This window comes from Lysobacter sp. yr284 (assembly GCF_900107375.1).
In the GTDB taxonomy this organism is placed as follows: Bacteria; Pseudomonadota; Gammaproteobacteria; order Xanthomonadales; family Xanthomonadaceae; genus Lysobacter.
In genome coordinates this window covers 56,987-112,136 of record NZ_FNPT01000015.1, presented here as the reverse complement: position 1 = coordinate 112,136, position 55,150 = coordinate 56,987, and the positions used below count along the sequence as shown (strand labels likewise).

Genomic DNA, 55,150 nt, shown 5'->3' with positions numbered 1-55,150 from the left:
GCCTGGTCGTTCCAGCGCGGCTCCTTGCCGCCCCAGACCGCCGGCTGCCAGTCGGCCGGGGTCGGTTGCCCGGGGCCGACCACCAGGGCCGAGAGGTAGCCGTCCAGCGCTTCGAGGTTGAAACCCTTGTACGGCACGGCGCGCTGGTCGAGCAGTTCGGCCAGGCGTTCGATCTGGTCGTCGTCGAGGTAGGCGGGGGCTTTCATGGGCGGCGCTCGTGGGGCATACGGGGCGTGCATGGTAGTCGCAAGCGCGTGGCCGCGGCGAAAATACCGGCATGACCGCCCGCCTCGCCCCGCCCGCCGCCTGTCCCTGCGACCCTTCGCGCCGCTATGCCGCCTGCTGCGGGCCGCTGCACGCCGGCCAGGCCGCGGCCACCGCCGCGGCGCTGATGCGCTCGCGCTACAGCGCCTATGTCCTGGGCGACCTGGAGTACCTGCGCGCGAGCTGGGCGACGCGGACCTGCCCGGACGCGCTCGAATTCGACCCGGCGGTGCGCTGGCTCGGGCTGGAGGTGAAGCGCCAGCGCGAGGACGGCGACGCGGCGGTGGTGGAGTTCGTGGCGCGCTACCGCGTCGGCGGCGGCAGCGCGGTGCGGCTGCACGAAGTGAGCCGGTTCGAACGGGCCGACGGTCGCTGGGTGTACGTGGACGGCGAATTCCCGCGCGGCTGAGGCGGCGAGTGCTGGCTGCAGGCGCGGCCCACGCCGCGGCATCGTTATTGCGGCGAACTTCCGATGCCTTCGTATCCGCATGTGCGCCTACGCGCGACGGTGGTTTGCGTCGTGGTTGCAGGGGCGCGGTCGCGGCTTGCGCCGCTCCTACAGGAAGCGGCCGCGGCATCGCCAGTGCAGCGAAACATGCGGATTCTTCGTATCCGCGCGTGTGCTTGCGCGCGATGGCCGCTTGCGTCGTGGTTGTGGAGGCGCGGTCGTGGCTTGCGCCGCTCCTACAGGAAGCGGCCGCGGCATCGTCAGTGCGGCGAAACATGCGGATTCTTCGTATCCGCGCGTTTGCTTGCGCGCGATGGCCGCTTGCGTCGCGGTTGTGGAGGCGCGGTCGCGGCTTGCGCCGCTCCTACAGGGACAGCGCCGGATCCGGGCGAAAAAAAGGGCGCGGCCATGCGGCCGCGCCCGGGCTTGCCCGCCCTTCAGGCGGAGAGGCTTACTTCTTGACCTCGAATTCCTTGCTCTGGACGACGTTGCCGTCCTGAGTGATCTCGACCTTGTACTTGCCTTCCGGGAAACCCTTCGGGCTGTTGATGCTGAACTCGGTCACGCCGCCGTTGGTGGCGTTGACGTCGACGGCCGGGTCTTCCTTGACGGTCTGGCCGTCCTGGAAGGTCCACTTGGCGCCGATCTTGGTCGCCACGGTGGCGGCCGGATCGGAGGTGTTGGTGGTGACCGAGGCGTGGACGGTGTCCTTCGGCTTGAACGTGGTCGCCGCGGCGGTGACCTTCTTGTCGGCGCCGACGGCGCTGCCCAGGTCGACGCTGGCGACGGTGGCGGTCGCGGCGACCGGCGCCGGGGCGGGTTCCGGAGCGGGCGCCGGAGCCGGGGTCTCGGCGGCCGGCGGCGGGGTCGGCGCCGGCTCTTCCTTCTTCTTGCAGCCCGCCAGCGCCAGCGAGGCGACCAGGGCGGCGGCGACGGCGTACGTGGTGCGATTGCGGATCAGCATGGTGGATCTCCTTGGAAAGACGTTGAAGTGGAAGGCGTTGCGGCGCGCATTCGCGCCTCGTCGCGGACGTTGTGCGTCAGTCGTTGACGGTCGGGATCTTCAGGACCTGGCCGGGCTGGATCTTGTCGGGATCGTCGAGCTGATCGCGATTGGCCTCGAAGATCGCGTTCCACTTGCTCGCCTTGCCGTAAACCTCTTTGGCGATGTGCGACAGCGTGTCGCCCTTCTGGACCGTGTAGGTCTGCTGGCCACCGCCGGTGATCTCGTCGGTCGAGCTCACGCCGCTCTGGACGTCGCTGAAATCGGCTTTCTCTTTGATTTCGTCGGTGCTCGACACACCGCTTTGCACATCGGAAAAATCGGCTTTCTTATCCGGGGTAGTCATGGGTAGAGGGCTCCTGCCGTGTTGGCGGGGGCACCATGACATGGGGCTTGTTAAAAAGACATAGCGCCCGCGTGAACTTTGATGATGAAACTGAATGGGGATATGACGGGCCGAAGCCCGTCGCGCGTGGCGTTGCGCGGCCGCATCGCTCGCGGGCACCGGCCGTGTGCCGGACCGAGGCGGCAGCGTGGTTACCGCCGCGCGGCCGCCGGCGCTGCCGGCGTGCCGATCACTGCCGCTCGTCGCGCCCCGCGGCCGGCGCCGCCAGGCCCGGGCTGCCGCGCCAGGGGTTGATGTCCAGGCCGCCGCGGCGGGTGTAGCGCGCCTCCACCGACAGCCACTGCGGGCGGGCGATGCGGGTCAGGTCGGCGTGGATGCGCTCGACGCATTGCTCGTGGAACTCGGCGTGGTCGCGGAACGAGACCAGGTAGCGCAGCAGGCCGGCGCGGTCCAGGCGCGGCCCGCGGTAGGCCACGACCACCCGCGCCCAGTCCGGCTGGCCGGTGACCGGGCAGTTGGACTTGAGCAGGGCCGAGCTCAGGGTTTCCTCGGCGATCTCGCCGGCGTCGGCGGACAGGTGTCCGGCGTTGGGCGGGCCGTAGTCGTCGATGGCCACGTCGAGACCGTCGATCGACTCAGCCGCGCCGTCGCCGTCGATGGGCGGCAGGCCGAAGACCACGGCGACCGGCGCGCCGGCGGCCGCGCCAAGGTCGCCGGCGAGGGTCTCGCGCACCGCCTGCGCGCTGTCGAAGCGGCTGGAATTGAAGGAGTTCAGGTACAGCTTGAGCGACTTGGACTCGATCAGGTGCGGCGAGGTCGCCGGCACCGACAGGGTCGCGGTGGCGACCTGCGGCTTGCCGCGCGGGTCCAGCCAGCTCAGTTCGTAGGCGTGCCAGCGGTCGTGGCCGACGAACGGCGGAGCGGCGTCGTCGACGCCGATGTGCTCGCGGCCGAGCGCGCGGGCGATGGGGAACAGCAGCGAGGCGTCGTACTCGCGCGGATAGTCGACGTGGCGGCCGAGGGGGAGTTCGTGGGCGGTCATGGCGGTATTTTAGCCGCTGGGGCGGGGTTCGCCCCGGGTTCGGGCTTGCGCCGGACGCCGATTGGCGCGGTCGCGGCTCGCGCCGCTCCTACAGGGAGCCCATGCAGGAGCGGCGCGAGCCGCGACCGCGACAACTCAACTACGCCGAAACTCCGGCCGTCCGCGCCCTCACCCCGCCTTCGGCGCGTTCAGATAATCCAGCGTCACCTGCAGCATCGCCCGCAGCCCCAGGTCCAGCGAGCTCTCGTCGAGCTTGAACTTCGGCGAGTGGTTGCTCGGCGCGGTCGCCGGGTCCACGCCCGGCTCGGTCGCGCCGACGAAGAAGAACATCGCCGGCACTTCCTTGGCGTAGTAGGAGAAATCCTCCGCGCCCATCACCAGCGGCATCTCGATCACGTTGGCCGCGCCGGCCGCCGCCTTCAGGCTCGGCAGCATGCGCGCGGTCAGCGCCGGGTCGTTGTAGGTGACCGGGTTGCCGTCCTGGTCGGGCACCTGCGCTTCGGCGCTGGCGCCGTGCGCGGCGCTGACGTGTTCGGCGACGTTCTTGAGGTCGGCGAAGATCGCCTGGCGCATGCCGTCGTCGAAGGTGCGGATGGTGCCGATCATCTCCACGTCGTCGGGAATGATGTTGTAGCGGATGCCGCCCTTGATCGCGCCGAAGGTCACCACCGCCGGCAGCTTGGCGATGTTGGTGCGGCGGCTGACGATGGTCTGGGCGCTGCCGATCACCTCGGCGGCGGCGACGATCGGGTCGACGCCCATCCACGGCGTCGAGCCGTGGCTCTGGCGGCCCTTGATCTTGATGGTGAAGCGGTCCGACGCCGCCATCAGCGGGCCGCCGCGCACGCCGAGCTGGCCGGCGTTCAAGGTCGAGAACACGTGCAGGCCGAACACGGCCTCGGGCTTGAAGTCCTTGAACAGGCCGTCCTTGAGCATCAGCGAGGCGCCGCCTTCCTCGTTCGCCGGCGCGCCCTCCTCGGCCGGCTGGAACACCAGCATCACCTGGCCGGGCAGGTCCTTCTTCATCGCCACCAGCGCATCGGCGATGCCGAGCAGGATGCCGGTGTGGGCGTCGTGGCCGCAGGCGTGCATGACCCCGACGGTCTCGCCGCGGAAGCTCGCGGTGGCCTTGGACGCGAACGGCAGGTCGACCTGTTCGGTCACCGGCAGCGCGTCCATGTCCGCGCGCAGCGCGATCTTCGGGCCGGGCTTGCCGCCTTCGACGATCGCCACCACGCCGTGCCGGGCGATGCCGGTGCGCGGCTTGAGCCCGAGCTTGCGCAGGTGCTCGGCGACCTTGGCCGCGGTGCGTTCCTCGCGGTTGGACAGCTCCGGGTTCTGGTGGAAGTCGCGGCGCCAGGCGATCACGTCGGCCTTGACCTTGGCCGCGGCGGCGGCGACCTCGGGGCGTTGCGCCGCTTGCGAGGAGGCCGATTGCGCCGAGGCGGCCAGCGGCAGCGCGGCCAGCGCGGAACAGGTCAGGGCGCAGCTCAGCGCGACGGACAGCGGACGCTTCATCGACGGACTCCGGCGGGAAAGTCCCGATGCTAGCCGATGCGGCGGGTCCGGGCTGCGCGACGTTGGTCGCGAGAACTTACAGCGCCGTCCTCACAATTCGATCAGGCCCGGCGCGGGATCCAGCGGCGAGCCGAATCCGAGCGCGACATACGCCTGTTCGGTGTAGCGCTGGCGCCGCGTCGGCCGGCCCAGGCGCCAGCGCAGCTGCAGCACCGCCACCGGCAGCCAGATCGCCGCGTCGATCAGCCCCACCAGCGCCGCGACGTCGGCGAGCGTGCGCTGCCACGGCGTCGAAGCGCCGATGGCGAAGCCGAAACCCGGTATCGCCGCGCACGCCAGCAACGACAGGGCCAGCGTCCACCACAGCGACGCGCGCAGCATGCGCGGGGTGTAGCCGACCGGGGCGATGTCCATCGCGAGCCAGCGGAACGCGCTGTGGCAGGCATACGCGGCGCCGTCCTCGAGGTTGCGCAGCGCCACCACCGCGCCGCCCTCGGCCCGCTGCGCGTCGCCGCGCGCGTTGTCGCGGTAGCGCTGGGCGAGCAGCTCGACCCGGTCGCCTTCGGCCAGCGGCGGCGTCGCCGGGCCGGCCGGCGCCAGCGGCACGTACAGCGCCAGGCGCCGGCGGTCGAGGTCGAAGCGATAGACCGCGAATTCGACCCGCCCGCCGTGGCGGCCGCCGGGATTGAGCAGTTCCACCGTGCGCTGCAACCGCTGCACCGTGCCGCTGAGGCGCAGCGGCGCGGCGGCGTCGCCGCGCGTGCCGATCGCGGGTTCGTCCACGCCTCAGGGTCCGTACAGGTAATCCAGCGCCACCTGCAGCATCGCCTGCGTGCCGACCTCCAGCGCGCCCTCGTCGAGCATGAAGTTCGGCGAGTGGTTGATCGGCGCCTTGGCCGCGTCGCTGCCCTTCGCGGTCGAGCCGACGAAGAAATAGAAGCCCGGCACGGTGTTGGCGAACTGGGAGAAATCCTCGGCCACGGTCACCAGCCCGGACTCGACCACGTTGGCCTCGCCGGCCGCGCGCCGCAGCGACGGCAGCGCGCGGCGGGTCAGCGCGGCGTCGTTGATCGTGGCCGGGGCGTTGTTGACCACCGCCAGTTCGGCGCTGGCGCCGGCGGCGTGCGCGTAATCGTCGGCGGTGCGGCGCAGGCGCGCGATCACGTCCTCGCGCACGGCCGGGTCGAAGGTGCGCAGGGTGCCGACCAGCCGGGCTTCGTCGGGAATGATGTTGAAGCGCACGCCGCTGTTGAACTGGCCGGCGGTCAGCACCACCGGGGTCGCGGCGATGTTGACCTGGCGCGCGATCATGCTCTGGCTGGCGAGCAGGATCTGCGCGCCGACGGTGATCGGGTCGACCCCGTCCCACGGCCGCGAGCCGTGGGTCTGCTTGCCGCGCACGGTCAGGCTCCATTCGTCGGCGCTGGCCAGCATCGGGCCGCTGCGGTAGCCGACCTGGCCGACGTTGAGCCCGGCCCACACGTGCAGGCCGAACACCGCATCGGGCTTGAAGTCCTTGAACACGCCTTCATCGAGCATGAGCCTGGCGCCGAACGGCTGGCCCGCGGTCGGCGGGCCTTCCTCGGCCGGCTGGAACACGAACATCACCTCGCCCGGCAGCCGTTGCTTCTGCGCCGCCAGCGCGGTGGCGACGCCGAGCAGGATCGCCACGTGCGCATCGTGGCCGCAGGCGTGCATGACCCCGACCGGCTGGCCGCGGTAATCGGCGGTGACTTTGGACGCGAACGGCAGGCCGGCCGGTTCGGTCACCGGCAGCGCGTCCATGTCGGCGCGGATGGCGATGCGCGGGCCCGGCTTGCCGCCCTTGAGCACCGCCGCCACGCCGGTGTGGGCGATGCCGGTGCGCGGCTGCAGGCCGAGCTTGCGCAACTGGTCGGCGACGAGCTTGGCGGTGCGCACTTCGTGCTGGCCCAGCTCGGGATGCTGGTGGATGTCGCGGCGCCAGGCCACGACCTGGGTCTGCACCGATTGCGCGGCCTGCGCGACCGCGGCGGGCGCGGCGTCCTGGGCGAAGGCGGGTGCGACGAAGGCGAGCGCCAGCGCGGCGAGCGCCGGGGTGGGGAAGGAACGGGACATCGCAGGACTCCGGCGCGAAGCGAAAGGGAAGGGTGGGATCGCTGTTGTGGGAGGGGCTTCAGGGCCGATGCTCTGGTGTCCGATCGCGGCGATCGGAGCGAAAAGCGTCGGGCCTGAAGGCCCTCCCACAAGAGCCATCTCCGCCGTCGCAGCGACCGATGCTAAGGCCGAAGCCGTGGCCGGCGATACCCGCGGCGGCGCGGCGCCGCGCCGCGGGAGGCCGGTCCGTGGCCCCGTGATCGCAGTCACGGGCGGCGGCGACCCCCGCGCGCATGCTGTCGCTGGCCGTTCCGGCCCGCCGACCAAGGAGCAGGTTCGCATGCCTTCGATCCGCCGCCCCACCCTGATCTTCGCCGCCGCGTTCGCGCTCGCCGCCGGTTTCGCCGGCAGCGCCACGGCCCAGCGCAATTGCAGCATCTGCACCGGCATCTACGACAACTGCATGGCCAAGCCCGACGCCAGCGAGTTCGAGTGCGTGCTCGAACACAACCGCTGCGCAAAGTCGCTGGGCTGTCCGTTCAAGCCGCAGACCTGAGCACCGCCGGCGCGCGCGCGTCCCGCTGCCGGCGCATCCGGCCGCGGGCGCATCCGCCGCCGGCGTCCACGCGGCCGCCGTCGCCACGGCGCGCGGCCGCCCCGACCAAGGAGAAGGTTCGTATGGGTTCCATTCGCCGCAAGACGTTGTTCCTCGCCTTGTCCGTATTCGCCGCCGGCTTCGCCGGCAGCGCGTTCGCGCAGCGCGATTGCAGCTGGTGCACCGCCATCTACGACAACTGCATGGTCCAGCCCGATGCCGACCAGGGCCTGTGCGCGCGCGAGCACAACCGCTGCGCCGAGCCGATGAACTGCCCGCTGATGCCGGAGTTCTGACGCGCGCCGCCGGCCGTTGGTTCCACGACCAAGGAGAAGGTCCCATGATTCCGACCCACCGCAATACCCTGCACGCCGCGTTCGTCGCGTTCGCGTTCGCCGCCGGTTTCGCCGGCAGCGTCGCGGCGGCCAAGCCCGATTGCAGCCCGTGCATCGCGATCTACGACAACTGCATGGCCCGGCCCGACGGCAACATGGAGATCTGCGCACGCGAGCACAACCTCTGCGCCGGGCCGCTCGGGTGTCGGTATCTGCCCGAGTAGCGCATCGCGCGCCGGCGCGCGCCGCCGACCGGCGGCCGCGCCTTGCACGCCTGCGTGTCCACGGCCGGGGAGACGGTCCGCACGCGTCGTATCCGCCACAGGACCCGGTTCCTCGCTGCGCTCGCGCTCGCCGCCGGTTTCGCCGGCAGCGCGCTCGCGCAGAAGACCTGCGCGATGTGCAGGGACAATTTCGACGATTGCCTCGCCGGCCGGGTCGTCGACCGCGGCGAGTGCGTCGGCCGCTACAACGCCTGCGCCGGTTCGATGGGCTGGCCGATGATGCCGGCCGAGTGATCCGCCCGCGCCGTCCGGCAGGCGGCCGCGGCCGCTGCGCCGGATGCGCGCGGGCGGCGCCGGCTCAGACGTCGTGCGCGTACGCGGGCAGCGGCGCCAGCGGCGAACCCAGGCCGAGCGCGGCGTAGACCCGTTCGGTCAGCCGCTCGCGCGCGTTGGCGCGGCCGCTGCGCCAGCGCCGGCGCGACCACGCGTACGGCAGCACGATCGCCGCGATCATGGCGAGGAACACGGCTGCGAAGAACCCGGCCCGTTCGAGCGAACGGCCGGCTTCGTCCGGGTCGAAGCCGAACACGAAGTAGCACAGCGTCGTTGCGACCAGCGCGACTGACGCGCCGCTGGCGCCGCGCAGGCGATAGCTGCGCGCGGTGAAGCCGGTCAGCGCGTGCTCGCCGGCGGGGTCGCCGCCGGCCTGCAGGCGGAACGCGCCGTGAGCGATGTAGACCCGCCCGTCTTCGAGATTGCGCAGCGCGTACACCGAGTCGGCCTCGGCCCGTTCCTGCGCCGGCACCAGCACTTCGACCCGGTCGCCCATCGCCAGGAACGGGGTCGGATAGCCGGGGCCGTGCAGCGCGCGCAGGCTGAGGTAACGCCCGCACAGCGCGAACCGGTAGTCGTCCATCAGCAGCATGCCGCTGCCCTCGCCGTGCAGGCCCTGGCTCGACCACGGCATCGGCAGGCGGCCGTGCAGGCGTTGCAGCGCGATGGTCCCGGCGGCGGCGTCGGCCAGCGTTTGGGCCCATTCGCGGTCTTGCAGCGCGCGCGCGGCGTCGCGTGCGCTTCGCCGCAGCGCCGCGCTGCGCAGCCGCCGCGACCACGCGCGGTGCTGCTTGCGCATCGCGGCGATGGCGTGGACCAGGTTCTGCTCGGAAGCCGCCCGCAGCGGCTGGCGCCTGCGATGGCGCAGCCAGGTCGCGGCCAGGGGCGCGAGCATCGCGACGATGCCGGCGGTACCGCCCAGCGCAATCAGCAGCAGCAACATCCAGCCCAGCCCCGCATGCGCCTGCGGCATCGCCACGGCGCTCCAGATCGACCACAGCGCCAGCACCGGCAGCCACGGCATCGCCTGGGCCCGCGCGAACCTGCGTTCAAGCGCGGCCGGCACCGGAACCAGGCCGGCGCTGCCGGCGGCCACCGCCCAATGCGCCTCGCGGCGGCCGTCGGCGTGCACCAGCACGCCCATGCGCACCGGCAGCGCGTTCAGCGCCATGCGCTGCAGCGCCTGCCAGGCGAAAGGCGCGTTGAAGGCGTCGCGGGTGCTGCCGTGCACTTGCCGGCCCGCGATCCAGGCGATGAAGCGGCCGTCGGCCGCGGCGGTCAGGCGCAGTCGTTCGATCGGTCCTTCGAACTGTTCGATCGACACCGGCAGAGGCTGGAACATGCGGGCGCTTCCTGCGCTGGCGGCCGGCGGCGCGGGCCGGCGGCGGTGGGGAGAGGCCGGGCGCATGCCGCGGCGGCGAACGCCGTCGGCCGCGGTCGTGGTTGCGGCGGCCGCGCCGTCCGGGCGCATCGTCATCAATGCCGGCGCGGGCGTCAATCGGGTCCGGTGCGGGCCGATTCGGTGCGCGGCTGTGGTGCGCGGCCGGCGCGGATTCGATGCAAGGTTCGCGGCGCGCGGGCGAGGACGCCTGGACCCAGACGGCGGCCCTAGGCGCAAGGCGGCGGGTAGGGTGGTGGGCGGAAGGGATCGCGCACGGCGGCCGGCGGAAGCGACCGAGGCAGGGGACTGGGAAGCGCCGGCGCCGGGCGCTGCCTGGGCCTGGCCCGTCTGACGGGGTCAGCCCCATCCGGCCCGCCATGCCGCACCGGCCACGGCGTTGCCGGCAGACCCGCGCGCGCCTACAATTGAGAATCATTATTGTTTAGGGCGGGCCCGCGCCGGCCCCGGCGCGTTGCCTCCGCTTGCGCTGTCGCGCCAAGGACGGTGAGCGCACTCCTTCCTTTCCCTGTCCTCAGGCCGCTATCGATGCCTTTCTCCCGTGCCGTCCCCACTTCCTGCCGCGCGCGCCTGCCGCGCGCGATCCGCGCGGCGCTGCCCGGCCTGCCGCTGGCCCTGGCCGCCTTCGCCGCGGCCGCGCAGCAGGCGCCCGCCGATCCCACCACCCTCGACAACGTCCAGGTCCAGGCGCCGATCGCCAAGCGCAGCCAGACCGTGACCAAGACCGACACCCCGCTGATCGAGGTGCCGCAGTCGGTGTCGGTGATCACCGCCCAGCAAATGCGCGAGCGCGGCATCCAGGGCATCGAAGAGGCGGTCTGGTACACCGCCGGCGCCCAGGGCGGCGGCTACGGCCAGGACACCCGCAGCGACTGGCTGCTGGTGCGCGGCTTCAGCCCGGCGCGCTACATGGACGGGCTGACCCTGACCGACGGCGTCTGGACCGGCGGCACCCGCATCGAACCCTACGGCCTGGAGCGGCTGGACGTGCTCAAGGGGCCGTCGTCGGTGGCCTACGGCGCGATGCCGCCGGGCGGCCTGGTCAACATGGTCAGCAAGCGGCCGACCGACGAGGTGTTGCGCGAAGTCGAAGTGACCCTCGGCAATTACGACCTGCGCCAGGCCGCGTTCGATTTCGGCGGCCCGCTCAGCGCCGACGGCGTGTGGTCGTACCGCCTCACCGGCCTGGCCCGCAACAGCGACAACATCGTCGATTACGTCAAGGACGACCGCTATTTCTTCGCCCCGGCGCTGAGCTGGAAGCCGAGCGAGGACACCGAACTGACCGTGCTCGCGCGCTGGCAGAAGGCCGACACCGCGCAGGGCGGCGGCTTCCTGCCCGCGGCCGGCACCGTGCTGCCGAACCCGCACGGCAAGATCCCGCGCGAGCGCTACACCGGCGAGCCGGGCTGGAACGACTACGTCAAGACCATGCGCTCGCTGGGCTACGAGTTCCGCCATCGCTTCAGCGACGCGGTGACGTTCCGGCAGAACCTGCGCTACGGCAAGGTCGATGTCGATCACGACGCCGGCGTCGGCGCGTTCGGCCTGCAGGACGACCTGCGCACGCTGACGCGCTACTACTTCCCGCTGGAGGAAGAGTCCAAGTCGTTCGCGGTCGACAACAACGTCGAATGGAAGTTCGGCACCGGCGCCTGGGACCACACCCTGCTCGCCGGCATCGACTACCGCCGGCTGGAAAGCGACTACCGCTCGGCGTTCGCGTTCGGCGCGCCGCCGCTGGACATCTTCAACCCGGTGTACGGCGCGCCGATCGTCAAGCCGGCCTACACCTCGCGCCAGGACAAGGTCCAGCAGCAGCTCGGCGTGTACGTGCAGGACCAGATCCGCATCGACCGCTGGGTGATCACCGCCGCCGGCCGCCAGGACCGCGTGCGCACCCGCACCGACCAGCTGCTGGCCACGCCGGCGACGCGCGAGCGCCAGAGCGACAGCAAGTTCTCCGGGCGGCTGGGCGTGAACTACCTGTTCGACTCGGGCTGGGCGCCGTACCTGGCGTGGTCGCAGTCGTTCGAGCCGACCGTGGGCGTGGACTTCTTCGGCCGTTCGTTCAGGCCGACCACCGGCGAGCAGATCGAAGCCGGGCTGAAGTTCCAGCCCGCCAGCGGCCGCGCGCTGCTGACCCTGGCCGCGTACGAGATCAAGCAGAAGAACACCCTCACCGTCGATCCCGCCCACACCTTGTTCTCGATCCAGCAGGGCGAGACCCGGGTGCGCGGCGCCGAGCTGGAAGGGCGCTGGAACTTCGCCAACGGCCTGAGCGTGTACGGCGCCTACACCTACACCGATTCGCAAGTCACCAAGACCAACGACGCCGGCGCGCTGGGCAAGCAGATCGCGCTGCAGCCGCGCAACGTCGCCTCGCTCGGCGCGGACTACAGCATCGGCTACGGCGCGCTGTCGGGCCTGGGCTTCGGCGCGGGCGTGCGCTACACCGGCGATCACTACGGCGACACCTACAACCAGTGGAAGACGCCGTCGTACACCCTGTTCGATGCGTCGGTGCGCTACGACCTGGACGCGTGGCGGTTCCAGCTCAACGCCAGCAACCTGAGCGACAAGGAATACGTCGCGGTGTGCAACAGCGCGACGTGGTGCTACTACGGCTATCCGCGCACGGTGACGGCGTCGGTGCGGTATCGCTGGTGAGGGTTGCGGACGCGGTCGCCCCGGAGGTTCGGGGCGGGCGGTTTCGTCGTAATTGAAGTGTCGCGGTCGCGACTCGCGTCGCTCCTACAGTCGCTGCGTTGCGGCATCGCGCCCTGTAGGAGCGACGCGAGTCGCGACCGCGCAGCGACCGGTCGCGCCGCAACCGCGACCCGCATAAAAAACGGGACGCGGCGTCGCCGCCGCGTCCCGCGCGCGCGGCTCAGCGACCGATCATCGCCATGCCCGCTTCGGTGTAGCGCTCGCCCGCCGCCGCGCCGGGCGCGAACACCGCGTCCAGGCGGGCCAGCTCGTCGGCCGAGAGCGTCACTTCGACCGCGCCGAGGTTGTCGTCGAGGTACTTGCGCCGCTTGGTGCCGGGGATCGGCACGATGTGCTCGCCCTGCGCCAGCACCCAGGCCAGCGCCAACTGCGCCGGCGTGCAGCCCTTGGCCGCGGCGAGGTCCCGGGCCTGCTGCGCCAGTTCGAGGTTGCGGGCGAAGTTGTCGCCCTGGAAGCGCGGCGTGCTGAGGCGGAAGTCGTCGCGGCTGAGGCTGCCGGTGTCGGTGATCGCGCCGGTCAGGAAGCCGCGGCCGAGCGGGCTGTAGGGCACGAAGCCCACGCCCAGGCGCGCGCAGGTCTCCAGCACGCCGTTGCGTTCCGGATCGCGCGTCCACAGCGAGTATTCGCTCTGCACCGCGGCGATCGGATGCACTGCCTGGGCGCGTTCGAGGGTCTGCGCGGACGGCTCGGACAGGCCGAGGTAACGCACCTTGCCCTGCGCCACCAGCTCGGCCATCGCGCCGACGGTGTCCTCGATCGGCACGTTCGGATCGACCCGGTGCTGGTAGTACAGGTCGATGCGGTCGGTGCGCAGGCGCTTGAGGCTGCCCTCGACCGCGCTGCGCACGTACTCGGGACGGCCGCTGACGGTGCGCGCGCCGGGGTTGGCCGGGTCGGTCACGAAGCCGAACTTGGTCGCCAGGAACACCTGCTCGCGACGGCCCTGCAGGAAGCCGCCGAGCAGTTCTTCGTTGGTGTGCGGGCCGTAGATGTCGGCGGTGTCGAGGAAGCTCATGCCGCGCTCCAGGGCGCGTTCCAGCGTGGCCAGCGATTCGCCCTGGTCGGCGGCGCCGTAGGCGAAGCTCATGCCCATGCAGCCCAGGCCGAGCGCGGAGACGGTGGGGCCGTTGCGGCCGAGGCGGCGGGTCGGAAGCGTAGTCATTGCGCGAGTTCTCCGTGATCGGGGGGGGAGAGGCGGGGCGCGGCGGGTGGGGGGCCGCCGCGGCGCCCGGGAGGGCGTGCAGGCACTGTAGGCCCGTGCCATTGCGCGAAAAACCGGCTTAGTCCTCATGCGTCATGAAGATATTCTTCATAATCGGTCGCAGGTCCCGCCGGAGCCGCCGCCATCGCCGCCCATCCCCTGCCCGCCGTGCTCGGCTTCGCCCGGGTCGCCCACTTCGGCAGCTTCACCCGCGCCGCCGCCGAGCTGGAGGTCTCGCCCTCGGCCCTGTCGCAGAGCGTGCGCGCCCTGGAAACCAAGCTCGGCGTGCGCCTGCTCAACCGCACCACCCGGCAGGTGGCGCTGACCGAGCACGGGGCGCGCTTCCTCGAACGCATCCAGCCCGGACTGGCGCAGATCCAGGCCGCGTTCGACGATCTCGACGAGGTCCGCCACCGCCCCACCGGCCGGCTGCGCATCAACGTCGGCCGCACCGCGCTGCGGATCATGATCGAGCCGAAGCTGCCGGCGTTCATGGCGCTGTACCCGGAGCTGGAGGTGGAACTGTTCGCCGACGACACCCTGGCCGACCTGGTCGGCGAAGGCTTCGACGCCGGCATCCGCCTCGGCGAGAGCCTGGCCCGCGACATGGTCGCGCTGCCGTTCGGCGGGCCGCAGCGGCAGGTGATCGTCGGCTCGCCGGCGTACTTCGAACGCTACCCGCGGCCGCACGCGCCACAGGACCTGGCCGGGCACGACTGCATCCGCCTGCGCCTGCCCGGCGCGCGGCGCCTGTACCCCTACGAGTTCAGCCGCGACGGCCGCGATTTCGACGTCGAAGTGCAGGGCCGGCTGATCCTCAACGAAGGCTCGCACATCCTGTCGGCGGCGCGCGCGGGGCTGGGCCTGGCGCAGGTGTTCGAACCGTCGGCGCGCGCCGACCTGCGCGCAGGCCGGCTGATCGAGGTGTTGTCGCAGTGGCTGCCGCCGTTTCCGGGATTCCACATCTACTACCCGGCGCGCAAGCAGCTGCCGATGAAGCTGCGGGTGTTCGTGGATTTTCTGCGCGCGCAGACGTGGGACTAGCGGTTGGCGCGAATCTTCGCCGACGCGAACGCTGCAACGCAGCGACCGCGGGGTAGCCGGTCGCGCCGCAAGCGCGGTGTCGCGGTTGCGGCTTGCGCCGCTCCTACAGGCAGATCGCGGGACTTTTCGTCGGCGGGGAAGTTGCAACGCAGCGACTGTGGGAGCTGCGCAAGCTGCGACCGCGGGGTAGCCGGTCGCGCCGCAAGCGCGGTGTCGCGGTCGCGGCTTGCGCCGCTCCTACAGGAGATCGCGGGACTTTTTCGTCGGCGGGGAAGTCGCAACGCAGCGACTGTAGGAGCTGCGCAAGCTGCGACTGCGGGGCGGCCGGTCGCGACGTAAGCGTGGTATCGCGGTCGCGGCTTGCGCCGCTCCTACAGGTAGATCGCGTGGCTTTTCGTTGGCGGGGAAGTCGCAACGCAGCGACTGTAGGCGCTGCGCAAGCTGCGACCGCGGGGTAGCCGATCGCGCCGCAAGCGCGGTGTCGCGGTCGCGGCTCGCGCCGCTCCTACAGGCAGGTCGCGCGGTTCCCGGTGATCGGGAACAAGGCTGCGACGCGGATCCCTCGCATTTCCCCGCGGCGCGTGCGAGGCTGCGGCGGATCGCTGGGGAGCCGTCATGAACGATGCCGTGTCCGCCGCCGCACGAACCGGGTCCGAACCGCTGCACGGCGACGCCGCGCTGGTGCGCGCGCTCGGGCCGTTCCAGCTCGGCGCGTCGATCGTCAACATCATCGTTGGCGCCGGCATCTTCATGCTGCCGGCGCTGTTGTACGGGCGCCTGGGCGCCGGCGCGCCGCTGGTGTTCGTGGCCGGGGCGCTGGCGATCGTGCCGATCGCGCTGTGCTTCGCCGCGGTCGGCAGCCGCGCCGCCGCCACCGGCGGGCCGTACACCTTCGTCGGCGCGGCGTTCGGGCCGTTCGCCGGGTTCCTCGCCGGCGCGCTGATGTGGGTGTGCAACACCGCCTCCAGCGCCGGCGTCGCCGCGGCCCTGGCCGAGCAGGCCGGCAACGCCTGGGCGGCGCTGCGCGAGCCGCTGCCGCGCGCGGCGTTCGTCGCCGCGGTGTATGCCGCGCTGTTCGCGCTCAACGCGTTCGGGGTCAGGTTGGGCGCGCGCGCGATCGTGCTGCTGGCCACGCTCAAGCTCGCGCCGCTGTTTCTGTTGGCCGGCGTCGGCCTGGCGTTCGTGGACTGGAACCAGGTCGGCTTCGGCGCGTGGCCGTCGTGGAGCGCGCTGGGTTCGTCGATGGTGCTGGTGGTGTTCGCCTACTCGGGCATGGAGACCGCGCTGGTGCCGACCGGCGAGGTGCGCGATCCCGCCCGCCACGTGCCGCGCGCGACCTTGTCGGCGATCGTGCTGGTGGTGCTGCTGTACATCGGCATCCAGGTCGCCTGCCAGGGCCTGCTCGGCGCGCGCCTGGCCGGCAGCGGTGCACCGGTGGCCGACGCCGCCGGCGCGTTGTGGGCGCCGGCGCACGGCGTGCTGCTGGCCACCGCCGCGGTGTCGATGGCCGGGTTCCTGATGGGCAACCTGTTCTCGTCGTCGCGGCTGTTGTTCGCGCTGGGCCGCGACGGCTACCTGCCGGCCGCGTTCGGCCGGGTCGATGCGCGCCACCACGTCCCGCGCACCGCGCTGCTGGCCCACGCCGGCATCGCCCTGGCGCTGGCGCTGATCGGCAACTTCGAGACCCTGGCGCTGATTTCCGGCGGCGCGATCTGCCTGTTGTTCGCCGCGGTCGCGGTCGCCGCCTGGCGCGCGCAGGCGCGCGACCTGCGCGGCCCCGGCGAGCCGTTCCGCCTGCCCGGCGGCGCCTGGCCGATGCCGTTGCTGGCGGTGGCGGTGATGGCGGCGATTCTGGCGACGATGAGCGCGGCGCAGTGGCTGGCGATCGCGGTGTCGCTGCTGGCCTTGGTGGCCGTGTACGCGGTGCTGGCGCTGCGCCGGCGCGGCGCGGCCGGGGGTTGAAGGAGCGGTGTGGGAGGGCCTTCAGGCCCGACGCTTTGCGCTCGGGTCGGCGCTATCTGGCACAAGAGCGTCGGGGCTGAAGCCCCTCCCACAACAACCGCGGCTGCGGTTTCCGGCGCGATGAGTCTTTGACCGCGAGCGTCAGCGGCGCTGGCAGCGCAGGTCGCGTACCCGGCCCACGTCCATCGACACGCCGTCGATGGCGCCGGCCGCATCGCGCTGGAAGCGAAAGCTCAGCGAACCCTGCAGGAAGCGGTCGCGTTCCAGCGGCTGCAGCCGCGCCGGTTCGGTCCGCGAGTCGTCCCGGTGCAGGGCGCCGTCGATCACGCTGAAGCGGTAATCGCGGCCCAGTTCGTCGCAGCGGTAATCGCCGGCGTAGCCGGCCAGGGCCGCGGCGTCGGGTTTGGCCACCTGCAGTTCGGGGAACTCGGTGCGCTTGCCGCCGGCGAGCTGCACCGCCACGCGCGGCCGGCCGCGGCCGGGATCGCGGAACGACAGCGCGGCCACCGGGCCGCCGTCGACCTCGAACTCGTCCTTGCCGACCGGCCGCATCGCATAGGTGTCGCCGAACGCGTGCAGCGACAGCGTGCCGTCGTCCCATTCGATCCGGCGCAGGCTGCCGGTGGCGGGATTGCGGTACACCCCGGCCCACCGCTGCATCGCCGCCGCCGGCGTGTCCACGCTCGGGCGTTGCGGGCGTTGCGGGCGCTGCGTGGCCGGTTCCGGCGGCAGGCCCAGCCACAGGTCGGCGACCTGCAAGGCGAGGTTGTCGGGGTCGGTCGAACCGAGATTGCACAGCGTCGCCACCGACAGGTGCCGCTCCGGGAAACGCAGCAGCTGGGCGCGATAACCGCCCCAGGCGCCGTCGTGGGAAACCGTCTTGAGCCCGCGGTGGGTATCCACGAACAGGCCCAGCGCGTAGTCCAGCGGCGTGCCGTCGGCGAGCCGCCCCGGCTGCTGCAGGCGGGCGAGGAATTCGGCGTCGCCGACGGTGGGGCGGTAGAAGTTCTCGTCCCAGCGCTGCAGGTCGGCCAGCGTGCTCAGCACCGCGCCGTCGCCGACCTGGTCCCAGTTGGGCATGTCGATGCGGAAACGGGCGATGCCGGCCGGCGCCTGGCCGGCGGCGCCCTCGGCGCGGGCGTAGGCGCTGGCGCGGCCGCGCACCGGCAGGGTGTGGTCGTCGCGGAACAGGGTGTCGCGCATGCCCAGCGGTTCGAAGATGCGTTCGCGCGCGAACTGCGCCAGCGGCTTGCCGGACACGCGCTTGACGATCTCGGCGGCGAGGAAATAGCCGGTGTTGCTGTAGACGAACTCGCTGCCCGGGGCGAAGTTCAGCGCCTTCTGCTTCGACAGCAGTTCCAGGGTCTGGCGGTCGCTGCTGTAGTCGTCGTAGGCGACGCCGGCCAGCAGCTGCACTTCCAGATAATCGCGCAGGCCGCTGGTGTGCTGCAGCAACTGACGCAGGCTGATGGCCTGGCCGTAGTCGGGCAGCTCGGGTACGTACGTGCGCACGTCGTCGTCGAGCGAGAGCTTGCCGTCGCGCTCCAGCAACAGCAGCGCGGCGGCGGTGAACTGCTTGGAGGTCGAGCCGATGTCGAACACGGTGTCCGCGCCGATCGGCACGCCCAGCTCCAGGTTGGCCTGGCCGTAGCCCTTCTGCAGCGCGATCGCGCCGTCGCGGAACACCGCTACGCCGCAGCCGGGGCTGTCGCTGCGGTTCCAGCGGGCGAAGATCGCGTCGGTGCCGGCTTCCAGCGTCGCCGGCGTTGCGGCCGGCGCCGCGACGACGAGCGGCGTAGCGGGCGCGGCGAGCGTCGCGAAGCTCGCCACGGTCAGCGCCAGCGTGACGGCGAGGGGGCGCAGAACGTGCATGGCGTGTCCTTGCGGATGCGGAGCGAGGGCCGTGCACTATAGGCAGCGCGCGCGTCCGGCCTGCGTGGCGGAAGTCACGCAGGCGCGCGGCGCTCGCGCGGCCGCGCTCAGGCGCGCCGGGCGGCGAAGGTGTTCCTCACCCGCTCGGACATGACGATGTAGGCCATCCACGGACCGTTCCAGAACAACACCCGGCCGATCAGCGCGACGGCGGCGACGCCGGCGAAGCCGCCGCCGCTGGCCTGCGACAGCAGGCCGGTCGCGATCGAGACCAGGACCAGGTCGGTACCGAGCCAGGCGAGATAGATGCGCGGGAACCACGCCGACTTGATCGCATACAGCGCCAGGGCGACGAGGTTGAACACGAACATCGCGCCGCTGACGGTTAGATAGAAGCGCAAGGCGCCGGCCTTGGCCCCGTCGGTCGCGGCGGCGACCTCGGGCGAGGCCAGCAGCGCGGCCATGCCGCCGGCGTTGGCCATGGCGAACAGCAGCGACCAGACCATCATCGCCGCCACCGCGATCAGCCAGCCGCCGCGGCCTACCGCGCCGCGGTTGCGCTCGCTGCGGTCGCTGCGGAACTGCAGCGGCGCATCGCCGAGCTGCAGCGGGCCGCGCGCGGCCGGCGCGGCCGGTTCGCGGCGGTACGGATCCTCGTCGTGCATGCTTGCTCCCCCGTGCGCGGCGGCGCCGGCCCCTGCTGGAACCCGGCGGCGGCCGCGCCGCCACGATAGCGCCATCGCCGGCCGCGGCGCATCCGCCCGCGGCGACGCTCAGCGGCGCGCGGCGAAGGTGTTGCGGACCCGGCGCGAGCGCAACGCGTAGACGATCCACGGGCCGTACCAGAACAGCGCCCACAGCAACGGCGTCGCCAGGGCCATGACCATGCTGAGCTCGCCGGTCATGGCCATCATCCACGGCCGCACCCCCTTGCCGAGCGCGGCCACCGCCGCCCAGGCGACGAACGCGCGCGGGAACCACGGCGACCTGCGCCAGAACAGCGCCAGCGCGGCGAGCGCGAGCGGCAGCAGCACCGCATCGACGGCGACGCGCGCTTGCACGTAGCCCAGGTATCGGGACGGCACGTCGCTGGAGAGGGCGCCGCCGAACACGGCAAGGCCGAGGCTGAGAATCGCGAACGCCGCCGACAGGCCCAGGATCGCGGCGACCGCGATCAGCCAGCCGCCCAGCCCCTCGGGGCCGCGTGCGTCGCGTTCGCCGTAAGGGTTCGGCGCCCGGTCCGCGGCGGGTGCGGGCGTGCGCCGATACGGATCGTCCTGGTCCATCGCGTTCTCGCTCCCCGTGCCGTGCCGCGTATGCCGCGGCGATATCCATCGCCGCGGCAGGATAGCCGTCCGCGCGGTTCGTCACATCCCCGCGACGCAGGAATCGCAACATACGCGGGCAGGGGAAAGCGACTCGAACGGACAGCCCAGCCGCCTCGCGCGCGCTTGATCGTTGACCGCCCGGCGTTGCCTACTAATCCATCGCAACGTCAACGCCAGCGGGAGCCGCGCGCCTGCACATGGCCAGCACCGCCGCCACCGCCTTGTCCGACCCTTCCGTTCCGGGCGCCGCCGCGCCGTCTTCGCCGAATGCCGCGTCCGCGCGAGCCGCGTCCGCGCCGCCCGCGCCCGTGTCCGGTTCCTCCGTGCCTGGATCGCCCGCGCCTGCAGCGGCGAGCGCGCCTGCGGGCAACCCGCCTGCAGCGAGCGCGCCACGTGCGCCCGCCGCCGCGCCGCCGCGCCCGCCCGGTTCGGATGCGGGCGCCGGCGCTCCGCCGCCGCCGGCCGGTCCGCCGGCCGCGCCGGCGCCGATGCCGCGCTGGCGCATGGCCGCGTTCGTGGCGATCTCGCTGCTGCTCGGGCTGACCCAGAGCCTGGGCATGAACCTGGTCGCCTCCAACCTGCCGCAGGTGCAGGGCGCGCTCGGCGCGACCACGGCCGAGGGCGCGTGGCTGCTGACCGCCTACTTCGCCACCAACATCCCGGCCAGCCTGCTGCTGACCAAGTTCCGCCTGCACTACGGCCTGCGCCTGTTCGCCGACCTCGCCATCGGCCTGTTCGTGGTCGCCGCGGTGGTGCACCTGGTCGCCAACGACCTCAGCTCGGCGATCGCCGCGCGCGCCGCGCTCGGCATCGCCGCCGCGCCGCTGAGCTCGCTGACCGTGCTGTACATGGCCGAGGTCTTCAGCGGCCCGAAGAAGGTGATCGGCCTGATGTTCGGCTTCGCCGCGCTGCAGACCGGCGCGCCGGTGTCGCGGATCATCGCCGAGGGCCTGTTCCTGCACGGCCAGTGGCACGGCGTGGTGATGTTCGAACTGGGCCTGGCGCTGGCCTGCTTCGCCGCGATCAACCTGCTGCGGGTCACCCCGGTGCCGCGCCAGCCGATGTTCGACGGCCTCGACATCGTCAGCTTCCCGCTCTACGCCAGCGCCATCGCCCTGGTCACCGTGGTCCTGACCCAGGGCCGGCTGCGCTGGTGGCTGGACACGCCGTGGCTGGGCCAGTGCCTGGTCGCCGCGGCGGTGTGCGCGGGCTTGTTCGTGATCGTCGAGATCAACCGCGCCAAGCCCATGGTCAACCTGCGCTGGCTGCTGCACGGCGGCTACATGGTGCGGCTGGGGCTGGCGATCACGCTCTCGCGCATGGTGCTGTCGGAGCAGTCGGTCGGCGCGGTCGGCCTGCTCAACGTGCTGGGCCTGCTCAACGAACAGATGCACACGCTGTTCTGGCTGGTGCTGCTGGGCACGGTGGCCGGCTTCGTGGTGACGCTGCTGTTCCTGCCGAAGCAGCGCTTCGACCTGCTCGGGCTGCTCGCGGTGGCCATCGTCGGGGTCTGCGCGTATGTCGATTCGCATGCCACCAACCTGACCCGGCCGGAGAACTTCTATCTCACCCAGACCCTGATCGCGATGGCGGCCTCGATGTTCCTGGCCTCCTCGATCCTGCTGGCGCTGGTGCGCGTGGTCGCCGACGGGCTGCGCAACCTGGTCACCTTCATCGTCTTGTTCAGCACTACCAACGCGCTCGGCGGCCTGCTCGGCTCGGCGGTGCTGGGCACCTACCTGGCCCAGCGCCAGACCGCGCACTACCAGCACCTGATGCAGCAGGCCACGCTCGCCGACCCGCAGGTGGCGCTGCGCACCCAGCAGCTCGGCGGCGCGGTCGCGCGGGTGCTCGGCGATACCGCGGCGCGCGGCAACCAGGGGCTGGTTTCGTTCAACCAGCAGGTCGTGCGCGAGTCGTGGGTGCTGGCCTACAACGACGTGTTCCTGGCGGTGGCCTGGCTGGCCGCGGCGGTGCTGCTGTGGGTGCTGCTGCTGAAGTGGCAGCTGTGGCGGCGCGGCCATACCGTGGTGAGCTTCGCCTCGCAGGTGCCCGGCCCGTTCGGCCCGCCCGCCGCCGCGCCGGCGCCGGCGCCCGGCCGCGACGCCGCGGCGACGCCGGCTGCGCTGCAATCGCCGCCGAGCCCCGCCGCTTCGGCCCCCGTTCCCGCTCGCTCCTGACCCGAAGGACGCCCCATGCCCCTGAAGACGCCCTTCAAATCCAAGGCCACCATCCCGGCGCTGCTGATCGCGCTGCTGGCGGTGCTGGTGATCCTCTACGCCTGGCGGCTGTGGCCGTTCTCCAGCGCGCGCCAGACCACCGAGAACGCCTACGTGCGCGGCAGCGTCACCGTGATCGCGCCGAAGGTCGACGGCTACGTCGCCCAGGTGCGGGTGCAGGACTACATGCAGGTCAAGGCCGGGCAGGTGCTGGTCGAACTGGACGCGCGCAACTACCGCCAGCGCCTCGACCAGGCCCGCGCCAACCTCGCCGCGCAGGACGCCAACCTGTCCAACTCGACCCAGGCCCAGCGCGTGCGCGAAGCCGCGGTGGCGAACGTGGAGGCGCAGCTCAACGCGGCCCAGGCCAACCTCGCCCGCGCCCAGGCCGACATGCGCCGCGCCGAGGCGCTGGTCGGCGACGGTTCCTTGTCCAAGCGCGAGCGCGACCAGACCCTCGCCGCCCTGCGCCAGGCCGAAGCGTCGATGGGCCAGGCCCGGGCCGCGCGCCGTTCGGCCGACGAGGACGTGCGCTCGGTGATCGTCAACCGCGACGCGCTGACCGCGGCGGTGGCCAATGCGCGCGCCGCGCTCAAGCTGGCCGAAATCGACCTGGCCAACACCCGCATCCTGGCGCCGCAGGACGGCCAGCTCGGCGAGATCGGCGTGCGCCTGGGCCAGTACGTCACTCCGGGCACCCAGCTGATGCAACTGGTGCCGCACCGGGTGTGGGTGGTGGCGAACTTCAAGGAATCGCAGACCGCCGGCATCCGTCCCGGGCAAGCGGCGTGGTTCCGGGTCGATGCGCTGGACGGCAAGACCCTGCGCGGCCGGGTCGAGCGGCTGTCGCCGGCCACCGGTTCGGAATTCAGCGTGATCAAGACCGACAACGCCACCGGCAACTTCACCAAGGTCGCGCAGCGCCTGCCGGTGCGCATCGCGCTCGAACCCGGTCGCGACGAGGCCGAGCGCGCGCTGGCCGCGCGCCTGCGCCCGGGCATGTCGGTGGAGGCCACGGTCGATACCGCGAGCGCTATCGACCAAGACGCGGTGCGCCGCGCCGAACAGGCCGCGGCCGCGGATGCGGCGCGCGATGCCTCGGTGCCGGCGCTGCAGGCCGACGACGGCGCGGCGGCGACGCCTGCGCCGGGCGCGGCGCCGAATCCGCCGATGCCCGACCGGCCTGCGAGCGGCACGCCCGCGGGCGGCCCGTCTTCGAGCGGCCTGCCTTCGAACGGCCCGCCTTCGAGCGATGGATCGTCGAACGACGGCGCTTCATCGCCGCGCGCGCCGGCGCCCGCCGCGGCGCCGAGCCGATGAGCCGGCTGCGCACGCTCGCCCGCACCGCCGCGCTCGCCGCGGCGACGGCGACGCTCGCCGCCTGCGTCAGCGTCGCCCCGGCGCCGACGCTGGACGCGCCGCCCGCGGCCTGGCGCGACGCGCCCGGCGCCGGCATCGCGGTGCAGCGCGACTGGTGGCGCGGCTACAACGATCCGGCGCTGTCGCAGTTGGTCGAGACCGCGCTGCAGCACAACACCGACCTGCGCCTGGCCGCCGCGCGCGTGGCCGAGGCGCGCGCGCTGCTCGACGCGCAGGGCGCCCAGCAATGGCCGACCCTGGACCTGGCCGGCAGCGCCGCCCGCGCGCGCAGCGTCGGTGCGGCGACCGGTCGGCCGAATCTCTCGACCGTGAGCCAGCCGCAGTTCCAGGCGGCGTACGAAGTCGATCTGTGGGGCCGCCTGGGTTCGCTGACCGATGCGGCGCGCGCCAACCTGCTCGCCAGCCAGACCGGCGCCGACAGCGTGCGCCTGAGCATCGCCGCGGCGGTGGCCTCCGGCTACCTGGGCCTGCGCGCCAGCGACGCGCGCCTGGACGTGGCCCGGCGCACCCTGGCCTCGCGCGAGAACGCGCTCAAGCTGGCCCAGCGCCGCTACGACACCGGCTACACCTCGCGCCTGGAACTGGCCCAGGCCCAGGCCGAGTACCGCGCCACCGCGCAGGTGGTGCCGCAGCTGGCGCTGGCGATCCGGCGCCAGGAAGACGCGCTGTCGGTGTTGCTCGGCCGCGCGCCGCAGCCGATCGAACGCGGCCGGCCGCTGGCGCAGATCGCCGCGCCCGCGCTGCCGGCGGCCGGCGTGCCCTCGCAACTGCTGCGGCGCCGTCCCGACATCGCCCAGGGCGAGGCGCAGATCGCCGCCAGCGACGCCAACCTCGCCGCCGCGCGCGCGCAGCTGCTGCCGTCGCTGCGCCTGACCGGTTCGATCGGCAGCCTGGAATCGAGCCTGCTGCACGGCGACCCGATCCGGGTCTGGAGCGTCGGCGGCAGCGTGCTGGCGCCGCTGTTCAACGCCGGCCGCCTGCGCGCCGGCGTGCGCGCCAGCGCCGCGCGCCGCGACCAGGCGGTGCTGGGCTACCAGAAGACCGTGCTGACCGCGTTCGCCGAAGTCGAGGATGCGATGGCGTCGATCGCGCACCTGCGCGAACAGCGCGAACAGGCCGTGCAACAGCAGCAGGCGCTGGCCGAGGCGTTGCGGATCGCCCACAACCGCTACAACGAGGGCTATGCCTCGTACCTGGAAGAACTCGATGCGCAGCGCAACCTGTTCAACGCGGAACTGACCGCGCTGCAGTTGCAGGGCGATGCGCTGACGGCGGAGGTGAACCTGTACAAGGCGCTCGGCGGCGGGTGGGAGGCGGCGCAGTGAATCTTCTGGCTATCTGAGCGAACGGCATCGGGCCTGAAGGCCCTCCCACAACAGCAGTCGGCTTCCCACCGTCGTGGCCCGAGCCTTTGCTGTTGTGGGAGGGCCTTCAGGCCCGATGCTCTGCGCTCAAATCGCCGAACCCCTCAAACCCGATCCAGCTCGTTCAAGGCCTTGCCGATGATCGCGAACTCCTTGTCCGGCTGCTCGGCATCGCTGAGGAACCACGCCGCCGACAGGCCCTGGAACGCGACGATCCACTGCAGCATCCGCCGCCGCTCGATCCGCGCCTGTTCGCACACCACCGCCAGCCGGCGCTCGAAATTGCCCGGCGCCAGCGCGGTCTCGCCGTCGGGATCGGTGAACAGGTTGGCGTAGTCGAACCCGCGTTCGCCCATCACCCGCTTGGGATCGATGGCGATCCAGCCGCGCTGCGGGCCGGCGTCGAGGACGTTCTGGTGGTGGATGTCGCCGTGCAGCGGCACCACCTCGCGCGGGTCGTCGAGCAGTTCCTGCGCGACTTCCCAGCAGCGCCGCAGCACGCCGCCGTGGCTGGCCGCGTACACCGGCAGGTCGGCGAACCATTCGCGCAAACCCGCCAACCCGTCCGGCGGCGGTTGCGGGCGCGGCGCGTGCAGCCGCGCGATCGCCTCGCACAGGATCCGCGTGGCGTCCTCGTCCTGGCCGTTGCGCGCCATCTGCACCAGCGAACGCGGCCCGCAGGCGCGTTCGAGCAGCAGCGCGCCGTCGCCGTCGTCGGCGTAGACGTGCGCGGCGCCGTCGCCGTCCCACCAATTCATCAACAGCCCGCCGCGCTTCTCCTCGGCCTCGCGCGCGATCTTGAGCATCGCCGGGCGATCGCGATGGCGCACCGGCAGCAAATCGCTGCTGTGGGTGTGGATGGGCGCTCCGTCGGCGCTGAGTTGCCACAGCGCGAGGTGTCGATCGTACGGCGTCGTCATGCGCGAACGGCGGTGGCGGCGGAACTTCGGATATCGGGACGAATCGGCCGTGGGCAAGAGCCGCGCGCGCGTCGAGATGTGTCTTTATGTGCCCGCACGCGACGATGTTGCGATTGCCCCTGCAGGAGCGGCGCAAGCCGCGACAACGCAACGACGCCGCAGCCGGCGTATCCGCGCGACGCTGCGACGGCGGCTGCCGCCGCGGCCGCTTGTCGTCGTGGTGGTTCGATCGCCGCGGTCGCGGCGCGCGCCGCTTCTACAGGCAGCGCGGTGCCGCCTGGGCGATGGACGAGCGAAAAAGCCGATGCCGCAAAGTCAGGGCGTTTCGGCTTCCTGCCCGGCTTCCTCGCGATCCTTGAGCACCTGCGCCGCTTCCGTATCCGCCGCGACCCGGTGGCGCAGCGACTTGCAACGCTCCACGCCGGCGTCGGTGAGCACCAGCGCGCCGTCCTCGCCGATTTCGGCCAGGGCCGCGTCGATCAGGCGTTCGTGCAGGGCGCGCGAATGAGCGCCCGGCGCATGGCCCTGGTCGATGCGTTGCAATACGTCCAGCAAAGCCAAGTCTTCCAGGCTGATCGGGTCCACGTCGGAGCTCCAAGGCGAATGCGCGCACTATGCCACGGCGTACGCGCCTGGAAAGCGCCATGGACGCGACTTCAGCGCATTCATTTTTCGCGCGGGCCGGAGCCTGGCCGCTGGGCGAAAAGCGTCGGGCCTGAAGGCCCTCCCGCAGCAGCCGATGCCGGCGCCGCGCTGGTGGCAGGGCCTTCAGGCGCGACGCTTTTCTATCCCTTCGCCACGTGCCGCGACCCCCGAAAACACGAACGCCGCCCGAAGGCGGCGTCCGGCGAAGCAGCCGATGCGGCGGGCCGAAGCGCGCCGCATCCGCAGGATCAGAGCGCGGCGTCCTTGAGCTTCTTGAGCGGGCGCACCTTCACCTTGACGGTGGCCGGCTTGGCGGCGAACCACTGCTCTTCCTTGGTGAACGGGTTGATGCCCTTGCGCTTGGGCTTGGCCGGGACGCTGACGGCGGTGATCTTCAGGATGCCCGGCAGGGTGAACGCGCCGGCGCCTTTCTTGTTGATCGACGCGTGCACGGCGCCTTCCAGCGCGCCGAGGATCGAGCGAACGTCCTTGGCGACGACGCCGGTGGTTTCGGCCAGGTGCGCGACCAGGCCCGACTTGCTCAGCACTTCCTTGATCGGCTTGGGAGCGGCGGTCTTGGCGGCGGCCTTCGGCGCGGCCTTCTTCTTTGCAGCGGTCTTTTTCGTAGCCATAGTGTTTTCCGGTAGTACGGCGTTGGATGGATGGGTTGCCTGGTTAACCCCTCGGCAAGGCGGAATGTAGGGCAAGCCCGCCGCGTCGCCAAGAGCTTTGGCGTAAAAAAATGCGGGTTTTTCAGCCGCGCGCGCCCTGTTGCGGCCGCGCGCACGGAAAAAACCCTGGCGCGTTCGGGGTTTGGCGTCGATCCGGGCGCGCGCGCGGGCCTTCGCGGTGCGCGCAAAACCCCTTGAAAACAGGGTTTTCGGCGGTTCGTGCGGCGGCGCAGCGAAACTTTGCGCGCGCCGCGCGCGTGGCCGGGCCGTTCGCGCCGCAGCCGCGCCCGCGGCGCGGCGGCATTCAGTCGCGGGCGGGCTCGTCCGTGCGCAGGGTGCCGCGGTTGCGCACGGTTGCGCGCCGATGCGCGAAATGCGCTGCAACTCGGCGCATTCGCGCGGCGAAGCGGCGCAGCCGTCGTGGGCGGATCGGCGCGGCGTGCGGCGGTGCGCGTGCACGCGGCCTTCACCGGCGCAGCGTGCGCGGGCGCGGCCGAATCGCCGGCGCGCGGCGGCGCCGGCGGCGGTCAGCCGCGGTGCTCGCGCGCCAGGTATTCGGCCGACTGCATCTCGATCAGGCGCGAGGCGGTGCGCTCGAACGCGCCGGTCAGGCGCTCGCCGCGGTACAGCCCGGTCGGCGCGTCGGCGGCGGTGCACACCAGGTTGACGTGGCGGTCGTAGAACTCGTCGATCAGGTTGACGAAGCGCCGCGCCGGGTCGTCGTTGCGGCCGTCGAACAGCGGGATGCCGCCGAGCAGCACGGTGTGGTACTCGGTGGCGATCTCGATGTAGTCGCTGGCCGCGCGCGGGCCTTCGCACAGCGCGGCGAAGTCGAACCAGGCGTGGCCGTCGGCGCGCGCGCGCACCGCGATGTCGCGGTCGTCGATGCGCAGCGGCCCGGTTTCCGGCGCGCAACCGGCCGACAGTTCCTTCCAGCGACCCGCCAGCCACTCCTCGGAACCGGTGTCCAGCGGCGCGCGGTACACCGGCGAGCGGGTCAGCGCGCGCAGCCGGTAGTCCTGCTGGCTGTCGAGCAGCAGCACCTGGCAATGGGCCTGGATCTGTTCGATCGCCGGCTTGAAGCGGTCGCGCTGCAGGCCGTCGGCGTAGAGGTTGGGCGGGTCGATGTTGGAGGTGGTGACCAGGGTCACGCCCTCGGCGAACAGGCGCTCGAGCAGGCGCCCGAGCAGCATCGCGTCGCCGATGTCGATCACGAAGAACTCGTCCAGCACCAGCACCCGCAGGCTGTCGCGCCATTCGCGCGCGATCCGCGCCAGCGGGTCGCTCTGGCCGGCGTGCGCGCGCAACTGGGCGTGGACCTCGCGCATGAAGCGGTGGAAGTGGGTGCGGCGTTTCTGCGCGATCGGCAGCTGCTCGTAGAACAGGTCGATCAGGAAGGTCTTGCCGCGGCCGACGCCGCCCCACAGGTACAGCCCGCGCACGCCTTCGCGCGGCTTGCCGCGCAGGCGGTCGAACAGGCCCGGTTCGGGCGCGTCGACGAGCTGGCGCTGGATCCGGTCGAGTTCGCGCAGCGCCGGATGCTGGGCCGGATCGTCGCCCCATTCGCCGCGGGCGACGCCGGCGGCGTAGGCCTGCGACGGCGTGCGCGCCGCCGCGCCGTCCTGGGGATGGGCGCTCATGGCTGCGCCAGCACGCGGCCGCCGGCCGACATCGCCCGCACCGGCACCTGTTCCTGGTAGCCGTCGGCCCATGCGTCCACCGCCGCCGGCAGCTTGCCGGTCCAGGCCGGATCGGAGCTGTAGTAGCGCAGTTCGGCGTGGCCGCGCTTGTCTTCGCCGCGCACGGCGACCCACTGGCGGCCGTCGTCGGCCTGGATCAGCAGCGCGCGCATGTACACCGCCACCCCGCGCACGTAGCCGCTGGTGGCCTGGGCCTTGAGCTCGGCGTCGTTGCGGGTGTCGGTGACGTCCATGCGCTCGACCAGCGCGTCGTAGTCGTCGCCGAGCAGGCTGCGCAGGCGCGCGTCGTCCTCGGGCTTGAGCACCACGCCCAGGTCGAGCAGGGTCCAGTGGGTGGTCGCCACCGCCGCCGGCAGGCCGGGCAGGTAGCGGCCGCTGAAGAACACGCCCATGCCGGCGCCGCAGTCGCTGCCGGTGTGCTGCTGCTCGATCTGGAGCTGGCGGTGGAAGCGGTGGAAGGTCAGTTCGCAGCGGGCGTTGTCGCCCTGGCCCTTGAAGCTCATCTCGCCGTCGCCGGCCTTGCGCGCGCGCCCGGACAGCAGGCCGGTGTTGGCGCCGGAGCTGGCCTGCAGTTCCAGTTCGTAATGGTCCGGATCGGCCGGCTTGAGCGACAGCGTGGCGGTGCCGTCGCTGCGGGTCCACTCGCCGGCCCAGTCGAACTTGCCCGACACCGCGGCCGGCTTGAGTTCGGTCAGGCGGCCGACATAGGCCATGCGCAGGCAGCGCACCTGGCCGTCGCAACGGTCGCGCTCGCGCAGCCAGGCCTGCTGGTCCTTCTTGAGTTCGCCGCGGTAGTCGCTGGCCTTGCGCGCGGCGGCGTAGGCGGCGTCGAGTTCGCCGTCGCGCTGGCGCAGCAGCGGGTCGGCGCAGATCGCCTGTTCGTTGCGGTTGGCGGCCTTGGCGCAGTCGATGCCGGCGGCGGCGGCCGGCAACGCGGCGGCGGCGAGCGCGGCGGCCAGCGGCAGCGCCAGGCGGGGGGAAAGGCGCATGGGGGAAGCGTCCTGGGTCAGGCGGGCGGCGCGGCGCCGCCGGTTTCCGGCGGCAGGTGCGGGCGCACCGAGTTCTTGATCGCGCCGCGCAGGTCGATCAGGCGGCGATGGAAGAAGTGCGAGGTGTCGGGCATGCGCACCAGTTCCGGCGCCTGGCGCAGGTCGGCGATCCAGGCGTAGACCGCTTCGGGATCGACGATCTCGTCGGCTTCGCCCTGGATCACGATCCACGGATAGCCCGACGGCGGCGCGATCCGGTCGAAGTCCCAGCGCCCGGCCGGCGGCGCGATCGAGATCAGCAGCTTGGGCTGCAGTTCGTCGGCCATGCGCAGCGAGACGTAGGCGCCGAAGCTGAAACCGGCCAGCCACAGTTGCGCGTCGGGGCGTTGCGCGCGGACCCAGGCAGCGACCGCGCGCAGGTCGTCGCATTCGCCCTCGCCCTGGTCGAACTCGCCTTCGGAGTGGCCGACGCCGCGGAAGTTGAAGCGCACCGTGGCCGCGCCGCATTCGCGCAGCGAGCGCGCGGCCATGGTCACGACCTTGTTGTGCATGGTCCCGCCCTCGGTCGGCAGCGGGTGGCAGACGATGGCGACGATCGGGCGCGGCGGCGCCTCGGGCGCTTCCACGATGGCCTCGATCGCCCCGGCCGGGCCGGCCAGGGTCAGCGTGGCGCTCGCATCGCTGGGAAAGGCGGGGATGCTCATGCCGCGCATGATACGGGGCGAGGCGGAGCGGGTGTTACGGCGGCGTGTGCGCGGCGATGGCGGCCAAGGCAGGCACATCGCGGCGACGGTATACGCATCGCTGGAACCGGCCGCGTTGTCGCATCGGCGCGAAAGGCGTCGGGCCTGAAGGCCCTGCCACAGAGCGACGCGGTCGCGAAGACTCCGGGTATCGGCCGAAGCCGGCGCTCTTGTGGCAGGGCCTTCAGGCCCGACGCGTTCGGCGCCGATCGCCGCGCCTTTTACCGCGGCAGCAGGTCGAAGCCGAGCAGCACCGGGTCGTGGTCGGAGCTGCGCCACGGCCCGGTGCCGCCGTTGCGGTAGCCGGCGCTGTCGGGTTCGTCGGCGTTGACGTGCCACTCGGCCGCGCCGCGCAGCGTCGCGGCCAGCGCCGGCGACAGCAGGGCGTGGTCGAGGCGGCCGAGTTCGCCGTCGTAGACATAGCTGTAGGGCGAGGCGACCTTGGCCGCGGCGAACGCGTCCTGCCAGCCGGCGGCGTACAGCTCGCGCAGCGGTTGCTCCTGGGCGTAGGCGTTGAGGTCGCCGACGATCATCGTCAGCGCGCCGCCGCTGCGGGTCGGGTCGGTCTTCAGCCACGCGTCCAGGCGCCGCGCCGAATCGCTGCGCAGCGCGTTCCAGCAGGCCGCGCCGTCGCCCTGGTCGCGGTCGGCGCCTTCGGCGTCGCGGCAGCCCTTGGACTTGAAGTGGTTGGCCGCGACCACGAACGCCGGGCCGCGCCGGCCGCCGGCGGCGAGCGCCTGGAACGCCTGCGCCAGCGGCACCCGCGAGTGCGGGCCGAACGGACCCTGCTCCAGGGTCGCGGCGAGGCCGCGCGCGGCCACGCGCTGGCCGCGGTAGATCAGGCCGACCCGGATCGCGTTGTCGCCGGGGCCGCGCACCTCGAGCGCGCAGGGTTGCTTGCACGGCGCGGCGTAGCGCCAGTCCTGGGCGCCGCCGGCGGCGGCGTCGGCGCGGTCGAGCGCGGCGACCAGCTGCGCCAGGGTGGAGTCGGGGCCGTAGCCGTCGTTCTCCAGTTCCATCAGCGCGGCCACGTCGGGGTTCATGGCGTGGATGGTCTCGACCAGCTTGGCCAGTTGGGCGTGGAATTCGGCTTCGGTGCGCGCGCCGCGCGGGGTCGGGAAACCGCCGCCGCGGCCGTCGCCGTTGAACAGGTTCTCCAGGTTGAACGCGGCGATGCGCACCGCGCCGTCGACCCGCGGCGGCTGTTGCGGGCGCGGCGCCGGCTGCAGCACCGGCGCGCGCTCCAGGCGCAGGCCGGGGCCGTCGCCGCGCGGCAGGGCGATGCCGTCCACCGCGCTGACCGCGCTGCCGCTGCGGGCGCGATAGGCGTCCTCGCCGAGCGCCTCGCCGCTGAGCGCCAGGCGCCGGCGCTGGTTGTCGGCGGCGACCGCGCGCGCGGCCTCGCTGCCCGGCGCGGCGCGTTCGCCCGGCTGCCACAGCGGGCCGCCGAAGGCGACCTCGACGATGCCGCGCTCGCGGTCGCGGTCGGCCAGGACCAGCGGCGCGTCGATGCGCACGCGCATGCCGGCCAGCGCGTTCCAGTCCGGCGCGGCGGTCACCGCGACCGGCGCGACCGGGCGCAGGCGCGCCCGCGCGCGCAGCGGTTCGACCCGTTCGGCGTCGATCGCCAGCAGGCTGGCGGCGCGGCCGCCCTTGCCGGCGGCCGGCAGCGCGGCGCGATGGACCCGGCCGGTCACCTGCACGTTTTGGCCCGGCGCCAGCCCCGCCGCGGCCGGGCCGAGCACCCAGATCGCGTCGGAGGTGGTGGCGTCGCCGTCGCCGGCGTCCTGCAGCAGCCAGCCCGGCTGGCCGTCGGCGCCGGCCAGGGCGGCGGTGACGGTGCCGGCCACGCGCGCCTGGGCGGCTTCGCCGCGGGCCTGCAGCGAGCCGATCGGCACCGGCGCCTGCGCCGCGGCGCGGTCGGCGCGCGGCGCGCTGGCGCAGGCGGCCAGCAGCAGGCAGGGCGCGAAGGCGAGGGCGGGGCGGATGCGCGTCATGGCGGGCTCGGCGGGGCGGAGGGAGCGGCCATTATCCGCAGCCCGGTTGCGGTCCGTCGTGTGCCGTGTGGCGGCAACGCAGGTGCCGGCCGGGCCGGTCGCGCGCGCGGAGCGCCGCGCGCGACCCTCGCCGCGGCCTGCCGGCGCCGGGCCGGAAACGAAAACGCCGCCTGCAGGCGGCGTTTTCGCGGCGGCGCGAGCGCGGCGGCTCGCGGCGTCGGCTTACTTGATGTTGCCGAGCATCCAGTCGACCGTGGCGCTGACCTGTTCGTTGGTCAGGGCCGGGTTGCCGCCCTTGGCCGGCATGATCCCGGTCGAGCCGGTGAAGCCTTCGATGGCGTGCTTGTGCAGGGTGTCCTTGCCCTTGGGCAGGCGCGCCGCCCAGTGCGAGGCGTCCAGGGTCGGGGCGCCGCCGGCGCCGGACTTGTGGCAGCCCGCGCACAGGCTGTCGAAGATCACCTTGCCGTCGAGGGTGCCGCCGTAGGCCACCTGCGAGGCCGCCTTGGCCGCCGCCGCGGCGACCGCCGCCTGCTGCGCCGCCGCGCCGGTGGCGCCGGCGTAGACCGCGCCGGTCGGGGCGATGCGGTTCTCGGTGCGCTGCGCCGCGCGCGGATCGACTTCCTGCGGCAGCTGCTTGTGGACGAAGTAGGCCGCGATCATCAGGCCGAGGGTCACCAGCATCAGGAAGCCGATCACCATCGAGAATTTCTTCAGGAATTCCAGGTCGTAATTGCGCACGGTCCACCTATTGCGTGCGCCCCGCCCGGGGGCGCATCGAGCCATCGACGTGGCCGCCACCGGGGTTCGGCGCGACCGCTGCACGGACCCGCCCCACGACGGACCCGCCGTCCGCCGCCTGGGCGGGACCGCGGGCCGGGAATGCCGGTCGGGTAGTTCCGCCGGACAGTTTAGCCCAAAGCTCGCTCTGCGCGGATCGGTCGCTTGCGGCCCGGCCCGGGGCGCGCAAACCCTCGCCGCTGCGGGCTTTGCGCCGGCCGCGGGCGACTTGTGCGCCTTGCGCCGGCCCGCGCCCGCCCCTATAACCTTTCCGATCCATGAGCACGGTCACGGACGATGATCGCGGCGGCGCCCCCGGCGCCGTCCCGCGCAGCGCCCCGCGATCCGGGCGCTACGCGCCGCGCTGCCCTGGTTCCTCATTTCAAGGATTCCCCCTCAAGGACCGCCCTATGTCGCGCTGGACCACGCAAGAACTGATCACCCGCCTGCAAGCCACCTTCGGCGCCGAGAACGTCGAGGAAGTGCCCACCGCCGACGCCGCGATCCAGGTGACCCTGCCCGACAGCGGCGACCTGGGCATCACCATCGCCTTGACCGACCGCGAGATCTTCGTTTCCACCCCGCTGGTCGAATCCGGCCAGGTGCGCGACGCGCACGGCTTCAACGAGGCCTGCCTGCGCCTGAACCCGATCAACCCGCTGTCCAACCTGGGCCTGACCACGATCAACGACCGCGATGTCTACATCGTGTTCGGCGAGATGGCGCCCGACTCCAGCGCCGAGCAGATCGAGCTGGAAATCCGCACCCTGGCCGACAACGCGATCGACGCGGTGGAAGCCCTCAAGTCCTACCTGGTGAGCGCATGAGCATCCTGCAGAAAATCCTGACCCTGTTCCGCGGCACCGCGCACGAGGCCGGCCAGGCCGTGGTCGACGCCAACGCGCTGAAGATCCTCGACCAGGAGATCCGCGACGCCGGCACCGAGCTGGCGCGGTCCAAGGAAGAGCTGACCAAGGTCATGGCCCAGCGCCAGCTGCAGGCCAACCGCAGCAAGGACCGTTTCGCCAAGAAGGCCGAGTACGAGGCCTACATCGGCGGCGCCCTGCGCCAGGGCAACGAGCAGCTCGCGCGCGAAGTGGCCGAGCGCCTGGCCACGGTCGAGACCGACCTGAAGAACGACGAGCAGGCCATCGCCAGCTTTGATGCCAGCATCACCCAGCTCAAGACCGCGATCACCGCCACCGAGCGCAAGCTGGCGCGGGTCAAGCAGCAGGTCGACACGGTCAAGGCCACCGAAGCGGTGCAGCGCGCGCAGACCGCGGTGGCCTCTCGCCACTCCGGCGCCAACGGCAAGGTCACCACCGCGCTGGATTCGCTCGAGCGCATCCAGCAGCGCCAGGCCGAACGCGGCGCGCGCCTGGAAGCGGCGGCGCAGCTGGAGTCCGAGACCGGCGACGGCGACCTGAACAAGCGCCTGGAAGCGGCCGGCCTGCTGCCGGAATCCACCAGCGTCGACAACATCCTGGAGCGCTTCCGCGAGAAGCCGGTGCAGCAGCTCAGCCACGAGCCGCTGTCGCTGCCGGCGGCGGAAGTGCGCGAGACCGACAAGGTCGAGCGCAAGGACTGAGGCGTTTGCGGCGCGGGACCGCTCGCGCCGCCGCATGATTTTCGCGGTCGCCTCCCGCGCAGTTCCTACCGGTAGCCCATGTAGGCGCTGCGCGGGAGGCGACCGCGACAAATCCGTTGCGGCGAAGCCCGCCCTCGGGCGCAGGCCCGCCGCCCGCGCCACGCTCGAAGCGACACACCGGCGCACGAAGCGCCGCCGCCAGGAAAAAAGGATGCCGAATCCGCGCATGCGACGCCGCAGGCCCGCGCCATGATCGTCCTGGACAGGCTCTACCGCAGTCTGCGCGGGCATTTGCGCCGGATCAGCTGGGGCGTGGTCGCCACCGCGCTGACGGTGCACATGAGCGCCACCTGGCTGCTGCTGGCCGCGGCCGGCGAAGCCAAGCTGCTGGGCTGGGATTCCTTCGTCTACTACTACGTCACCACGGCCAGCACCATCGGCTACGGCGATCTGTCGCCGGGCAGCGCGGCCGGGCGCTGGGTCGCCGCGTTGTTCGTGATGCCCGGCGCGATCGCCCTGTTCGCCTCGATCCTGGCCAAGACCAGCGCCGGCCTGCTCAATTTCTGGAGGCGCCATCAGATGGGCAAGATGAGCTACGAAGACATGCGCGGCCACACCGTGCTGATCGGCTGGCACGGCCGCGAATCGCAGCGGCTGGTGCAGTTGCTGCTGGCCGACACCCATACCGACGACGAAGGCATCGTGCTGGTCGCCGAAGGCCTGGCCGAGAATCCGCTGCCGGACCAGATCCGCTTCGTCGCGGTCGATTCCTACGCCGATTGCGGCGAATACGAGCGCGCCGCGCTGGCCGGCGCGGCGCGGGTGATCGTGCACGCGGCCGACGACGACCGCTCGCTGGCGGCGGTGTTCGCGGTGATGGCGCAAAAGCCGTCGGCGCACATCGTCGCCCACTTCGGCTCCGAGGCGGTGGCGCAGCTGGTGCGCAGCCACTACCCGCACGTGGAGTGCACCCGGCCGCTGCACGTGGACGTGATCGCGCGCGCGGCCCAGGACGCCGGCAGCTCGCTGGTGGCCGGCGAATGGCTCGGCGCGGGCGGCCCGACCCAATTCAGCTTGCAGGTGCCGGCCGCCGCCGCGCCGGTGCGCGCGGGCCGGCTGGCCGCGGCGTTCCGCCACGAGGCGGCGCTGTGGATCGGCTACCGCGACGGCCGCACCTGCGCGCCGGTGCTGAATCCGCCCGATCATGCCCAGATCGCGCCGGGCACCTTGTTGTATTACCTTGCCGACGCGCGCATCGACGGCGCGCGCCTGCCGTGGGCCTCGCTCGCGGCGGATTGAACACACCGAAGACGAGGTCACCGCGATGGGTTGGTTGGATGGATTGTTCGGCGGCAAGAAGCGCGAAGAGGGCAAGCCCGCGCTGCCGTTCGCGCACGAACTGCCGCTGGGGCTGCGCATCAACGGCCGGGTCGCGTTCGACACGCTGACCTTCCGCGCCAACCCGCAGGCCTGGACCCTGCGTCTGCCCGAAGGGCACCAGGGCATTCCCTGCTACGGCTACATCGACCTGCGCGGCGGCCACGCCCTGCACCGTTTCTATCTCGACGAAGACGCCTACCTGCAGGTCAGCACCGCCAACGGCCAGGTCGAGGGCATCAAGGCCTTCGTCTTCCACGACACCGTGAACCCGGCCAACCAGACCGCGTTCAAGCGCTTCATCCAGGACAGCCCGCACCTGGGCGCGGCGTCGATCGACTACGCCGGCCGCACCTGGTTCCGCGAGTTCGGCGACGACGTCGCCGAGAAAGTCCCGCCGGTGGTCTACGACGAGGTGCTCTACCGCCACGACCCGCCGCGCCGCGACGACGACCTGACCCACTACGCGATGCTCTATCGGCGCGAGGTTCCGGAGCTGGATCGCGACGAATTCCTGCTGGTCACCGCCGAGGACTACGGCCCCAGCGAATTCGTGGTCACCTACGCGCTCGGCATCGACCTCAACACCGCCGACCTCGACATCACCTGACGCCGCCCAGCGCGCCGTCGCGCGCATTCATCGCAAGGACCCACCATGGACGCACCGATCAACGCCCACAGCTTCCTCAACTTCCTCGCCTACGCCGGCACCGGCATCGGCGTGCTGATCCTGGCCGCGCTGGCGGTGTCGCTGATCACCCCGCACCGCGAGCTGAGCCTGATCCGCGCCGGCAACGCCGCCGCCGCGACCGGCTTCGCCGGCACTCTGGTCGGCCTGGCGCTGCCGCTGCACTCGGCGATCTCCAACTCGGTCAGCCTGATCGACGCGGCGATCTGGGGCGCGGCCGCGGTGGTGGTGCAGGTGTTCGCCTACCTGATCGCGCGCCTGGTCGCGCCGAAGCTGTCGCAGCAGATCACCGACGGCCAGGTCGGCGCGGGCGTGTTCTACGCCGGCGTGTCGGTCAGCGTCGGCCTGATCAACGCCGCCGCGATGACGCCGTGAGCGATGCCATGACCACCAACGCCCACGATTCCGCGCGGCGCGGCAAGCGCTCGCGCAACCTCAAGCTGGTGCTGATGGCGGTGGCCGCGCCGGCGGTGCTGGCCGGCTGCGACGACGATCCCAGCGGCAAGATCCTGACCTCGCGCGAAGAGTGCACGGTGCAGACCGAGATCTCGCGCGAGGAGTGCGAGAAGGCCTACGGCCAGGCCGTGGTCGAGCACGAGAAGGTCGCCCCGCGCTTCGAGAGCGAGCAGGAGTGCAACCAGCAGTTCGGCGCCTGCACGCCGCTGCAGGGGCAGCAGGCGAACGCCAGCCAGCCCTATTACATCCCGCCGATGACCGGCTTCCTGCTCGGCTACGCGGCCTCGCAGCTGATGAGCGGCGGCAACCGCTACTACCACGTCGGCGGCGTCTCGCCGCTGTACCGCGACTACCGCAACGGCGGCTACCTCAAGCCCGACGGCAAGCAGATCGGCACCTCCAGCGGCACCGTCTACGGCAAGAAGGCCGGCGACACCGCGCTGCCGGCGCGCGCGGTCACCGTCTCGCGCGCGGGCTTCGGCTCCAGCGCCGCGGCGCGCGGCGGCTTTGGCCGCAGCAGCAGCAGTTCCAGCAGCAGCCGCAGCTTCGGCCGCGGCGGCTGATCCGCAGACAATCGAGCGCGCATGAAACGCATCGTCGTACCCGAACGCCCGGACTGGCGCGAACAGGCCGAATCGCTCGGCTTCCGCTTCCACACCATCGACGGCGCGCCGTACTGGGACGAGCGCGCGTACTACGCGTTCGGCCTGCGCCAGATCGAGGACGAGATCGAGCAGCCGACCCAAGAGCTTCACGACATGGCGATGGCCCTGGTCGACGAGGTCGTCGGTTCGGAGCGGTTGCTGGAACGGCTGGCGATCCCGCGCGAGTACTGGGACTGGATCGCCGACTCCTGGCGCCGCGGCGAGCCGCACCTGTACGGACGCATGGACCTGGCCTACGACGGCCGCGGCCCGGCCAAGCTCTACGAGCTCAACTACGACACGCCGACCTCGCTGTATGAAGCGGCGTACTTCCAGTGGCTGTGGCTGGAGCAGAGCATCGCCCGCGGCGCGCTCGGCGAGGGCAGCGACCAGTACAACCGCATCCAGGAACTGCTGATCGAGACCTTCGGCGCGCTCGCCCGCGACAAGCGCATCGCCACGCCGGTGCACTTCGCCGCGGTCGAGGATTCGCCCGAGGACCAAGGCACGGTGCGGTACCTGCGCGACTGCGCCGAACAGGCCGGCGTGGACACGCTGGAGCTGAGCATCGAAGGCATCGGCCTGAGCCGCGAGGGCTATTTCACCGACGGCGAGGACCGGGTCATCCGCACCTTGTTCAAGCTGTATCCGCTGGAGTGGATGTTCGTCGAGGAGTACGGCCCCAAGCTGGCCGGCTCGCGCGTGCAGCTGATCGAGCCGGCGTGGAAGGCGATCCTCAGCAACAAGGGCGTGCTGCCGCTGCTGTGGGAGCGCCACCCCGGCCACCCCAACCTGCTGGAAGCGCACTTCGAAGACGCCGACGCCGGCGAACTGGCGCCGGGCTGGGTGCGCAAGCCGCTGTTCTCGCGCGAAGGCGCCAACATCGAACTGGTCGGCCTGGACGGCGAGCGCCTGCGCAGCGACGGCCCCTACGAAGACGGCCCGACCATCCGCCAAGCCTTGCACCCGTTGCCGCGCTTCGACGGCGCCGACGGCGAGGCGAACTACCCCTTGATCGGCAGCTGGGTCGTCGCCGACCAGGCCGCCGGCATGGGCATCCGCGAGGACGAAGGCCCGATCACCCAGGACACCTCGCGCTTCTTGCCGCACGCGATCGTCGAGGACTGAAGCGCGCGGGGGCTTCGGTCCGATGACTGTGTTCCGGATCGTCGCGCCGCGCCGGGTCGAAAAGCATCGGGGCTGAAGCCCCCACAACAGCTGCAGGCGGGTCGCCGCGGCTTCTGTGGGAGGGCCTTCAGGCCCGACGCTCTGGTTTCAGGTCGCCGCGCCAGCCCCTGCCACGACCCTCACTCCAACGCCTGGTACACCAGGGTCGGGAACACCGATTGGATATCGGTGCGGTTGGGCAGTTGCTGGATCATCAGCACCATCACCAGCCGCGCTTGCGGGTCCACGCGGTACAGCGTGCCGTACGCGCCGGCCCAGCCGTATGCGCCCTCGCCGTCGAGCCCGTTCGCGCCGTAGCGTTCGGTGACTTCGAACCCGTAGCCGAAACCCTTGCCTTCGTCGGGATACAGCGCGCCGGACTGGTCGCTGCGCATCAGCCGCACGCTGCGCGGCGAGAGGATGCGCACGCCGTCGAGTTCGCCGCCGCGGCGGATCGCTTCCAGGAAACGCGCGTAGTCGCGCGCGGTCGACAGCAGCCCGGCGCCGCCGGCGAAGTTGCGGCGCGGGCCGTCGATGTAATGGCCCTGGCCGCGGGCGCCGTCGGGCGCGCGCGCGGCGCGGCCGTCGTCGCCGCTGGCGTACACCGCGGCGAGCCGTTCGCGCTGTGCCGGCGGCAGGAAGAACTGGGTATCGCGCAGGCCCAGCGGTGCGGCGATGCGGGTGCGGATGAATTCGTCCAGCGCCACGCCCGAGGCGCGCTCGACCACGCAGCCGAGGATGTCGGTGTTGTAGCCGTAGACCCAGCGCTCGCCGGGCTGGGCCACGAACGGCAGCGTCGCCAGCCGCTCCATCGTCGCGCAGGTGGCTTCGTCCTTGTCGGCGGTGTACCAGCCGTAGCCGGCGGCCGGGCCCAGGCCCTGGGCGCGGTAGGCGTCGCGGACCGCCGCGTCGGTGCCGTAGGAAATGCCGGCGGTGTGGGTCAGCAGGTCGCGCACGGTGATGCGGCGGCCGGCCGCGACCGGTTCGCTGCCGGCGACGGCGACGGTGGTCTTGGCGAAGGCGGGAATGGTGCGCGCGACCGGTTCGTCCAGGCTCAGCCGTCCTTCCTCGGCCAGCATCAGGATCGCGGCGCTGGTCAGCGCCTTGGTCTGCGAAGCGATGCGGAAGACGGTGTCCTCGCGCATGCGCCGGCCGGCCTCCTTGTCGCTCCAGCCGAACGCGCGCTGGTACACCGGCCGTCCGTCCTGCAGCACCAGCGCGACCGCGCCGGCGATGCGGCCGTCGTCGACGTAGCGCTGCAGCGCGGCGTCGATGCGCGCCAGCCGTTGCGCGGCGATGCGGGTGCCGGTGGGCGTCGCGGCGTCGCGCGCATCGGCCGCGGGCGCCAGCAACGCGGCCAGCAGCAGGAGCGATTTCAGAGCGGGCAGGCGCATGTGCGGACTTAGTTGGGAAAGCCGCGACCATACACCACGGCGCGTCAGCGAACGCCAGGCATGCGCAGCATCGCGAAGCGCACCATCGCATTGCACCGGCTTTGTGCCCATTGAATGCATCGCCGCCACACGACGCGACGGCGAAGCGAATTGGTTACCCGAGAAACCGCACGGTGCCTGCGTCGCAGTTTTCCGATGCAGGCGAACGATGAACGATTTAGCGTCATATGACGAATGCGAAAACTGCGAAGCGCTTCCGCAATTCGGGCTGCGATCGGGGTTGCGGCATCGCAGCCGGCGCGTTCGCGCCGACCCAAGATGATCGCGACGGCCGCCCACGCCGTCGCGGTTCGCCGGCCGTACCGGCGCTTGCATCACTTGATGAGGGGAAACACGGATGACATCGAATTTCAACGTACCCAAGCGCATCGCCCTGGTCCTGGCCATCGCCGCCGCCGTGCCGGCCGCGCACGCCGCGCCGCCGGCCGCGCGCGCGCTGGCGGTGCAGCAGGCGCAAGGCTTGCTCTCGGCCAACCGCAGCGCGCTGAAGGCCGACAGCGAAGACGTGTTCGAGGCGCGCGATGCGGTGGTCGACCGCGACGGCGTCGAACACGTCCGTTTCGACCGCCACTGGCGCGGCATGCCGGTGATCGGCGGCGACGTCGTTGCGACCAGCGCGCGCGGCCGCTTCGCCGCCGCGTCGCTGACCCTGCGCAGCGCGCTGCGTCCGACCGGCAAGGCGCGCCTGAGCAAGGACGACGCCGCGGTCGAAGCCGGCTCGCGCTTCCACGGCCGCGTTGACAAGGTCTATTCCAACCAGGCGGTGGTGTACGCGCGCGGCGCGGCGCCGGTGCTGGCGTACGAGGTGATCCTGTCCGGCGCCCAGACCGACGCCCACTCGGGCCTGGTCAAGTACTACGTCGACGCCGCCAGCGGCAAGGTGCTCGACGTGCAGGACCTGGTCCAGACCGCGGCCGCCGTCGGCACCGGCAAGTCGCTGTACTACGGCGACCTGAGCATCGCCACCGACCAGAAGAGCGCGAGCAAGTTCGACCTGATCGACACCACCCGCGGCAACGGCGCGGTCCACGACGCGCAGGGCAAGACGGTGTCCGACTTGTTCAGCATCCTGTTCCTCAACGGCCCGGTGCTGACCGACACCGACAACGTCTGGGGCAACAACAGCACCAGCGACCGCAACAGCGTCGGCGTCGACATCCACTACGGCGTCGGCGTGACCTGGGACTACTACAAGAACGTGCACAGCCGCACCGGCCTGTCCGGCGACGGCAAGGGCATCAAGAGCTACGCCCACACCACCTTCAAGACCTCCACCGGCGCGATCACCGGCGCCAACGCGGCCTATGTCGCGCTGACCAACACCATGTTCTACGGCGACGGCGACGCCGCCCGCGGCTTCAAGCCGGTGGTGGGCATCGACGTGGCCGGCCACGAGATGACCCACGGCGTGACCGCCAAGACCGCCGCCCTGGCGTACTCGGGCGACGCCGGCGGGCTCAACGAATCGGCCTCGGACATCTTCGGCACCCTGGTCGAGTTCTATGCCAACAACGCCAACGATCCGGGCGACTACCGCATCGGCGAGATGGTGCGCACCGAGGCGGGCAAGGCCTTGCGCGACATGTACAACCAGGCCGCCGACGGCAAGTCGTTCAACTGCTACCCGGCCGGCGGCTTCGATCCGAACCTGGCGGCCGGCGGCATCCACGATCCGCACTACACCTCCGGCGTCGGCAACCGCTTCTTCTACCTGCTGGCCGAAGGCGCCGTGGTCCCGGCCGGTTCCGGGCTGACCTCGGCGCAGCTGGTGTGCAACGGCGACACCGCGATCGCCGGCATCGGCCGCGACAAGGCGGGCAAGATCTTCTACCGCGCGCTGACCACCAAGTTCACCAGCAACACCACCTACCCGCAGGCGCGCACCCTGACCCTGCAGGCGGCGGCGGAGCTGTACGGCGCGGGCTCGCCCGAGCACGCGGCGGTGGCGCGGGCGTGGAGCGGCGCCAACGTCAACTGATCGACCCACCCTGCGATGCAGCGAACGGCCCGCCGCGTGCGGGCCGTTCGTTTTCGGGCGCGGCGCGGGGCTTGCGCAGGTTGGTCGCGCGCTGGAACGAAGGCGTCGGGGCTGAAGCCCCTCCCACAGAAGGCCCTGGCACGTAGCGGCTTTTGTGGGAGGGGCTTCAGCCCCGACGCCTTGCGATCCGACGCGGCATAACGAACCGCACCAAACGCATCGCAACCCAAGCCCCGCGCGAACGGCTTGTGCGATCCTGACCGCCCGTTCCCGCTCCTCGCGCCCATGACCGCCGACGCGCCGGCCGCCGCCGATTCCGCATCGCCCCATCCCGGGCAGGCCTTCCTGCGCGAAGCCGGCGACATCGAGATCGAGGCCTTCGGCCGCCGCTTCGCCGGCCACGCCTGCCGTTTCGACCTGGGCGCCTACCGCGACGGCCTGTTCGCGCGCTACGGCGTCGAACTGCCGCCGCAACTCGACCGCGCCGTGCCCAAGCGCCGCAGCGAGTTCCTGGCCGGGCGCGTGTGCGCGCGCCGCGCGCTGGACCGGCTCGGCGCGGCGCCGGCGACGGTCGCTATCGGCCGCGACCGCGAGCCGCTGTGGCCGCCCGGCGTGGCCGCCTCGATCACCCACGCCGGCGACCGCGCGCTGTGCCTGGCCGCGAGCGACGCCGACACCCTCGGCCTGGGCGTGGACATCGAGCGCCCGCTCGATGCGGTGCGCGCGGCGGAGATCCGCGGCCTGGTCGTCGACGCCGACGAGCAGGCGCGGATCGCGGACGGCTTCGCCGATCCGGCCGCCGGCCTGGCGGCGACGTTCTCGGCCAAGGAAAGCCTGTACAAGGCGCTGTTCCCGCAGGTGCGGCGCTTGTTCGGGTTCGAGGCGATGCGGCTGGTTCGGGTCGGGCCGCAGCGGCTGGACTTCGCCTGCGCCGAGGACCTCGCCCCCGGCGTGTGCCGCGGCCAGAGCTTCGCCGCGCACTACCGCTTCGACGCCGACGGCGGCGTGCTGAGCCTGGTCTGGCTGCCGCGCGAACGCTGATCGGCGGCGCGGGCGCGGTGCCCGCAGCACCGCTTCGAACGAACGTATCGACGCCCGCCCGGCGGTTCCGCGTGCGCCGCCGCCGGCGCGGCCGCGCCCGCCCGCTCGCGCCGCAGCGTCGCGTCCGCGCGGCTTTGTACGACAATAGGCCGATCATGCGTTGCCTGTTGATCGACAACTACGACTCCTTCACCTGGAACCTCGCCGACCTGATCGGCCGCGCGTTCGGCCAGGCGCCGACCGTGCTGCGCAACGATGCGGCGCAGTGGGACGCACTGCGCGCCGATGCGCGCTACGACTGCATCGTGGTTTCGCCCGGTCCCGGCAGCGCCGCCCACGCCGCCGACCTGGGCCTGTCGCGCCCGGCGATCGAACGCTCGGCGCTGCCGTTGCTCGGGGTGTGCCTGGGATTCCAGGCCATCGCCCACGCCCACGGCGGCCGCATCGCGCATGCGCCCGAGCCGGTGCACGGTCGGCCCGCGCGCCTGCGCCACGACGGCCGCGACCTGTTCGCCGGCCTGCCGCAGGACCTGGTCGCGATTCGCTATCACTCGCTGATCGCCGCCGCGCCGCTGCCGCCCGAACTGGAGGCCAGCGCGCACAGCTACGACGGCGTGATCATGGCGCTGCGCCATCGCCGGCGGCCGCAGTGGGGCGTGCAGTTCCATCCCGAATCGGTGCTGACCGAGCACGGCCTGGCGATGATCGGCAACTTCCGCGACCTCGCGCACCGGCATCGCGGCGGCGTCGCGCTGGGCTGGCGCGAACGCGCCGCGGCAAGCGCGCCGGCGGAGCCGGTAGCCGCGGCCGCAACGGTCGAGCGGATCGAACCCGTCGCTTCCGACGTTCCCGTCGCTCACATCGCACCGGCGACGCCGGCCGCGCTGCGCGCCTGGGCGCGCGCGCTGGAACCCGCGCCCGACGCCGAGAGCGTGTTCGCGCAGTGCTATGCGCAGTCGCCGCACGCGTTCTGGCTCGACAGCCAGGTCGGCGGGGACGCGGCGTGCTCGTTCATGGGCGACGCCGATCCGGCGCAGGTGCTCGCTTACCGCCTCGGCGACGACGATGCCGCGTTGTCGGCCGGGCAGGCTTTGCTGGCGAGGCTGCGCGCGGAACTGGCGCAGGCGGTCGCCGGCCCCGCCGAACCGCTGCCGTTCGAGTTCCGCGGCGGCTACGTCGGCTACTTCGGCTACGAAGCCAAGGCCCTGTTCGACGGCGAACGCGGCCACTGCGCCGAAGCGCCCGACGCGGTGTGGATGCAGGCGCGGCGCTTCCTCGCCTTCGACCACGCCAGCGGCCGCGCCTGGGCGGTGGCGGTCGCCGACGAACACGGCGCCGCCGACGCGCAGCGCTGGCTGGAACGAACCGCCGCGCGCCTGCGCTCGCTGCCGCCCGCGCCGCCGCCGTGCGCGCCGCCGGCGTTGCCCAAGCTGGACGTGGCGATGGACCTCGGCCACGACGACTACCTCGCCGCGATCGGCGAATGCCGGCGCGCGATCTTCGAAGGCGAGTCCTACCAGGTCTGCCTGACCAACCGCTTCCGCCTGCGCGCGCCGCTGGATCCGCTGGCGCTGTACCGGCATCTGCGCCGCGGCAACGCCGCGCCGTTCGGCGCGTTCCTGCGCAGCGGCGCGCACTGCGTGCTGAGCACCTCGCCCGAGCGCTTCCTGCGCGTGGACGGCGCCGGCCGCATCCAGGCCAAGCCGATCAAGGGCACCATCCGCCGCTCGCACGACCCGGCGCTGGACGCGCAGTACGCGCAACGCCTGGCCGGCTCGGACAAGGACCGCGCCGAGAACCTGATGATCGTCGACCTGATGCGCAACGACCTCAACCGCGTCGCCGAACGCGGCTCGGTCGGCGTGCCGGCGCTGGCGGCGATCGAGAGCTACCGCACCGTGCACCAACTGGTCAGCACGGTCGAAGCGCAACTGCGCCCGCACTGCGACCTGATCGACCTGCTGCATGCGAGCTTCCCCGGCGGCTCGATCAGCGGCGCGCCCAAGCGCCGCACGTTGGCGATCATCGACCGGCTCGAACGCGGCGCGCGCGGGGTGTACTGCGGTTCGATCGGCTACCTCGGCTACGGCCGCGTGGCCGACCTCAACATCGGCATCCGCACCCTGGCCTTCGACGGCAGCGAGCTGTCGTTCGGCGCCGGCGGCGCGATCACCTGGCTGTCGGACGCGGAGTCGGAGTTCCAGGAGATGCTGCTGAAGGCCGAGGCGGTGCTGCGGCCGTTGTGGGATTACCTGAGCGGCGGCGCGCGGTTCGAGGCGGATGTGAGGGGCGATCGCTGGAGGGTGCGCGGCGGCTGAGCCGAGCGCCGTCCGGCCCGACGCTCTGTGGAAGGGCGTGCAAGGACCGAGGCCCCTGTGGGAGGGCTTTCAGGCCCGACGCTCTTGGTACAGACGCGATGCGCCCGCCCACCGCCACGCCCCAAACCCCAGCACCGGCAGCGCCGCCAACAGCCCCGCATCGAACCACAGCGGAAACTCCCCGCCCAGGTTCGCCACCGCCCACACCGCCATCGTCGCGAGCGCCAGCCACGCCAGAGCCGCCTGCGCCCGCGCCGCCACCGGCGCCCAGCGCGCGACGATCCACAACGCCAGCGCTGCGGCAGCGACAGTCCACGCCAAGTCCCAACCCAGGCGCGCGATGCCGCCCGGCGGCAGGCCCAGCGCGGCGGCCAGTTCGCCGCCGGTCCAGTTGGTTGCGACGAACGCGGCCGCGGCGACCGCCAGCAACAGCAACGAGCCCAGGCCGAGCCGCAGCGCACGTGCCGCGGTCATGCGGACAGACCGCCGCTCACGTCCGCGACTCCGCCGCGATCCCCGCATTGACCGCATCGTCCACGCTCCAGTAATCCAGCGCCGACGCCGTCTGCCCCGGCAACTGCACGCGTTCGAGCAGCGCGCGCACGCCGTCCTTGAGCCGGGCCAGCGCCAGCGCCACGCCGCGCGCGCGCAGCCACGCGTCGAAGTCGCTCAGCGCTTCCAGCGCGGTGCTGTCCAAGTCCGGCGAGATCTCCAGGCTCAGCACCAGCCGGCGCGCGTCGGGGTGGGTTTGCACTTGCTGCCGCGCCAGCGCCAGGATCGGTTCGGCGTTGGCGAAGAACAGCGGTTGCTCGGGCCGCAGCACCAGCACGCCGGGCACCGGCGCGGCTTGCGGGTGCAGGGCGGTGTCGACGAAGTCGTGGCTGCCGGGCAGCCGTCCGAGCACGCTCAGGCGCGGGCGCGAGAGCCGGCGCAGCAGCATCAGCAGGCTGAAGGCGATGGCCGCGAGCAGGCCGTCGAGGATGCCCAGCGTCAGCACCGTGGCGACCGCGGCGAAGGCGACCAGGCGGTCGCGGTGCCAGCGCAGGTACGGCGCGAACGTCGCCGGCCGCAGCGACTTGCTCACCGCGTGGATCACGATCGCCGCCAGCACCGGCTGCGGGATGCGCTCGATCCAGGCCAGGGCGAAGCCGACCAGCGCCAACACCGTCAGCGCCGCGACCAGCCCGGCCAGGCGCGAGCGCGCGCCGGCGGCTTCGTTGGCCGAGGTCGCCGAGTAACCGGCGCCGACCGGCAGGCCGTGCAGCAGGCCGGACACGACATTGGCCACGCCGAGCGCGAACAGGTCGCGATTGGCCTCGACCGGATCGCCGTGCTTGAGCGCGTAGGCGCGGATCGCGGTGTAGGACTCGGCGTACAGCACCAAAGTCAGCGCCAGCGCCAGTTCCAGGCAGGTCAGCCATTGCCCGTTGTCGGGCCAGCCCGGCGCGGCGAGCTGCGGGCTCAGCGCGATGGCGCCGATCAGGGCGACGCCGTGCGCAGCCAGCCATGGCGCGGCGGCCACGCCCAGCGCGATCGCGATCAGGCTCGCCGGGATCCGCGGAAAGCGTTCGCCGAACTTCAACGCCAGCAGCGCCAGCGCGCCGGCGGCGAAGCTGGCCGGCTGCCATTCGCGCCAGCGCTGCGGCAGTTCCAGCAGCAGCGGCAGGAATTCGGAGGCGCGCGCGTGCACGCCCAGCAGCGCCGGCAACTGCTTGAGCACGATCACCCAGGCCAGGCCGAAGGTGAAGCCGCGCAGCACCGGCCGCGCGATCATCTGCGACAGCCCGCCCAGGCGCGCGGCCGCGGCGGCGAGGAAGCAGGCGCCGGTGGCCAGGGTCAGGAAACCGGCGAGGGCCGCGCGCGCCAGCGGGTCGGGACCGGCCGCGGCCAGGGTCGCCGCGGCCAGCACCGCCGCCGAGGACGAGGTCGCCGAGACGATGGCGTAGCGGCTGCGCCCGATCAGCCCGTAGCACAGCAGGCCGGCGAACAGGGCGAACACGCCGGTCTGCGCCGGCAGCCCGGCGAGGCTGGAATAGGCCACCGCCTCGGGCAGCAGCAGGCCGGCGATGGCCAGCCCGGCGACGATGTCGGCGCGGCGGCCGCCCGCCGCGGCGGCGGAGGCGGGCGCGCTCATCCGATCGGGCCGCTCCAGCCCGGCAGGTAGCCGGCCTCGCGGCTGTGCGCCAGCGCCAGCGCGCGTTCGAGCGTGCGCGCGCCGGCCTTGGCCGCGGCCTTGGGCGCGATCCGCGCGCGCAGGAAGTCGGCCCACAGGAACTCGGCGTACGGGGTGGCGTCCTTGGCGCAGCCGCCGGCCTCGCGCACGCGCGCGGCCAGGCTGCGGTAGGGATCGTCGCGCAGCTGCGCCAGCCCGGCGGGAATCGCCGCGTACGCCGTGCGCGCGCCGCGTTCGTCGTAGGGGTGGGCCCAGCGGTTGAACTCCATGGTCCGCCAGAACGTGTCCGCATCGAGCCAGGAGAAATCGCGCTGCACGATCACCGGCACCTGCTCGACCGCTTCTTCGAGCATGGCCAGGCCGAAGTGGTGGTGATCGACGATGTAGACCTCGCCCGCCGGCCCGAGCACGCCGGGGAACCAGTGCGAGGCGATCAGCGCCGCGCGCTTCTTGCGCCCCAGCGCATGCCACTGCGCGCGCTTGTCGGCGACCTCGCGGCGGCCGACGGTGACCTGGGTGGGACGCAGCCGCTGCGGGGCCACGGCGAGGATCGGATGACGCAGGCCGTGCGGGGGCATGGGCGGGTTCCGCGGTCGCGCCGGCGCGGGCCGGCCTCGGCGTCTACGTTACCGGCAAGCCCGCGGTTGGGTAAGCGCGGCGGCGGGCCCGGCCGCGCCCGGACCCAGGTGCGCCGGCGCCCGGCCGGCGCGCCGGGTCCGGCATCTGCGCCTGCCCGGTTCGTACCCGGTTCGCGCCCGATCGATGCGCGGCCGCGTCGGCGCAGCGCGCGCGCAACCGGCGTGCCGCGCGCGTGGCTCGCCGCAACGGCGAGGCGCTATGCTCACTCCACCCCTCCGGGCGTCGCCCCCGCCATGACCGCCGCCGATCCGCCGTCCGACCTCGGCCCGCCCGACATCACGCACCTGTTGCAGGATTGGCGCGACGGCGACCGGCAGGCCGAAGCGCAGTTGCTGGAGCGCATCTACCCGGTGCTGCGGCGGCTGGCGCGGCAGCGGCTGGCGCGCAGCGGCCAGGTGACCCTGCGCGCGACCGAGCTGGCCAACGACGCCTATTTCGAATTGGCCCAGCAGCGCGAGGTGCCGTTCCAGAACCGCGCCCATTTCTACGCCATCGCCGCGCACGCGATCCGGCGCCTGCTGGTCGACCACCTGCGCGAGCGTTCCGCGCTCAAGCGCGGCGGCGACCTGATCCGGGTGACCCTGCAGGCCGGCGAGGAACTGGTCGCGCCGGCCGCCGACCTGGTCGACGCGCTCGACCTGGACCGCCTGCTGGAGCGGCTGCAGCGCATCAACGCCCGCGCCGCGCGCGGGGTAGAGCTGCGCTACTTCGGCGGGCTCACCATCGAGGAAACCGCGCAGACCATTGGCGTATCGCTGCCGACCGCCAAGCGCGACTGGCAGTTCGCCCGCGCCTGGCTGCACGACCAGCTGTCCGCAGCCCCGGGCTGAGGCGCCCGCCGTGGCCACGTCGACCGGGTTGTGGGCGCAGGCCGCCGAGGTCTTCTCACGCGCGCTGGAACTGCCGGCGCCGGCGCGCGCGGCCTTGCTCGAACAGGCCTGCGCCGCGCATCCCGACCCGGCCGCGCTGCGCCAGGCGCTGGCGCGGCTGCTGGCCGCGCACGAGGCGATGGAAGCCGAGGACGCCGGCGCCGCCGGCGACGCCTTGCCCTGGCGCGGCGGCGTGCAGCTGCTGGGCGATGCGCGGCTGTGGAGCGACGACGACCACGGCCGGCTCGCCGCGGGCGAGCGCGCCGGGCCGTTCGTGATCGAGCGCGAACTCGGCGCCGGCGGCATGGGCCGGGTGTACCTGGCGCGGCGCGCGGTCGAAGGGCTGGAGCAGCGCGTCGCGCTCAAGCTCGCCGCCTCGCCGCTGTGGGCGCCGCAGGTGCAGCGGCGGCTGCGGCGCGAGCGCGAACTGCTGGCGAGCCTGGAACATCCCAACATCGCGCGCCTGATCGACGTCGGCGAACTGCCGTCGGGGCAGCCGTACTTCGCCATGGAGTACGTCGACGGCGAACCGATCCTGGCCTGGTGCGACCGCCGCCGGCTGCCGCTGCGCGCGCGCATCGAACTGGCGCTGCAGGCGCTGGCGGCGGTGGACTACGCCCACCGCCGGCTGGTGCTGCACCGCGACCTCAAGTCCGGCAACGTGCTGGTCGACGGCGAAGGCCGCGCGCGCCTGCTCGACTTCGGCATCGCCAAGGCGCTGGCGCCCGGCGCCGACGGCGCGGCGACGGTGGACGCGCAGGCGTTCTTCTCGCCGGCCAGCGCCGCGCCGGAGCAGGCGCTGGGCGCGCCGACCAGCGTCGCCACCGACGTCTACGCGCTCGGCGTGCTGCTGTACGAACTGCTGTGCGGGCAGCTGCCGATCGCCACCGACGGCCGCGGCGCCGCCGAACTGGCCCAGGCGATCGCGCACGAACTGCCGATGCTGCCGAGCCGGCGCCTGGCCGCGCTGGAGCAGCGCGAGCCGGCGCGCGCGCGCGCCATCGCCCAGGCGCGCGGCGCGGCGTCGGCGCGGGCGCTGCGGCGGCAGTTGCACGGCGACCTCGACGCGATCCTGGCGCGCTGCCTGCGCAAGGAACCCGAGCAACGCTACGCCAGCGTCGAACGTCTGGCCGAGGACCTGCGCGCGGCGCTGCGATCGCGGCCGGTCGCCGCGCGCGGCGGCGAACGCTGGTACCGGCTGGGCAAGTTCGCGCGCCGCCAGCGCGTGCCGCTGGCGCTGGCGGCGCTGGCGGTCGCGCTGGCCCTGGGTTTTGTGGTCCACACCGCGCTGCAGTCGCGCGAGCTGGCGCAGGCGCGCGACCGCGCCGAGGCGCGCCGGCACCAGGCCGAACGCGTCACCGCGTTCATGGTCGACCTGTTCCGCGCCTCCGACCCGCTGCAGGCGCGCGGCCGCGACCCCGGCGCGCGCGAACTGCTGCAGCGCGCGGCGCAGCGGCTGCAGCAGATCCGCGATCCCGACACCCGCGCCGCGCTGGCCGCGGCGATCGCCGAAGTCGAACTCAACCTCGGCGAGGTCTCCGCCGCCCAGCGCCACGCCGCCGAAGCGCTGGAACTGCGCCTGCGCCTGCCGCAACCCGACCCGATGCTGCTGCGCCAGAGCTACCGCCAGAACGCGCAGGTGGCGCTGGCGCGCGCCGACTACGCCGCGGCCGGGCGTTTCCTCGACCAGGCCCAGCGGCGCCTGCCGGCGCAGGCGCAAGACGAAGCGCTGACCCTGTTGCGCCTGCGCGCGCAGCTATCGCAGGCGCAGGGACGGCTGCAGCAGGCGCTGGCGCAGTGGCAGCGCGCCGACGCCGCGCACCGCCGCCGCTATGGCGCCGACGATCCGCGCAGCGCCCAGGTGCGGCGCGGCTGGGCCAGCGCGCTGCTGGCCGCCGGGCAGGAGCGGCGCGCGGCGCAATTGCTGGCGCAACTGCCGGCGCCGCGCAGCGACGGCCGCGACGACGATCCGGCGCTGGCAAAGGCGCTGGCCTCGCAGGCGCGCCAGCGCCGCGACGCCGGCGATTTCGTCCAGGCCGAGCAGCTCTCGCGGCGGGCGCTGGGCATCGTGCTGAAGGTCTATGGCGAGCGCCACGAAGAAACCGCTTCGGTGTTCAACCAACTCGGCACCATCGCCCAGGGCCGCGGCGATCCGGCCGCCGCGATGGCCTGGTTCCAGCGCGCGCTGACGGTGCGGCGCGACCTGCTCGGCCCGGATCATCCGGACGTGGCGCGCTCGGAATTCAACCTGGGCACGATGCGCCATCTGTTCATGGGCGACGCGCGCGGCGCCGAACCGCACCTGCGCCGCGCGGTGGAGATCGCCGCCGCGGCCACGCCGACGCACCTGAATCTGGCGATGTACCGGCTCGGCTGGGCGATGGACCTGCACGATCTGGGCCGCATTGACGCGGCGCGCGCGGCCCTGGCCCCGGCGCTGCGCCGGTTCGGCGAACTTCCCGGCCAGACCCTCAACCTGGCGCTGGCGCGCGCCGAGGACGCGTGCCTGGCGCCTGCGCCGTGGAACGCCGCGCAGGCGCGCGCGTTCGCCGAAGCCCGGGCCACGGTGAGCGCAGAACTCGATCCGCAGCATCCCAAGCGCCGGCGCGTGGAGGATTGCGCGCAGCGGCATGCGGCGGCCGCGACGACTCAGCGCGCGGCGTTGCCGGGAGCGCCGCCGGCGGGCGCATCCTGATTGAGCGTTTCCGGCACCAGCGTCGGCCAGGTCATCTTCATGCCCATCCCGGTGCTGAGTTCCGAACCGTGGACCAGGCCGTTGCGCAGTCTGACCGGATGCCAGCCGTCCGCCGGCAGATCGAACGCGACCGTCTCGTTCGGGCCGTCGCCCACGGCGACATACACATGCCGGCTGTCGTGATTCAAGGTGATGCGCTTGGGCGTGAAACGGCCGCTGTCGCGCAACGGGAAGGTGACGGTGGCGATCGGCGCCTGGGCCGGGAGCGACGGTGCGTCGGCGTACGACCAGTTTGGTCGCCGCGGCCGCACCCAGTCGGCGCGCAGCTGCAGTTCATAGCGTTCCACGAGCCACACCAGGGTCAAGGTCAGCAGGCGCTGGTCGCCGGAGCCCTCGGGTTCGAACGACCATTCCAGGAACGTCGAATCGACAGCGGGACCGGCGGGAACGGCGATCGGTCCGGAGGCCGGGCCGTAGATCGCCCCGGACATCGCCCCGGAGCGCGCCGACGAAGTCGTGGCGCCGCCGCCCGGCGCAGGCGGGATCGTGTACGGCGGCCGCAGCGATACGAATTCCAGGCAGAACGGAAGCCGCGGCCAATCGCGCATCCTGCTGAGCACCGCCAGATTGGCCGGCGTGAACGGCAGATCGCGCAGCGCCCAATACGGCGTCCTGGGTTCGCCGGCCGGCGCCGAAAGCGTCGTCGGCGCGACCACCATGTCCACTTGGCATCGGCCGCCATGAGGACCGTCGCCGCTGCCGGTGGGAGGCGGTTGCGGATCGGCGCCGCTGCCGATCGTGCCCAGGCTGTCGCAAAAATCGTTGCCGCCGCCGGCCAGCGCCGGCCCGGCGGCGAGCAGCAGGCCCAGGGTCAGGAAAGGCAATGCGCGCATGACTCGATCTCCTTGGTGGGCAGCGCCCGCGGCGTGAGCGTGGTCGCGCAGGGATACTCGCAATCGGCGCCGCGAACGGCTCATCGCGCTCCGCCGATCCGCGCGGGAACGCTCGCCGGCGGACGCGGCGCGCGTTCGAACCGGAACAGGGCGCGTTCCAGTTGCCATTGCGCGCGCGCTTTGGCGCTGGCCTGCAGCAATGCGCCGCAGCCCGGATCGGGATCGTCCGCGGGACTCGCGCCGGCGCAGGCCGCCACGCGCGCGCCGCCGGCCTGGTCGCGCCACAGGCTGGCGCCGGGCAGGAACGCGTACTGCAGGCTGTCGCGGGCGATGCGCTTGAGCGCGCGGTAGTCCAGGCCCTGGTCGAGCGCCGCGCGCAGGTACTCGCCGCTGAGATCGCTGCGCAGCACGCCCTGGTCGTCGGTGGCCAGCACCACCGGCACGCCGGCGGCGCGGTACAGCGCCAGCGGATGCGCGGCGCCGGCGACGCCGAGGATGGCGGCGTTGCTGGACAGGTTGATCTCGACCGCGGTGCGTTGCCGCGCCATCCGCCGCAGCAGCGCGTCCAGGCCGTCTTCGCTGGCGATCGCGACGCCGTGGCCGATGCGCTCGGCGCCGGCCACGGTCACCGCCTGGCCGATGTGGTCGCGCAGATCGCGCGGCGGCGCCAGCTCCGCGCTCAGTTCGCCGGCGTGCAAGGACAGCTTCACCCGCGGATGGCGCTGCTTGAAGAACGCCAGCATGCGCATGTGCAGGCGGTAGTCGCGCAGCGCCCGCGGGTGGTGCTCGGGGCCGAGCAGGTTGACGCCGACGAAGCGCGGATCGGCGTCGGCCAGGGCGAAGGCGAAGGCCATCGTCGCGAACGTGCGCGCCGGCGCGTGGGTGCGCGTGGCCGGCGCCTGGTAGCGCAGTTCGACCGCGCAACCGGCGTGCGGCGTCGCCCCGGCGCAGCCCAGCAGCGCGGCGGCGCGCGCCTCGTCGGCGTCCAGCTCGGCGCGCGCGCGCGCCACCGCCGCGGTCAATCGCGGCTGCAGCGCCGCGGCCATCGCGGCGAAGTCGTCGCCGTCGTCCGCCGGGTCCAAGCCGTCGAGCACGTCGCGCCCGGCCGGCGGCAGGTGCATGAGTTCCAGGTACTGGGTGTTCTCGTCGGCGGCGATCGTGCGCACCGCGGCGAGCATGTCGCCCGCGCGCCGGCGCGAGACCGGGCGGAAACGGTCGAACGCGGAGAAGAACCGCTGGTGCACCGGCAGCAGCGGATCGCCGCCGCCGCGCTCGTAGCCGCGCACCGACATCGTATCGATGGCGCGGCCGTACAGCGGCAGGTCGCTGCGCATCGCCCCGGCCACCGTTACCCGCGCGGGCGCCTGGCACGGCGGTTCGGCCAGGTGCGCGTCCTCGCGCTGCAGGCACAGGCCGTCTTCGCTGGCCCAGCGCAGATAATCCTCGGCGTAGACCGCGCCGCTGAGGTGGCTGTGCAGGTCGCCGCCCTTGGGCATCGCCTGCACGAACGCGCGCAACTGCGGCGGCTGCGCGCGGATGCGTTCGAAGTAGGCCGCCGCGGCGGCTTCGGCGTCGCGATCGGAGACGCCGCGCTGCGCCGCGCCGCCATCGGCCGAACCGCGCTCGGCGGCGCGTTCGCGCGCGGCCGCGCTCGCCGCGGCGAGCGCGAGGATCAGCGCGAGGGCCAGGCGCGCGGCGTTCATCGCGCCTCCGGCACGGCGTCGGCGTAGCGGTCCCAGTCGGCCTGCAGTTCGTGCAGCACCCGGCTGCCGACGCGGTAGGCGGCCTCGTATGCGGGCAGGCCGCGGCCGGCGTGCGGGCGCTGGGCCGATTCGAACGCGTCCATGCCCGGCGGCGGCCGGGTGTAGTTGGAGGCCGCGCGCAGCACCAGCAGCCGGCGCGGATCGACCTGGCCGGTGCGGCCCAGGCGCGCGAACGCGGCGGCGATGCCGGCGTCCTCCATGTCGCTGACGACGAACTGCGCGCGGCCGTCGGTGTGCAGCCGGGTCCAGTCGCGCGCCCAGCGCGTGGCGGCGATGCCGTGC

Annotated in this window: 50 protein-coding genes (2 of these 50 cut by a window edge); 22 read left to right on the top strand and 28 right to left on the bottom strand. The window is 72.6% G+C overall.

Going from position 1 to position 55,150, the window contains the following annotated elements; translation table 11 throughout:
* Positions 1–206, bottom strand: partial view of a UPF0149 family protein gene (locus tag BLV01_RS18935; RefSeq protein WP_091803509.1) — the start only. 502 nt of this gene lie to the left of the window's left edge; 206 of the gene's 708 nt are visible here — the first part of the coding sequence; it begins with the start codon at positions 204–206; the stop codon falls past the left edge of the window.
* Between the two features lie 71 nt (positions 207–277).
* Here BLV01_RS18935 and BLV01_RS18930 point away from each other — a divergent pair, with 71 nt between their 5' ends.
* Positions 278–673, top strand: coding sequence for a YchJ family protein (locus BLV01_RS18930; protein WP_091803506.1), 396 nt, complete (start codon positions 278–280; stop codon positions 671–673).
* 490 nt (positions 674–1,163) lie between these two features.
* Here BLV01_RS18930 and BLV01_RS18925 read toward each other — a convergent pair whose 3' ends face one another.
* From BLV01_RS18925 to BLV01_RS18900, 6 genes are all read right to left on the bottom strand, one after another.
* Positions 1,164–1,676 carry a hypothetical protein gene (locus BLV01_RS18925; RefSeq protein WP_091803503.1) on the bottom strand — a complete coding sequence of 171 codons (513 nt, stop codon included), beginning with the start codon at positions 1,674–1,676 and terminating at the stop codon, positions 1,164–1,166.
* 76 nt (positions 1,677–1,752) lie between these two features.
* Positions 1,753–2,061 carry a LysM peptidoglycan-binding domain-containing protein gene (locus BLV01_RS18920; protein WP_091803500.1) on the bottom strand — a complete coding sequence of 103 codons (309 nt, stop codon included), beginning with the start codon at positions 2,059–2,061 and terminating at the stop codon, positions 1,753–1,755.
* Between the two features lie 229 nt (positions 2,062–2,290).
* Positions 2,291–3,103, bottom strand: a complete 813-nt coding sequence (gene queF / locus BLV01_RS18915) for an NADPH-dependent 7-cyano-7-deazaguanine reductase QueF (protein WP_091803497.1) — start codon at positions 3,101–3,103, stop codon at positions 2,291–2,293.
* A 168-nt stretch (positions 3,104–3,271) separates the two neighbouring features.
* Positions 3,272–4,621, bottom strand: a complete 1,350-nt coding sequence (locus tag BLV01_RS18910) for a M20 family metallopeptidase (RefSeq protein WP_091803494.1) — start codon at positions 4,619–4,621, stop codon at positions 3,272–3,274.
* Positions 4,622–4,711: 90 nt separating this feature from the next.
* On the bottom strand, positions 4,712–5,404 hold the full coding sequence (locus tag BLV01_RS18905; protein WP_091803492.1) for a hypothetical protein: 693 nt from the start codon (positions 5,402–5,404) through the stop codon (positions 4,712–4,714).
* 3 nt (positions 5,405–5,407) lie between these two features.
* Positions 5,408–6,718 (bottom strand): amidohydrolase, encoded by a 1,311-nt coding sequence (locus tag BLV01_RS18900; protein WP_091803489.1) that lies wholly within the window; start codon positions 6,716–6,718, stop codon positions 5,408–5,410.
* Between the two features lie 319 nt (positions 6,719–7,037).
* On the opposite strand from BLV01_RS18900, the gene BLV01_RS18895 reads away from it, so the two are divergent.
* The 3 genes from BLV01_RS18895 to BLV01_RS18885 all read left to right on the top strand — a co-directional run bounded on the left by BLV01_RS18895 (position 7,038) and on the right by BLV01_RS18885 (position 7,851).
* Positions 7,038–7,253 carry a hypothetical protein gene (locus tag BLV01_RS18895; protein ID WP_091803486.1) on the top strand — a complete coding sequence of 72 codons (216 nt, stop codon included), beginning with the start codon at positions 7,038–7,040 and terminating at the stop codon, positions 7,251–7,253.
* A 122-nt stretch (positions 7,254–7,375) separates the two neighbouring features.
* Entirely contained in the window at positions 7,376–7,588 is a 213-nt protein-coding gene (locus BLV01_RS18890) for a hypothetical protein (RefSeq protein ID WP_091803482.1), read from the top strand.
* 44 nt (positions 7,589–7,632) lie between these two features.
* On the top strand, positions 7,633–7,851 hold the full coding sequence (locus tag BLV01_RS18885) for a hypothetical protein (RefSeq protein WP_091803478.1): 219 nt from the start codon (positions 7,633–7,635) through the stop codon (positions 7,849–7,851).
* 358 nt (positions 7,852–8,209) lie between these two features.
* Here the strand turns inward: BLV01_RS18885 and BLV01_RS18880 are convergent, their stop codons facing one another.
* A complete protein-coding gene (locus BLV01_RS18880; protein WP_091803473.1) occupies positions 8,210–9,526 on the bottom strand; it encodes a hypothetical protein in 1,317 nt (438 codons plus the stop codon).
* A 585-nt stretch (positions 9,527–10,111) separates the two neighbouring features.
* Between BLV01_RS18880 and BLV01_RS18875 the strand changes: the two genes are divergently transcribed.
* A complete protein-coding gene (locus BLV01_RS18875; protein ID WP_091803470.1) occupies positions 10,112–12,253 on the top strand; it encodes a TonB-dependent siderophore receptor in 2,142 nt (713 codons plus the stop codon).
* 220 nt (positions 12,254–12,473) lie between these two features.
* Here the strand turns inward: BLV01_RS18875 and BLV01_RS18870 are convergent, their stop codons facing one another.
* On the bottom strand, positions 12,474–13,475 hold the full coding sequence (locus BLV01_RS18870) for an aldo/keto reductase (protein WP_091803467.1): 1,002 nt from the start codon (positions 13,473–13,475) through the stop codon (positions 12,474–12,476).
* A 207-nt stretch (positions 13,476–13,682) separates the two neighbouring features.
* Between BLV01_RS18870 and BLV01_RS18865 the strand changes: the two genes are divergently transcribed.
* Positions 13,683–14,558, top strand: a complete 876-nt coding sequence (locus BLV01_RS18865; RefSeq protein WP_343124249.1) for a LysR family transcriptional regulator — start codon at positions 13,683–13,685, stop codon at positions 14,556–14,558.
* 615 nt (positions 14,559–15,173) lie between these two features.
* On the top strand, positions 15,174–16,520 hold the full coding sequence (locus BLV01_RS18860) for an APC family permease (protein WP_091803461.1): 1,347 nt from the start codon (positions 15,174–15,176) through the stop codon (positions 16,518–16,520).
* A gap of 141 nt (positions 16,521–16,661) precedes the next feature.
* Here BLV01_RS18860 and BLV01_RS18855 read toward each other — a convergent pair whose 3' ends face one another.
* The 4 genes from BLV01_RS18855 to BLV01_RS25670 form a co-directional block, all read right to left on the bottom strand.
* On the bottom strand, positions 16,662–18,392 hold the full coding sequence (locus BLV01_RS18855) for a serine hydrolase (RefSeq protein ID WP_091803458.1): 1,731 nt from the start codon (positions 18,390–18,392) through the stop codon (positions 16,662–16,664).
* Between the two features lie 107 nt (positions 18,393–18,499).
* Complete coding sequence (locus tag BLV01_RS18850; protein WP_175486111.1) at positions 18,500–19,057, bottom strand: DUF2569 family protein; 558 nt, start codon at positions 19,055–19,057, stop codon at positions 18,500–18,502.
* A 108-nt stretch (positions 19,058–19,165) separates the two neighbouring features.
* Positions 19,166–19,678: a DUF2569 family protein gene (locus BLV01_RS18845; RefSeq protein WP_091803452.1), complete on the bottom strand. Its 513-nt coding sequence runs from the start codon at positions 19,676–19,678 to the stop codon at positions 19,166–19,168.
* Positions 19,679–19,871: 193 nt separating this feature from the next.
* Positions 19,872–20,225, bottom strand: a complete 354-nt coding sequence (locus tag BLV01_RS25670) for a hypothetical protein (protein ID WP_139178857.1) — start codon at positions 20,223–20,225, stop codon at positions 19,872–19,874.
* Between BLV01_RS25670 and BLV01_RS26400 the strand changes: the two genes are divergently transcribed.
* From BLV01_RS26400 to BLV01_RS18830, 3 genes are read left to right on the top strand one after another with little or no spacing between them, the layout of a single operon-like run.
* The gene (locus tag BLV01_RS26400) at positions 20,224–21,900 is read left to right on the top strand and encodes an efflux MFS transporter permease (protein ID WP_091803449.1); all 1,677 of its coding nucleotides are present in this window, start codon (positions 20,224–20,226) and stop codon (positions 21,898–21,900) included. The two genes, BLV01_RS25670 and BLV01_RS26400, sit on opposite strands and share 2 nt — an antisense overlap.
* A 15-nt stretch (positions 21,901–21,915) precedes the next feature.
* On the top strand, positions 21,916–23,259 hold the full coding sequence (locus tag BLV01_RS18835; protein WP_091803446.1) for an HlyD family secretion protein: 1,344 nt from the start codon (positions 21,916–21,918) through the stop codon (positions 23,257–23,259).
* Complete coding sequence (locus BLV01_RS18830; protein WP_091803442.1) at positions 23,256–24,644, top strand: efflux transporter outer membrane subunit; 1,389 nt, start codon at positions 23,256–23,258, stop codon at positions 24,642–24,644. Before BLV01_RS18835 ends, BLV01_RS18830 begins: the two co-directional genes overlap by 4 nt.
* A gap of 143 nt (positions 24,645–24,787) precedes the next feature.
* Here the strand turns inward: BLV01_RS18830 and BLV01_RS18825 are convergent, their stop codons facing one another.
* The 8 genes from BLV01_RS18825 to BLV01_RS18790 all read right to left on the bottom strand — a co-directional run bounded on the left by BLV01_RS18825 (position 24,788) and on the right by BLV01_RS18790 (position 33,086).
* Positions 24,788–25,603 (bottom strand): aminoglycoside phosphotransferase family protein, encoded by an 816-nt coding sequence (locus tag BLV01_RS18825; protein ID WP_091803439.1) that lies wholly within the window; start codon positions 25,601–25,603, stop codon positions 24,788–24,790.
* A 315-nt stretch (positions 25,604–25,918) separates the two neighbouring features.
* A complete protein-coding gene (locus BLV01_RS18820) occupies positions 25,919–26,188 on the bottom strand; it encodes a hypothetical protein (protein WP_091803435.1) in 270 nt (89 codons plus the stop codon).
* A gap of 308 nt (positions 26,189–26,496) precedes the next feature.
* Entirely contained in the window at positions 26,497–26,880 is a 384-nt protein-coding gene (locus BLV01_RS18815; protein ID WP_057949797.1) for an HU family DNA-binding protein, read from the bottom strand.
* Positions 26,881–27,446: 566 nt separating this feature from the next.
* Positions 27,447–28,559: a cell division protein ZapE gene (zapE, locus tag BLV01_RS18810; RefSeq protein WP_091803432.1), complete on the bottom strand. Its 1,113-nt coding sequence runs from the start codon at positions 28,557–28,559 to the stop codon at positions 27,447–27,449.
* A complete protein-coding gene (locus BLV01_RS18805) occupies positions 28,556–29,608 on the bottom strand; it encodes a lysozyme inhibitor LprI family protein (RefSeq protein WP_091803429.1) in 1,053 nt (350 codons plus the stop codon). The genes zapE and BLV01_RS18805 overlap by 4 nt, the downstream gene beginning before the upstream one ends.
* 17 nt (positions 29,609–29,625) lie before the next feature.
* The gene (locus BLV01_RS18800) at positions 29,626–30,312 is read right to left on the bottom strand and encodes an alpha/beta hydrolase (RefSeq protein WP_091803426.1); all 687 of its coding nucleotides are present in this window, start codon (positions 30,310–30,312) and stop codon (positions 29,626–29,628) included.
* A 260-nt stretch (positions 30,313–30,572) separates the two neighbouring features.
* Complete coding sequence (locus tag BLV01_RS18795) at positions 30,573–32,348, bottom strand: ExeM/NucH family extracellular endonuclease (RefSeq protein WP_091803423.1); 1,776 nt, start codon at positions 32,346–32,348, stop codon at positions 30,573–30,575.
* 222 nt (positions 32,349–32,570) lie between these two features.
* Entirely contained in the window at positions 32,571–33,086 is a 516-nt protein-coding gene (locus BLV01_RS18790) for a c-type cytochrome (RefSeq protein ID WP_091803420.1), read from the bottom strand.
* A 449-nt stretch (positions 33,087–33,535) separates the two neighbouring features.
* Between BLV01_RS18790 and BLV01_RS18785 the strand changes: the two genes are divergently transcribed.
* From BLV01_RS18785 to BLV01_RS18755, 7 genes are all read left to right on the top strand, one after another.
* A complete protein-coding gene (locus BLV01_RS18785; RefSeq protein ID WP_175486109.1) occupies positions 33,536–33,952 on the top strand; it encodes a YjfI family protein in 417 nt (138 codons plus the stop codon).
* Complete coding sequence (locus BLV01_RS18780) at positions 33,949–34,713, top strand: PspA/IM30 family protein (RefSeq protein ID WP_091803414.1); 765 nt, start codon at positions 33,949–33,951, stop codon at positions 34,711–34,713. Before BLV01_RS18785 ends, BLV01_RS18780 begins: the two co-directional genes overlap by 4 nt.
* 249 nt (positions 34,714–34,962) lie before the next feature.
* Entirely contained in the window at positions 34,963–36,012 is a 1,050-nt protein-coding gene (locus BLV01_RS18775) for a potassium channel family protein (protein ID WP_091803411.1), read from the top strand.
* Positions 36,013–36,037: 25 nt separating this feature from the next.
* Entirely contained in the window at positions 36,038–36,700 is a 663-nt protein-coding gene (locus BLV01_RS18770) for a DUF2491 family protein (RefSeq protein WP_091803408.1), read from the top strand.
* 45 nt (positions 36,701–36,745) lie between these two features.
* The gene (locus BLV01_RS18765; RefSeq protein WP_091803405.1) at positions 36,746–37,153 is read left to right on the top strand and encodes a DUF350 domain-containing protein; all 408 of its coding nucleotides are present in this window, start codon (positions 36,746–36,748) and stop codon (positions 37,151–37,153) included.
* A gap of 8 nt (positions 37,154–37,161) precedes the next feature.
* On the top strand, positions 37,162–37,797 hold the full coding sequence (locus tag BLV01_RS18760) for a DUF1190 domain-containing protein (protein WP_091803401.1): 636 nt from the start codon (positions 37,162–37,164) through the stop codon (positions 37,795–37,797).
* Between the two features lie 21 nt (positions 37,798–37,818).
* Positions 37,819–39,006 (top strand): glutathionylspermidine synthase family protein, encoded by a 1,188-nt coding sequence (locus tag BLV01_RS18755; RefSeq protein WP_091803398.1) that lies wholly within the window; start codon positions 37,819–37,821, stop codon positions 39,004–39,006.
* Positions 39,007–39,185: 179 nt separating this feature from the next.
* Here the strand turns inward: BLV01_RS18755 and BLV01_RS18750 are convergent, their stop codons facing one another.
* Entirely contained in the window at positions 39,186–40,439 is a 1,254-nt protein-coding gene (locus BLV01_RS18750) for a serine hydrolase domain-containing protein (protein ID WP_091803395.1), read from the bottom strand.
* Positions 40,440–40,836: 397 nt separating this feature from the next.
* On the opposite strand from BLV01_RS18750, the gene BLV01_RS18745 reads away from it, so the two are divergent.
* The 3 genes from BLV01_RS18745 to pabB all read left to right on the top strand — a co-directional run bounded on the left by BLV01_RS18745 (position 40,837) and on the right by pabB (position 45,836).
* Positions 40,837–42,477: a M4 family metallopeptidase gene (locus tag BLV01_RS18745; RefSeq protein ID WP_091803392.1), complete on the top strand. Its 1,641-nt coding sequence runs from the start codon at positions 40,837–40,839 to the stop codon at positions 42,475–42,477.
* A 285-nt stretch (positions 42,478–42,762) separates the two neighbouring features.
* Positions 42,763–43,518 (top strand): 4'-phosphopantetheinyl transferase family protein, encoded by a 756-nt coding sequence (locus BLV01_RS18740; RefSeq protein WP_091803389.1) that lies wholly within the window; start codon positions 42,763–42,765, stop codon positions 43,516–43,518.
* Positions 43,519–43,673: 155 nt separating this feature from the next.
* Positions 43,674–45,836, top strand: coding sequence for an aminodeoxychorismate synthase component I (gene pabB / locus BLV01_RS18735; RefSeq protein WP_091803386.1), 2,163 nt, complete (start codon positions 43,674–43,676; stop codon positions 45,834–45,836).
* A gap of 69 nt (positions 45,837–45,905) precedes the next feature.
* On the opposite strand, the gene BLV01_RS18730 is transcribed toward pabB, so the two are convergent.
* The 3 genes from BLV01_RS18730 to BLV01_RS18720 are packed head-to-tail and all read right to left on the bottom strand — an operon-like array spanning position 45,906 to position 48,587.
* Positions 45,906–46,310 carry a hypothetical protein gene (locus BLV01_RS18730; RefSeq protein ID WP_091803383.1) on the bottom strand — a complete coding sequence of 135 codons (405 nt, stop codon included), beginning with the start codon at positions 46,308–46,310 and terminating at the stop codon, positions 45,906–45,908.
* 16 nt (positions 46,311–46,326) lie between these two features.
* A complete protein-coding gene (locus tag BLV01_RS18725; protein WP_091803380.1) occupies positions 46,327–47,970 on the bottom strand; it encodes a SulP family inorganic anion transporter in 1,644 nt (547 codons plus the stop codon).
* On the bottom strand, positions 47,967–48,587 hold the full coding sequence (locus BLV01_RS18720; RefSeq protein WP_091803379.1) for a ParB-like protein: 621 nt from the start codon (positions 48,585–48,587) through the stop codon (positions 47,967–47,969). The genes BLV01_RS18725 and BLV01_RS18720 overlap by 4 nt, the downstream gene beginning before the upstream one ends.
* Before the next feature lie 294 nt (positions 48,588–48,881).
* Between BLV01_RS18720 and BLV01_RS18715 the strand changes: the two genes are divergently transcribed.
* The gene (locus tag BLV01_RS18715; RefSeq protein ID WP_091803376.1) at positions 48,882–49,478 is read left to right on the top strand and encodes an ECF-type sigma factor; all 597 of its coding nucleotides are present in this window, start codon (positions 48,882–48,884) and stop codon (positions 49,476–49,478) included.
* A 10-nt stretch (positions 49,479–49,488) separates the two neighbouring features.
* Positions 49,489–52,212, top strand: coding sequence for a serine/threonine-protein kinase (locus BLV01_RS18710; protein ID WP_091803373.1), 2,724 nt, complete (start codon positions 49,489–49,491; stop codon positions 52,210–52,212).
* On the opposite strand, the gene BLV01_RS18705 is transcribed toward BLV01_RS18710, so the two are convergent.
* From BLV01_RS18705 to BLV01_RS18695, 3 genes are all read right to left on the bottom strand, one after another.
* Positions 52,167–53,105 carry a hypothetical protein gene (locus tag BLV01_RS18705; RefSeq protein ID WP_091803370.1) on the bottom strand — a complete coding sequence of 313 codons (939 nt, stop codon included), beginning with the start codon at positions 53,103–53,105 and terminating at the stop codon, positions 52,167–52,169. The two genes, BLV01_RS18710 and BLV01_RS18705, sit on opposite strands and share 46 nt — an antisense overlap.
* A gap of 80 nt (positions 53,106–53,185) precedes the next feature.
* The gene (locus BLV01_RS18700) at positions 53,186–54,808 is read right to left on the bottom strand and encodes an amidohydrolase family protein (protein WP_091803367.1); all 1,623 of its coding nucleotides are present in this window, start codon (positions 54,806–54,808) and stop codon (positions 53,186–53,188) included.
* Positions 54,805–55,150, bottom strand: partial view of a purine-nucleoside phosphorylase gene (locus BLV01_RS18695; protein WP_091803365.1) — the 3' portion only. Its footprint extends 800 nt past the window's final position; the window shows 346 of its 1,146 coding nt (coding positions 801–1,146); the start codon falls outside the window, past its right edge; its stop codon occupies positions 54,805–54,807. The genes BLV01_RS18700 and BLV01_RS18695 overlap by 4 nt, the downstream gene beginning before the upstream one ends.

What these genes read in the sequence shown, in the direction of transcription:
- BLV01_RS18930 (WP_091803506.1), top strand. Translation starts at nt 278, where the DNA reads ATGACCGCCCGCCTCGCCCCGCCCGCCGCCTGTCCCTGCGACCCTTCG.
- BLV01_RS18925 (WP_091803503.1), bottom strand. Translation starts at nt 1,676, where the DNA reads ATGCTGATCCGCAATCGCACCACGTACGCCGTCGCCGCCGCCCTGGTC.
- BLV01_RS18920 (WP_091803500.1), bottom strand. Translation starts at nt 2,061, where the DNA reads ATGACTACCCCGGATAAGAAAGCCGATTTTTCCGATGTGCAAAGCGGT.
- queF (WP_091803497.1), bottom strand. Translation starts at nt 3,103, where the DNA reads ATGACCGCCCACGAACTCCCCCTCGGCCGCCACGTCGACTATCCGCGC.
- BLV01_RS18910 (WP_091803494.1), bottom strand. Translation starts at nt 4,621, where the DNA reads ATGAAGCGTCCGCTGTCCGTCGCGCTGAGCTGCGCCCTGACCTGTTCC.
- BLV01_RS18900 (WP_091803489.1), bottom strand. Translation starts at nt 6,718, where the DNA reads ATGTCCCGTTCCTTCCCCACCCCGGCGCTCGCCGCGCTGGCGCTCGCC.
- BLV01_RS18895 (WP_091803486.1), top strand. Translation starts at nt 7,038, where the DNA reads ATGCCTTCGATCCGCCGCCCCACCCTGATCTTCGCCGCCGCGTTCGCG.
- BLV01_RS18890 (WP_091803482.1), top strand. Translation starts at nt 7,376, where the DNA reads ATGGGTTCCATTCGCCGCAAGACGTTGTTCCTCGCCTTGTCCGTATTC.
- BLV01_RS18885 (WP_091803478.1), top strand. Translation starts at nt 7,633, where the DNA reads ATGATTCCGACCCACCGCAATACCCTGCACGCCGCGTTCGTCGCGTTC.
- BLV01_RS18880 (WP_091803473.1), bottom strand. Translation starts at nt 9,526, where the DNA reads ATGTTCCAGCCTCTGCCGGTGTCGATCGAACAGTTCGAAGGACCGATC.
- BLV01_RS18875 (WP_091803470.1), top strand. Translation starts at nt 10,112, where the DNA reads ATGCCTTTCTCCCGTGCCGTCCCCACTTCCTGCCGCGCGCGCCTGCCG.
- BLV01_RS18870 (WP_091803467.1), bottom strand. Translation starts at nt 13,475, where the DNA reads ATGACTACGCTTCCGACCCGCCGCCTCGGCCGCAACGGCCCCACCGTC.
- BLV01_RS18860 (WP_091803461.1), top strand. Translation starts at nt 15,174, where the DNA reads ATGAACGATGCCGTGTCCGCCGCCGCACGAACCGGGTCCGAACCGCTG.
- BLV01_RS18855 (WP_091803458.1), bottom strand. Translation starts at nt 18,392, where the DNA reads ATGCACGTTCTGCGCCCCCTCGCCGTCACGCTGGCGCTGACCGTGGCG.
- BLV01_RS18850 (WP_175486111.1), bottom strand. Translation starts at nt 19,057, where the DNA reads ATGCACGACGAGGATCCGTACCGCCGCGAACCGGCCGCGCCGGCCGCG.
- BLV01_RS18845 (WP_091803452.1), bottom strand. Translation starts at nt 19,678, where the DNA reads ATGGACCAGGACGATCCGTATCGGCGCACGCCCGCACCCGCCGCGGAC.
- BLV01_RS26400 (WP_091803449.1), top strand. Translation starts at nt 20,224, where the DNA reads ATGGCCGCGTTCGTGGCGATCTCGCTGCTGCTCGGGCTGACCCAGAGC.
- BLV01_RS25670 (WP_139178857.1), bottom strand. Translation starts at nt 20,225, where the DNA reads ATGCGCCAGCGCGGCATCGGCGCCGGCGCGGCCGGCGGACCGGCCGGC.
- BLV01_RS18835 (WP_091803446.1), top strand. Translation starts at nt 21,916, where the DNA reads ATGCCCCTGAAGACGCCCTTCAAATCCAAGGCCACCATCCCGGCGCTG.
- BLV01_RS18830 (WP_091803442.1), top strand. Translation starts at nt 23,256, where the DNA reads ATGAGCCGGCTGCGCACGCTCGCCCGCACCGCCGCGCTCGCCGCGGCG.
- BLV01_RS18825 (WP_091803439.1), bottom strand. Translation starts at nt 25,603, where the DNA reads ATGACGACGCCGTACGATCGACACCTCGCGCTGTGGCAACTCAGCGCC.
- BLV01_RS18815 (WP_057949797.1), bottom strand. Translation starts at nt 26,880, where the DNA reads ATGGCTACGAAAAAGACCGCTGCAAAGAAGAAGGCCGCGCCGAAGGCC.
- zapE (WP_091803432.1), bottom strand. Translation starts at nt 28,559, where the DNA reads ATGAGCGCCCATCCCCAGGACGGCGCGGCGGCGCGCACGCCGTCGCAG.
- BLV01_RS18805 (WP_091803429.1), bottom strand. Translation starts at nt 29,608, where the DNA reads ATGCGCCTTTCCCCCCGCCTGGCGCTGCCGCTGGCCGCCGCGCTCGCC.
- BLV01_RS18800 (WP_091803426.1), bottom strand. Translation starts at nt 30,312, where the DNA reads ATGAGCATCCCCGCCTTTCCCAGCGATGCGAGCGCCACGCTGACCCTG.
- BLV01_RS18795 (WP_091803423.1), bottom strand. Translation starts at nt 32,348, where the DNA reads ATGACGCGCATCCGCCCCGCCCTCGCCTTCGCGCCCTGCCTGCTGCTG.
- BLV01_RS18785 (WP_175486109.1), top strand. Translation starts at nt 33,536, where the DNA reads ATGTCGCGCTGGACCACGCAAGAACTGATCACCCGCCTGCAAGCCACC.
- BLV01_RS18780 (WP_091803414.1), top strand. Translation starts at nt 33,949, where the DNA reads ATGAGCATCCTGCAGAAAATCCTGACCCTGTTCCGCGGCACCGCGCAC.
- BLV01_RS18775 (WP_091803411.1), top strand. Translation starts at nt 34,963, where the DNA reads ATGATCGTCCTGGACAGGCTCTACCGCAGTCTGCGCGGGCATTTGCGC.
- BLV01_RS18770 (WP_091803408.1), top strand. Translation starts at nt 36,038, where the DNA reads ATGGGTTGGTTGGATGGATTGTTCGGCGGCAAGAAGCGCGAAGAGGGC.
- BLV01_RS18765 (WP_091803405.1), top strand. Translation starts at nt 36,746, where the DNA reads ATGGACGCACCGATCAACGCCCACAGCTTCCTCAACTTCCTCGCCTAC.
- BLV01_RS18760 (WP_091803401.1), top strand. Translation starts at nt 37,162, where the DNA reads ATGACCACCAACGCCCACGATTCCGCGCGGCGCGGCAAGCGCTCGCGC.
- BLV01_RS18755 (WP_091803398.1), top strand. Translation starts at nt 37,819, where the DNA reads ATGAAACGCATCGTCGTACCCGAACGCCCGGACTGGCGCGAACAGGCC.
- BLV01_RS18750 (WP_091803395.1), bottom strand. Translation starts at nt 40,439, where the DNA reads ATGCGCCTGCCCGCTCTGAAATCGCTCCTGCTGCTGGCCGCGTTGCTG.
- BLV01_RS18745 (WP_091803392.1), top strand. Translation starts at nt 40,837, where the DNA reads ATGACATCGAATTTCAACGTACCCAAGCGCATCGCCCTGGTCCTGGCC.
- BLV01_RS18740 (WP_091803389.1), top strand. Translation starts at nt 42,763, where the DNA reads ATGACCGCCGACGCGCCGGCCGCCGCCGATTCCGCATCGCCCCATCCC.
- pabB (WP_091803386.1), top strand. Translation starts at nt 43,674, where the DNA reads ATGCGTTGCCTGTTGATCGACAACTACGACTCCTTCACCTGGAACCTC.
- BLV01_RS18730 (WP_091803383.1), bottom strand. Translation starts at nt 46,310, where the DNA reads ATGACCGCGGCACGTGCGCTGCGGCTCGGCCTGGGCTCGTTGCTGTTG.
- BLV01_RS18725 (WP_091803380.1), bottom strand. Translation starts at nt 47,970, where the DNA reads ATGAGCGCGCCCGCCTCCGCCGCCGCGGCGGGCGGCCGCCGCGCCGAC.
- BLV01_RS18720 (WP_091803379.1), bottom strand. Translation starts at nt 48,587, where the DNA reads ATGCCCCCGCACGGCCTGCGTCATCCGATCCTCGCCGTGGCCCCGCAG.
- BLV01_RS18715 (WP_091803376.1), top strand. Translation starts at nt 48,882, where the DNA reads ATGACCGCCGCCGATCCGCCGTCCGACCTCGGCCCGCCCGACATCACG.
- BLV01_RS18705 (WP_091803370.1), bottom strand. Translation starts at nt 53,105, where the DNA reads ATGCGCGCATTGCCTTTCCTGACCCTGGGCCTGCTGCTCGCCGCCGGG.
- BLV01_RS18700 (WP_091803367.1), bottom strand. Translation starts at nt 54,808, where the DNA reads ATGAACGCCGCGCGCCTGGCCCTCGCGCTGATCCTCGCGCTCGCCGCG.